Source organism: Candidatus Gastranaerophilales bacterium, assembly GCA_028693235.1.
In the GTDB taxonomy this organism is placed as follows: domain Bacteria; phylum Cyanobacteriota; class Vampirovibrionia; order Gastranaerophilales; family Gastranaerophilaceae; genus JAQUVW01.
Genome location: JAQUVW010000003.1, coordinates 171,964 through 229,634, shown reverse-complemented (window position 1 = coordinate 229,634; position 57,671 = coordinate 171,964). Strand labels below are relative to the sequence as shown.

The 57,671-nt window shown below is 33.4% G+C and carries 58 protein-coding genes and 1 tRNA gene (2 of these 59 only partly in view); 32 read left to right on the top strand and 27 right to left on the bottom strand.

The features are described from left to right. Positions 1–827, bottom strand: the 5' portion of a protein-coding gene (locus tag PHV37_06650; protein MDD3237761.1) for a hypothetical protein. 190 nt of this gene lie to the left of the window's left edge; 827 of the gene's 1,017 nt are visible here — the first part of the coding sequence; the start codon lies at positions 825–827; its stop codon lies beyond the left edge, outside the window. A 288-nt stretch (positions 828–1,115) separates the two neighbouring features. Further along, positions 1,116–1,475 carry a MerR family transcriptional regulator gene (locus PHV37_06645; GenBank protein ID MDD3237760.1) on the bottom strand — a complete coding sequence of 120 codons (360 nt, stop codon included), beginning with the start codon at positions 1,473–1,475 and terminating at the stop codon, positions 1,116–1,118. Between the two features lie 159 nt (positions 1,476–1,634). On the opposite strand from PHV37_06645, the gene PHV37_06640 reads away from it, so the two are divergent. The 5 genes from PHV37_06640 to PHV37_06620 all read left to right on the top strand — a co-directional run bounded on the left by PHV37_06640 (position 1,635) and on the right by PHV37_06620 (position 8,204). Then, positions 1,635–4,115, top strand: a complete 2,481-nt coding sequence (locus tag PHV37_06640) for a DEAD/DEAH box helicase family protein (GenBank protein ID MDD3237759.1) — start codon at positions 1,635–1,637, stop codon at positions 4,113–4,115. 33 nt (positions 4,116–4,148) lie between these two features. Continuing rightward, positions 4,149–6,608, top strand: coding sequence for an N-6 DNA methylase (locus tag PHV37_06635; protein MDD3237758.1), 2,460 nt, complete (start codon positions 4,149–4,151; stop codon positions 6,606–6,608). Continuing rightward, positions 6,592–7,353, top strand: coding sequence for a hypothetical protein (locus PHV37_06630; GenBank protein MDD3237757.1), 762 nt, complete (start codon positions 6,592–6,594; stop codon positions 7,351–7,353). Before PHV37_06635 ends, PHV37_06630 begins: the two co-directional genes overlap by 17 nt. 76 nt (positions 7,354–7,429) lie before the next feature. Beyond that, entirely contained in the window at positions 7,430–7,942 is a 513-nt protein-coding gene (locus PHV37_06625) for a hypothetical protein (protein MDD3237756.1), read from the top strand. 13 nt (positions 7,943–7,955) lie between these two features. Beyond that, the gene (locus tag PHV37_06620) at positions 7,956–8,204 is read left to right on the top strand and encodes a hypothetical protein (GenBank protein MDD3237755.1); all 249 of its coding nucleotides are present in this window, start codon (positions 7,956–7,958) and stop codon (positions 8,202–8,204) included. A gap of 8 nt (positions 8,205–8,212) precedes the next feature. On the opposite strand, the gene PHV37_06615 is transcribed toward PHV37_06620, so the two are convergent. The 8 genes from PHV37_06615 to PHV37_06580 all read right to left on the bottom strand — a co-directional run bounded on the left by PHV37_06615 (position 8,213) and on the right by PHV37_06580 (position 13,804). Further along, a complete protein-coding gene (locus PHV37_06615; protein MDD3237754.1) occupies positions 8,213–9,193 on the bottom strand; it encodes a virulence protein RhuM/Fic/DOC family protein in 981 nt (326 codons plus the stop codon). A 77-nt stretch (positions 9,194–9,270) separates the two neighbouring features. Beyond that, positions 9,271–9,690, bottom strand: coding sequence for a helix-turn-helix domain-containing protein (locus tag PHV37_06610; protein MDD3237753.1), 420 nt, complete (start codon positions 9,688–9,690; stop codon positions 9,271–9,273). Beyond that, entirely contained in the window at positions 9,687–10,244 is a 558-nt protein-coding gene (locus PHV37_06605; GenBank protein MDD3237752.1) for a hypothetical protein, read from the bottom strand. The genes PHV37_06610 and PHV37_06605 overlap by 4 nt, the downstream gene beginning before the upstream one ends. Positions 10,245–10,353: 109 nt before the next feature. Continuing rightward, complete coding sequence (locus PHV37_06600; GenBank protein MDD3237751.1) at positions 10,354–10,785, bottom strand: AAA family ATPase; 432 nt, start codon at positions 10,783–10,785, stop codon at positions 10,354–10,356. A gap of 36 nt (positions 10,786–10,821) precedes the next feature. Further along, entirely contained in the window at positions 10,822–11,034 is a 213-nt protein-coding gene (locus PHV37_06595; GenBank protein ID MDD3237750.1) for a hypothetical protein, read from the bottom strand. After that, complete coding sequence (locus tag PHV37_06590; protein MDD3237749.1) at positions 11,027–12,865, bottom strand: Mu transposase C-terminal domain-containing protein; 1,839 nt, start codon at positions 12,863–12,865, stop codon at positions 11,027–11,029. Before PHV37_06590 ends, PHV37_06595 begins: the two co-directional genes overlap by 8 nt. 217 nt (positions 12,866–13,082) lie before the next feature. Next, positions 13,083–13,280: a hypothetical protein gene (locus PHV37_06585; protein MDD3237748.1), complete on the bottom strand. Its 198-nt coding sequence runs from the start codon at positions 13,278–13,280 to the stop codon at positions 13,083–13,085. A gap of 451 nt (positions 13,281–13,731) precedes the next feature. Beyond that, positions 13,732–13,804 (bottom strand) — tRNA-Gln (locus PHV37_06580). A gap of 132 nt (positions 13,805–13,936) precedes the next feature. Between PHV37_06580 and nusB the strand changes: the two genes are divergently transcribed. Then, a complete protein-coding gene (gene nusB, locus PHV37_06575) occupies positions 13,937–14,596 on the top strand; it encodes a transcription antitermination factor NusB (GenBank protein MDD3237747.1) in 660 nt (219 codons plus the stop codon). 12 nt (positions 14,597–14,608) lie between these two features. After that, complete coding sequence (ftsY, locus tag PHV37_06570) at positions 14,609–15,586, top strand: signal recognition particle-docking protein FtsY (GenBank protein MDD3237746.1); 978 nt, start codon at positions 14,609–14,611, stop codon at positions 15,584–15,586. Positions 15,587–15,657: 71 nt separating this feature from the next. Here ftsY and rpsG read toward each other — a convergent pair whose 3' ends face one another. From rpsG to PHV37_06535, 7 genes are all read right to left on the bottom strand, one after another. Continuing rightward, a complete protein-coding gene (gene rpsG / locus PHV37_06565; protein ID MDD3237745.1) occupies positions 15,658–16,128 on the bottom strand; it encodes a 30S ribosomal protein S7 in 471 nt (156 codons plus the stop codon). A 19-nt stretch (positions 16,129–16,147) separates the two neighbouring features. Next, positions 16,148–16,522, bottom strand: a complete 375-nt coding sequence (rpsL, locus tag PHV37_06560; protein MDD3237744.1) for a 30S ribosomal protein S12 — start codon at positions 16,520–16,522, stop codon at positions 16,148–16,150. A gap of 169 nt (positions 16,523–16,691) precedes the next feature. Continuing rightward, positions 16,692–17,045, bottom strand: coding sequence for a hypothetical protein (locus tag PHV37_06555; GenBank protein MDD3237743.1), 354 nt, complete (start codon positions 17,043–17,045; stop codon positions 16,692–16,694). Then, the gene (locus PHV37_06550) at positions 17,042–17,965 is read right to left on the bottom strand and encodes an RluA family pseudouridine synthase (protein ID MDD3237742.1); all 924 of its coding nucleotides are present in this window, start codon (positions 17,963–17,965) and stop codon (positions 17,042–17,044) included. Before PHV37_06550 ends, PHV37_06555 begins: the two co-directional genes overlap by 4 nt. Before the next feature lies 1 nt (position 17,966). Then, on the bottom strand, positions 17,967–18,503 hold the full coding sequence (locus tag PHV37_06545) for a signal peptidase II (GenBank protein MDD3237741.1): 537 nt from the start codon (positions 18,501–18,503) through the stop codon (positions 17,967–17,969). Then, positions 18,478–19,428, bottom strand: coding sequence for a hypothetical protein (locus tag PHV37_06540; protein MDD3237740.1), 951 nt, complete (start codon positions 19,426–19,428; stop codon positions 18,478–18,480). Before PHV37_06540 ends, PHV37_06545 begins: the two co-directional genes overlap by 26 nt. A gap of 2 nt (positions 19,429–19,430) precedes the next feature. Further along, positions 19,431–19,727: a hypothetical protein gene (locus PHV37_06535; GenBank protein MDD3237739.1), complete on the bottom strand. Its 297-nt coding sequence runs from the start codon at positions 19,725–19,727 to the stop codon at positions 19,431–19,433. A gap of 98 nt (positions 19,728–19,825) precedes the next feature. Between PHV37_06535 and PHV37_06530 the strand changes: the two genes are divergently transcribed. Beyond that, entirely contained in the window at positions 19,826–20,638 is an 813-nt protein-coding gene (locus tag PHV37_06530) for a type III pantothenate kinase (GenBank protein ID MDD3237738.1), read from the top strand. A 2-nt stretch (positions 20,639–20,640) separates the two neighbouring features. Here the strand turns inward: PHV37_06530 and PHV37_06525 are convergent, their stop codons facing one another. After that, on the bottom strand, positions 20,641–23,013 hold the full coding sequence (locus PHV37_06525; protein MDD3237737.1) for a DNA internalization-related competence protein ComEC/Rec2: 2,373 nt from the start codon (positions 23,011–23,013) through the stop codon (positions 20,641–20,643). 22 nt (positions 23,014–23,035) lie between these two features. Here PHV37_06525 and PHV37_06520 point away from each other — a divergent pair, with 22 nt between their 5' ends. The 9 genes from PHV37_06520 to PHV37_06480 all read left to right on the top strand — a co-directional run bounded on the left by PHV37_06520 (position 23,036) and on the right by PHV37_06480 (position 32,098). Beyond that, on the top strand, positions 23,036–23,503 hold the full coding sequence (locus tag PHV37_06520) for a methylated-DNA--[protein]-cysteine S-methyltransferase (protein ID MDD3237736.1): 468 nt from the start codon (positions 23,036–23,038) through the stop codon (positions 23,501–23,503). Positions 23,504–23,582: 79 nt separating this feature from the next. Continuing rightward, complete coding sequence (gene atpB / locus PHV37_06515) at positions 23,583–24,266, top strand: F0F1 ATP synthase subunit A (protein ID MDD3237735.1); 684 nt, start codon at positions 23,583–23,585, stop codon at positions 24,264–24,266. 20 nt (positions 24,267–24,286) lie between these two features. Continuing rightward, positions 24,287–24,532 carry an ATP synthase F0 subunit C gene (locus tag PHV37_06510; protein ID MDD3237734.1) on the top strand — a complete coding sequence of 82 codons (246 nt, stop codon included), beginning with the start codon at positions 24,287–24,289 and terminating at the stop codon, positions 24,530–24,532. A gap of 6 nt (positions 24,533–24,538) precedes the next feature. Next, positions 24,539–25,012 (top strand): F0F1 ATP synthase subunit B, encoded by a 474-nt coding sequence (atpF, locus tag PHV37_06505; protein ID MDD3237733.1) that lies wholly within the window; start codon positions 24,539–24,541, stop codon positions 25,010–25,012. Further along, a complete protein-coding gene (locus PHV37_06500; GenBank protein ID MDD3237732.1) occupies positions 25,005–25,508 on the top strand; it encodes a hypothetical protein in 504 nt (167 codons plus the stop codon). Before atpF ends, PHV37_06500 begins: the two co-directional genes overlap by 8 nt. Continuing rightward, positions 25,508–26,056 (top strand): ATP synthase F1 subunit delta, encoded by a 549-nt coding sequence (atpH, locus tag PHV37_06495; GenBank protein MDD3237731.1) that lies wholly within the window; start codon positions 25,508–25,510, stop codon positions 26,054–26,056. The genes PHV37_06500 and atpH overlap by 1 nt, the downstream gene beginning before the upstream one ends. Before the next feature lie 10 nt (positions 26,057–26,066). Next, positions 26,067–27,584 carry a F0F1 ATP synthase subunit alpha gene (gene atpA / locus PHV37_06490; GenBank protein MDD3237730.1) on the top strand — a complete coding sequence of 506 codons (1,518 nt, stop codon included), beginning with the start codon at positions 26,067–26,069 and terminating at the stop codon, positions 27,582–27,584. 14 nt (positions 27,585–27,598) lie between these two features. Next, complete coding sequence (gene atpG, locus PHV37_06485; GenBank protein ID MDD3237729.1) at positions 27,599–28,510, top strand: ATP synthase F1 subunit gamma; 912 nt, start codon at positions 27,599–27,601, stop codon at positions 28,508–28,510. Positions 28,511–28,525: 15 nt separating this feature from the next. Beyond that, on the top strand, positions 28,526–32,098 hold the full coding sequence (locus tag PHV37_06480; protein MDD3237728.1) for an AsmA family protein: 3,573 nt from the start codon (positions 28,526–28,528) through the stop codon (positions 32,096–32,098). On the opposite strand, the gene PHV37_06475 is transcribed toward PHV37_06480, so the two are convergent. Next, a complete protein-coding gene (locus PHV37_06475) occupies positions 32,095–33,462 on the bottom strand; it encodes an aminotransferase class I/II-fold pyridoxal phosphate-dependent enzyme (protein MDD3237727.1) in 1,368 nt (455 codons plus the stop codon). The two genes, PHV37_06480 and PHV37_06475, sit on opposite strands and share 4 nt — an antisense overlap. Positions 33,463–33,508: 46 nt before the next feature. Here PHV37_06475 and ligA point away from each other — a divergent pair, with 46 nt between their 5' ends. Genes ligA through hisB form a run of 5 tightly spaced genes read left to right on the top strand, consistent with a single transcriptional unit; the run spans position 33,509 to position 39,013 of the window. Further along, positions 33,509–35,512 (top strand): NAD-dependent DNA ligase LigA, encoded by a 2,004-nt coding sequence (gene ligA / locus PHV37_06470; protein ID MDD3237726.1) that lies wholly within the window; start codon positions 33,509–33,511, stop codon positions 35,510–35,512. Positions 35,513–35,518: 6 nt separating this feature from the next. After that, the gene (locus PHV37_06465) at positions 35,519–35,929 is read left to right on the top strand and encodes a hypothetical protein (protein ID MDD3237725.1); all 411 of its coding nucleotides are present in this window, start codon (positions 35,519–35,521) and stop codon (positions 35,927–35,929) included. A gap of 6 nt (positions 35,930–35,935) precedes the next feature. Continuing rightward, positions 35,936–36,679 (top strand): SIMPL domain-containing protein, encoded by a 744-nt coding sequence (locus tag PHV37_06460; GenBank protein ID MDD3237724.1) that lies wholly within the window; start codon positions 35,936–35,938, stop codon positions 36,677–36,679. Between the two features lie 35 nt (positions 36,680–36,714). Beyond that, entirely contained in the window at positions 36,715–38,439 is a 1,725-nt protein-coding gene (locus PHV37_06455) for an aminotransferase class I/II-fold pyridoxal phosphate-dependent enzyme (protein ID MDD3237723.1), read from the top strand. Further along, positions 38,429–39,013: an imidazoleglycerol-phosphate dehydratase HisB gene (gene hisB / locus PHV37_06450; GenBank protein ID MDD3237722.1), complete on the top strand. Its 585-nt coding sequence runs from the start codon at positions 38,429–38,431 to the stop codon at positions 39,011–39,013. The genes PHV37_06455 and hisB overlap by 11 nt, the downstream gene beginning before the upstream one ends. A gap of 10 nt (positions 39,014–39,023) precedes the next feature. Here hisB and PHV37_06445 read toward each other — a convergent pair whose 3' ends face one another. Next, entirely contained in the window at positions 39,024–39,908 is an 885-nt protein-coding gene (locus tag PHV37_06445) for a hypothetical protein (protein MDD3237721.1), read from the bottom strand. A 248-nt stretch (positions 39,909–40,156) separates the two neighbouring features. On the opposite strand from PHV37_06445, the gene PHV37_06440 reads away from it, so the two are divergent. From PHV37_06440 to PHV37_06430, 3 genes are all read left to right on the top strand, one after another. Beyond that, positions 40,157–44,074: an alpha-amylase family glycosyl hydrolase gene (locus tag PHV37_06440; GenBank protein MDD3237720.1), complete on the top strand. Its 3,918-nt coding sequence runs from the start codon at positions 40,157–40,159 to the stop codon at positions 44,072–44,074. 78 nt (positions 44,075–44,152) lie between these two features. Beyond that, positions 44,153–45,595 carry a cysteine--tRNA ligase gene (gene cysS / locus PHV37_06435; GenBank protein MDD3237719.1) on the top strand — a complete coding sequence of 481 codons (1,443 nt, stop codon included), beginning with the start codon at positions 44,153–44,155 and terminating at the stop codon, positions 45,593–45,595. A 354-nt stretch (positions 45,596–45,949) separates the two neighbouring features. Further along, positions 45,950–46,288, top strand: a complete 339-nt coding sequence (locus PHV37_06430) for a hypothetical protein (GenBank protein MDD3237718.1) — start codon at positions 45,950–45,952, stop codon at positions 46,286–46,288. A 2-nt stretch (positions 46,289–46,290) separates the two neighbouring features. Here the strand turns inward: PHV37_06430 and PHV37_06425 are convergent, their stop codons facing one another. Continuing rightward, positions 46,291–46,830, bottom strand: coding sequence for a tyrosine-protein phosphatase (locus PHV37_06425; GenBank protein ID MDD3237717.1), 540 nt, complete (start codon positions 46,828–46,830; stop codon positions 46,291–46,293). A 131-nt stretch (positions 46,831–46,961) separates the two neighbouring features. Here PHV37_06425 and PHV37_06420 point away from each other — a divergent pair, with 131 nt between their 5' ends. Next, positions 46,962–47,267, top strand: coding sequence for a hypothetical protein (locus PHV37_06420; protein MDD3237716.1), 306 nt, complete (start codon positions 46,962–46,964; stop codon positions 47,265–47,267). 32 nt (positions 47,268–47,299) lie between these two features. Here PHV37_06420 and PHV37_06415 read toward each other — a convergent pair whose 3' ends face one another. The 3 genes from PHV37_06415 to thiL all read right to left on the bottom strand — a co-directional run bounded on the left by PHV37_06415 (position 47,300) and on the right by thiL (position 50,499). Beyond that, positions 47,300–48,793: a 5'-nucleotidase C-terminal domain-containing protein gene (locus PHV37_06415; GenBank protein MDD3237715.1), complete on the bottom strand. Its 1,494-nt coding sequence runs from the start codon at positions 48,791–48,793 to the stop codon at positions 47,300–47,302. An 80-nt stretch (positions 48,794–48,873) separates the two neighbouring features. Continuing rightward, positions 48,874–49,539: a 2-C-methyl-D-erythritol 4-phosphate cytidylyltransferase gene (ispD, locus tag PHV37_06410; GenBank protein ID MDD3237714.1), complete on the bottom strand. Its 666-nt coding sequence runs from the start codon at positions 49,537–49,539 to the stop codon at positions 48,874–48,876. After that, complete coding sequence (thiL, locus tag PHV37_06405; protein MDD3237713.1) at positions 49,540–50,499, bottom strand: thiamine-phosphate kinase; 960 nt, start codon at positions 50,497–50,499, stop codon at positions 49,540–49,542. Between the two features lie 212 nt (positions 50,500–50,711). On the opposite strand from thiL, the gene PHV37_06400 reads away from it, so the two are divergent. Further along, positions 50,712–52,100, top strand: a complete 1,389-nt coding sequence (locus PHV37_06400) for a glucose-6-phosphate isomerase (GenBank protein ID MDD3237712.1) — start codon at positions 50,712–50,714, stop codon at positions 52,098–52,100. A 256-nt stretch (positions 52,101–52,356) separates the two neighbouring features. Here the strand turns inward: PHV37_06400 and PHV37_06395 are convergent, their stop codons facing one another. The 3 genes from PHV37_06395 to PHV37_06385 all read right to left on the bottom strand — a co-directional run bounded on the left by PHV37_06395 (position 52,357) and on the right by PHV37_06385 (position 54,747). Next, positions 52,357–52,617, bottom strand: coding sequence for a hypothetical protein (locus tag PHV37_06395; protein ID MDD3237711.1), 261 nt, complete (start codon positions 52,615–52,617; stop codon positions 52,357–52,359). 126 nt (positions 52,618–52,743) lie between these two features. After that, the gene (locus PHV37_06390) at positions 52,744–53,991 is read right to left on the bottom strand and encodes a hypothetical protein (protein ID MDD3237710.1); all 1,248 of its coding nucleotides are present in this window, start codon (positions 53,989–53,991) and stop codon (positions 52,744–52,746) included. A gap of 90 nt (positions 53,992–54,081) precedes the next feature. Beyond that, a complete protein-coding gene (locus tag PHV37_06385; GenBank protein MDD3237709.1) occupies positions 54,082–54,747 on the bottom strand; it encodes a hypothetical protein in 666 nt (221 codons plus the stop codon). Positions 54,748–54,851: 104 nt separating this feature from the next. Between PHV37_06385 and PHV37_06380 the strand changes: the two genes are divergently transcribed. The 5 genes in view from PHV37_06380 to nuoH are tightly spaced (at most 3 nt apart) and all read left to right on the top strand, a layout consistent with a single transcriptional unit that may run on beyond the window. Beyond that, a complete protein-coding gene (locus PHV37_06380) occupies positions 54,852–55,205 on the top strand; it encodes an NADH-quinone oxidoreductase subunit A (protein MDD3237708.1) in 354 nt (117 codons plus the stop codon). Beyond that, positions 55,205–55,765 carry an NADH-quinone oxidoreductase subunit B gene (locus PHV37_06375; protein MDD3237707.1) on the top strand — a complete coding sequence of 187 codons (561 nt, stop codon included), beginning with the start codon at positions 55,205–55,207 and terminating at the stop codon, positions 55,763–55,765. The genes PHV37_06380 and PHV37_06375 overlap by 1 nt, the downstream gene beginning before the upstream one ends. 3 nt (positions 55,766–55,768) lie before the next feature. Further along, positions 55,769–56,218: an NADH-quinone oxidoreductase subunit C gene (locus PHV37_06370; GenBank protein ID MDD3237706.1), complete on the top strand. Its 450-nt coding sequence runs from the start codon at positions 55,769–55,771 to the stop codon at positions 56,216–56,218. After that, positions 56,215–57,330, top strand: coding sequence for an NADH-quinone oxidoreductase subunit D (locus PHV37_06365; protein MDD3237705.1), 1,116 nt, complete (start codon positions 56,215–56,217; stop codon positions 57,328–57,330). The genes PHV37_06370 and PHV37_06365 overlap by 4 nt, the downstream gene beginning before the upstream one ends. Then, on the top strand, positions 57,330–57,671 hold the start of the coding sequence (gene nuoH / locus PHV37_06360) for an NADH-quinone oxidoreductase subunit NuoH (protein ID MDD3237704.1). 759 nt of this gene lie beyond the right edge of the window; 342 of the gene's 1,101 nt are visible here — the first part of the coding sequence; it begins with the start codon at positions 57,330–57,332; its stop codon lies beyond the right edge, outside the window. The genes PHV37_06365 and nuoH overlap by 1 nt, the downstream gene beginning before the upstream one ends.

Genomic DNA, 57,671 nt, shown 5'->3' with positions numbered 1-57,671 from the left:
GAATACTTTCCAAGAACTTTGGAAACCAATGAGAAGTCATCAGACATTATGTTGATAATGCTATTGTAATTGTTTTTTATTTCTTGTATTTGAGCAGAATCGCAATCTTCAAGAATTTCATCCCCTATATCCATTTCGCACATTTGAACAATCAATGTCCACATCATCTTTTTCTTTGTTATTGTAATTGTGTCATCAGGAACAGTAGAATTAAAAAAATATTCTTTTTGCCATGTATCTAATATTTTCTTACTATCTATATTAGTTATCATATTAAGTTGACCTATAAATTCAAAAACGGCCCTTTTTATTTCTTTGTACCGATTATTTTCTTCACTCCCGATAAAAGGTAAAACTGCAATATATATTTTATTTGTATCTATATCATATTTACCATCTTTAATAATTTTATCAATTTTGTTTCTGCATTTTTTCGGTAAATCTATATAAGGAATTTGGGATGTTGTACTAAAATAGCCAACTGTAGATTGATCACTTAACGGATTAGAATGGTTAGTTATATATATTAATTTTTCAACGTTATCATTTTTGCTCGCATCATTTAAAGTTTTTATTGCATCTTTTAACTTTTTTGATAAATTTGCAGTATCATCTGCATTTAGTATTGATTTTGCTTGGGAATATATAATGTTTCCGTCTGTTAATTTTATTTCTATATCTTCAGTTTGGCTCTCTACTTTTACACTATCTGCACGTTTTATATTTTCAAGCATTAGTAAAATTGCAGCATTTGTTTGAAAATCCCAACCAAAAATCGAAGCTGAGGCATTTCTTGTTTTCTTTTTTGTCTTTTTTACATTAACCATAGTAAAATTCTACAACAAATATTTTATAAATTATTAGTATAATAATTTTTCTTTAAATGTACAATAGTAATAGAAATAATATTGATATTATTATAATGTTATTCTTAATAAAAAATATCATTTTATTTTTCATCTATTTCATAATTAAAATATTTTTTGAATATTTTAGTGTTATTGTCGATTATTTTGACTTCAGCAGAGGTTAAATCGTATAATTTATAAACCCTAATGCCCCTTTGATTTTCCTGTTTTTTTATTTTAGCTTCATAAATGTTTTTAAGTAAAAATTTAACTATAAAACTCTTTCAATTTCAAATAATTAGGATTTTGGCGCATGTCGGCAATAATGTGCCAAATAGAATCTTTTTTCTGTCTTTTTACAAATTTTTCAAAATCAGAATCGGATATTGAATATGTTAGACGTAAAATTTCTTTAAAACCTAATATTGAAAGATTATTTTTCCCTATTAATTTTCTCAAACTTGTTAGCCAATACACATCATTATAACTATATAATCGTGTATTATTATTTTCACGATATGGAATAACCAATTTTTCTTCATCATAAGTTCTTAATCTATCAGCAGATAGGTTTATTTCTTTTGCAACTTGGCTTACTTTTAATATTGGTTTATTTAAATCTAACATTTCACCTCACTTTCTAGCATGTTATTTGCTACAGAAATTGTTTTCAATTTAGTTGCGAAACAATTTGAAAACAAAAATATTTACATATTTTAAATTAGGTATTAAAATATTAGTTTTTGTGATATTCATATAACTATACTTAATCCTAAATAGGTGTTTATGAAAACAGAATCTGAGGCTAAAGCAAGAATAAAAATTAATAAATTACTTGAAGATGCTGAGTGGCGTTTGATTGATGATGAAAAAGGCAGAGCTAATGTCGATTTAGAATATTCAACCAAAATAAAAAGAGATGATAAGTTTAAAACCGGACTTTTAGATTATTTATTGTTTGATTCTAAAGGTTTCCCACTTTGTGTTTTAGAAGCAAAACGTGAAGATATAAATCCGCTTTTTGCAAAAGACCAAGCACGAGCTTATGCAATGAGTCAAAATATTAGGTTTGTAATTCTTTCAAACGGAAATATTCATTATCTTTGGGATATCGAAATCGGTAATCCTGAAATTATAACATCAATGCCTACGCAAGAATCCTTAGAGCAAAGAACAGGTTTCAAGCCCAATACTAAGACTTTGTATTTTGAAAATATTACAAAAGAATATGTTGCACTTATGCAAAATCCGAATTTGCTAAAAGAACCTGATTATATTGATGAATCAAAACGCAAGAAATTCTGTTTTGATAATGGTTATAGACTTTTAAGAGATTACCAAATCAATGCAATAAAAGCATTACAGCAATCAGCAAAAGAGGATAATAACAGATTTCTATTTGAAATGGCAACAGGTACCGGTAAAACATTAACTTCTGCAGGTATTATTAAATTATTTTTAAAAACAGGGAACGCCAAAAGAGTCTTATTTTTGGTTGATAGAATCGAACTTGAAAAACAGGTTAAAAAGAATTTTGATGATTATTTAAAAGATTATACTTGTGTAATTTATAAAGAAGTCAGAAACGATTGGCGAAAAGCAGAAGTCGTAATTACTACTATTCAAAGCCTTTTAGTTGATGATAGGTACAAAAGAATATTTTCTCCAACCGATTTTGACCTTGTAATTTCTGATGAAAGCCATCGTTGCATTGGAGGAAATTCAAGGGCAGTATTTGAATATTTCATCGGCTATAAATTAGGATTAACTGCAACACCAAAAGATTATATAAGAAATGTTGATACTAAAAAACTAAAATTTGAAGACCCTAAGGCGTTGGAAAGAAGAATTTTACTTGATACATATAAAACTTTTGGCTGCGAAAGTGGTGAACCAACTTTTAGATATAGCTTGCTTGATGGTGTTAGAGATAAATTTTTAATCAATCCAAAAGTTGTTGACGCCAGAACTGAAATTACAACAGAAATTCTTTCAGAAAAAGGTTATTCGGTTGTACAGATTACTGATGACGGGGACGAGGAAGAACAACAAGTATTTGCAAGAGATTTTGAAAAGAAATTTTTCTCAGAAAATACAAATATTCAATTCTGTAAAACATTATTAGAAAATGGATTAAAAGACCCTATTTCCGGTGAATTTGGTAAAACGATTGTATTTTGCGTAAGCCAAGACCATTGTGCAAAAATTACACAAATATTAAATCAAATGGCGCACAAAATCTGGGAAGGTAAGTATAACTCTGATTTTGCAGTTCAAGTTACATCTTGTGTGCCTACAGCTCAAGATATGACAACATATTTTTCTAATGATAATTTAAACGGAAACTCAAGATTTTTAGATGATTATAAATCCTCAAAAACAAGAATTTGTGTAACTGTCGGAATGATGACAACAGGCTATGATTGCCAAAATATTTTAAACTTAGCATTAATGCGTCCAATTTTCTCACCTACCGATTTTGTTCAGATAAAAGGTCGTGGTACAAGAAAAAACACTTTTAAATACCCTACAACAAAACCGACTGAATACAAAGAAAAAGAATATTTTAAACTCTTTGATTTCTTCGCAAATTGTGAATATTTTGAACACGAATTCAATTATGATGAAGAATTAAAACTTCCAAGAGAAAGAAGTGGCGAAGGTGGAACAGGTGGTGGAAAACCTCCATTAGAAACTCTTGAAATATTTGACCCAGATAAATTAAAAGAATTAAAGGAAATATCTATCGGACTTGATGGAATGAAAATTGATAGAGAATTATTCCAACAAGCAAAAGAAACATTTACACAAGATGAGGATATTAAAACGGCTGTAAATAATGAAGATTGGCAACAAGCAGAACATATTGTAAAAGAAAAATACGAAAACAAACCAAATTTATTTGTTACTTTGGATAAGTTGAGAAAATCAGAGAATCTTGACAGACGACTTTCTTGGATAGAAGTTTTGCAACGTGCTTTTGGACTTATTAATAAATTTAAGAACCAAGATGAATTGCTTGAAGATGAATGTGACAAGTACATTTCTATTTACAAACCTGAGTCTGAATATGTTCCCTATATCAAAAATTTTATAAAAGCGTACGCAACTGACGGACAATTTAGAAATATTATTGAATGCAAAAAGTTTCAAGAGTTGAATTTTTACGCAGGCTTCACGATGGAAGATTATAAACATTTGAACGGTTTTAGAGCGACTTTGCCTGAATACATTAAAGATAATATCGTTCTAAATAAATATATGTAACCTCATCACTAGAGGCGAAAGGAATAACTGAATATGTTAACAAAAGATATAAAAAGAACGATAGATAACGCAAGAGATGTTTTGGTTGGAAAAATCCCTAATCCACAAGCTCAGATTGAGCAAATTACGATTGCAATGATTTATAAGTTCATGGACGATATGGACTTAGAAACGGTTGAATTTGGTGGCGAACGTGAATTTTTTACTGACGACTTGAATGAATATGCTTGGTCAAAACTTATGTCAAAACAGCTAGGCAATGAAGCACGAATGAATTTATACACAGAAGCACTTGAAAAATTGCCACTTGCAAAACAAATCCCCGAACTTTTCAGAAACATTTTCAAAGGTGCATACTTGCCTTTTCGTGACGGTCAAACTCTTACTTTGTTTTTAAAAGAAATCAATGATTTGGATTATAATAATAGCGAAAATTTGGGTAACGGATTTGAATATTTACTTTCGATAATGGGCTCTCAAGGTGATGCGGGGCAGTTTAGAACTCCAAGACATATCATTGATTTTATAGTAGATGTGGTTAATCCAACAAAAGATGATACAATTTTAGATCCGGCTTGTGGTACATCAGGATTCTTGATTTCAGCGTATAAGCATATTTTAAAAACTTCAGAAAATACAAATATACCTTTGAATCCAACAGAACTAAAAACTTTGACAGAAAATATTCAAGGTTATGATATTTCTCCTGATATGGTAAAACTTGCACTTGTAAATATGTATTTGCATAAATTCAAACAACCTAAAATTTATGAATACGATACTTTGACAAACCAAACAAAATGGGATAATTATTTTGATGTGATTTTCGCAAACCCTCCATTTATGACTCCAAAAGGAGGGATTAAGCCACACAATAAATTTGGAATAAAAGCAAACCGTTCGGAAGTTTTGTTTGTCGATTATATTATGGAACATCTTAATTCTACAGGTCGAGCAGGAATAATTGTGCCAGAAGGAATAGTTTTTCAATCAGCAAATGCCTACAAAAATTTAAGAAAAAAACTTGTTGATGAAAATTATTTGTATGCCGTTGTAAGTTTGCCAAGTGGTATTTTTCAACCGTATTCAGGTGTTAAAACATCAATTTTGCTACTAGATAGACAACTTGCTAAAAAGACGGATAAAATTTTATTTGTAGAAATTAAAAATGACGGATATGATTTAGGTGCTCAACGCAGAGAAATCGACAAAAACGACTTACCTAAAGCAACAGAATTAATCCAACAATGGCAAAATAGTGCCATTGCGAGCGATAGCGAAGCAATCCAATCAATAAACAAGAACCCTTTAGCAACAATCGTAGAAAAATCAAAGCTGTCAGAAAATGGTGAATATAATCTAACTGCCTCCCGCTATAAAGAAACAAAAGACTACTCAAATTGTAAATGGGATATGGTAAGAATAGATAAAATATGCTTATTGGGAAGAGGAAGAGTAATTAGCAAAAAAGATATTGAAAACAATAAAGGAACTTATCCTGTATATTCCTCTCAAACAGCAGATAATGGAGTGCTCGGATATATTAACACTTTTGATTTTGAAGGTGATTATGCGACATGGACAACGGATGGAGCTAATGCAGGAACTGTATTTAGTCGTAGTGGGAAATTCAATTGTACAAATGTATGTGGAACATTAAAAGCGATAAATCCTAAAAATTTAAATATGACTTATGTAGCAAGAGTGTTAAATGTTGTTGCAAAAAATTATGTTGTAAAATTAGGAAATCCGAAATTAATGAACAAGGAAGTCGCACTCATTCAAATTCCACTTCCACCATTAGAGGTTCAAGAAGAAATAGTTAAGGAATTGGACGGATATCAAGCCGTAATCGACGGAGCTCAAAAAGTAGTCGATAATTGGAAACCAACTCTTCCAATTAATCCAAATTGGAGAAAAGTTAAACTTGGCGATATATGTGATATCCAATCAGGTGGTACACCTTCGAGAAGCAATAATGAATACTGGTATAATGGAAGTATTCCTTGGTATTCATCTGGAGAGTTAAACAATTCTTACACTACGGATTCTGTTGATAAGATAACTAATTTGGGATTAAAAGACTCAAATGCAAAGCTTTTCCCTAAAGGTTCTTTATTAATTGGAATGTATGATACAGCGGCATTCAAAATGTCAATATTAGACAGGGATGGGGCTTTTAATCAGGCAATTTCAGGAGTAAAACCTAATACGAAAATCAATATGTATTTTTTGTATCTTTATTTTTCATCAAAACGTGAAGATTATATGCTACATAGAGCTGGGGCAAGACAGCAAAATTTAAATAAAGGCTATATTTCCGATTTGGAAATTCCGTTAATTGCTCTCGAAGAACAACAAGAAATCGTAGCCAAAATCGAAGAAGAAGAAACAGCTGTTGAAGAATGTAAAAAATTAATCAAACTTCATCAAGCCAAAATCAACACCAAAATCCAATCCATCTGGGGTGATACCTGTGAAAACAATAATTGATTTGGAAGAAGAACTGTATGAGTTAAAAGATTATTTACCAATAATAATGTCAAACGACTTTTTTCTCAGAATGTTTACTAATCTATTAGTTGTAAAAGAAGCCGATTTTTATAATGATGCAGTAATTAATTTAGCACATTTTTACAATTATGTTTTACATTATTTTCTTGTTAGATTGTATAATTGTGATTCAAAACATTTAGAACTATTAAATTATTTACAATTAACGGAATCCTGTTTGAATTCTAGTGATGGTCAAAAAATCGAAATCAAAAGAGATGAGAAAATTGATATTTATACATTTAAAAACAAAGAAAAATCAGCTATAAATTGCTTTTTTCATATACTTGGCTTTGATAAAACTTCTACACTATGTAAAAATAATCAAGCAATATTTGATAAAAGAAATTTATCTGCACACTTAAATTATCAAGTAATTAATGCAGACTCGTTTGAGGATTTTATATGTTTAATTTCAAAAAATTTGATTCAAATTTCTGAAAAGATGTATAAATGTACAAAGAAATTAATCGTGAACGATTTACTTAGTGCTATAAAGAAAAAACTGATTACAGAAGAAGATTATGAGCCTTTTTTTGAACAGTTGAATATTGATTATAAATTGTCGATAAATGATTATAAAATGATAATTGTAAAAGATTATCTTCGTAGTATTAAACCTAATACCCCAAAATATTATATCAATAAATATATAACTGAAATTTTAGGTTTAGAAATTAACTAACCACCTATCTAATACCTAACTAGAAAAATCTTTCATATAATAATTACTTGTAAATAAAAGAAAAAGGAAAATAAAAATGATAAAAACGAATGAACTAAAAGAAAAAATGATTAATACATTTAAAGATTTAAAATCATTAAATGGGCATAATAAAATTTCTGATATATTTTTTAATTATAAAAAGACTCATAGTGAATTTGAAAACTTATCCAAAAAGAGTACTAATATTGAATTATTTAAAACATCAATTAAAAATGCCTTTCTAAAATTGAAAAAATGGAAAGAAGAAATTGAACTACCTGAAAATATTAAATTAAACATAGAACAACAAGAAAATGATATTGGAAATAACACAATTACAATTTTACTTACTCTTAATAATATTGATGAAAAATGTGAAATTCATGAAATTTTATTTCAATATTCTATAAATACATTGAATGATACTATGGGGGTATCCGTATTATTTTTAAATACATCAGGCTATAACGAAGAATTTGTATTATCCGAAGAAATATCTTCAGAGCTAATTTTAAAAGAAATTGTTGACACATTTTATAATTATGTAAAAAATATTTGCATTGAATAAAGGAATAAACATTATGAAAAAGATTTTGCTATTAACATTAATTTGTACAATATTTGTATCAACAGCTTTTGCAAGTACGACAACAAAAAAATATATCAAGAATTCAAAAGGTCAAACAACCGGTTATACAAAAACTTATTCAAATGGAAAAACTGTTCAGTACAATAAAAAAGGACAAACTGAATTCGTCTATAAAAAATCTTCGAATGGAACTGTTACAAAGTATTCAAAAACAGGTAAAAAATTAGAAACTTATAAATAAGTTTATCTTTATCCATTCAACACACTAACAACAATTTGTTTCATTGTTTCCATTTCTGTAGGATTACTTTCGGCAATTAAAATCGTCAATGCAAATAGGGTTGCATTATCAATCGTTGGCAAATTATTTTTATACAGAATGTCATTTTTATCCAAAAAATACAAGAAACAACTTGCAGCGATACGTTTGTTGCCGTCAGAAAATGAATGATTTTTTGTTATCAAATACAACAACATAGAAGCTTTTTCTTCCAAAGTCGGATAAAGTTCTGTGCCGTCAAAAGTTTGGTAAATCTGATTAACAGAACTATCAAAACTATCGTCTTTAGGGTTTGCAAAAACATCAGACGCAAATTCTGATTTCATTTTATTTACAACAGACAAAAATTCTTTTGTTGAAATTCTAATTGCTTCACGTTTTGTTTCGCCTTTAGTATCAAGTGTTTTGTGGTCAAAATTATCAAGCAAATCAAGCCCTTTTGCAAATTTATCCAAAATAATTGCAACCTGTTGAGCCGCATCAACTGTTTCAATTTGATTAGTCAAACTTCTTGAAAGCAAATTTATCGAAGTTTGCAAAGCCGTAATTTTTTCTCTTTGAGTTTGTAAAACTTTTTCATTAACAGCGTAGCCTTTAACTAAATAATCTTTCAAAATACTGTTCGCCCAAATACGGAATTGCGTACCTCTCAAAGACTTTACTCTATAGCCGACAGAAATAATCACATCAAGATTATAGAAGTTTGTATCGTACTGTTTGCCGTCAATTGCAGTTATCCGGAAATTCCGGATAACTGCAATTTTATTCAATTCACCTTCTTTAAAAATATTATTAATGTGTTCGTTTACGGTTCTTACATTTTTATCAAACAATTCAGCCATTTGTTTTTGCGTAAGCCAAACTGTCTCATCTTGAAGTTTTACATCAATTTGAGTTTTGCCGTTTTTAGCTTGATAAATTATGATTTCGTTTTGGCCGTTACTATTCACTAAAAACCTCATTTGAACACTAATTCCATAATCAATAATAGCATAAATATTAAATAGAATTTGTAGATTCAATATAATTAATAAGTTCCGTCCCAACCAAGAATATCTTTGTTTATTTGCATAATCAATTCAGGCGTCAGTTCTTTCGGTTTTTCTTCTTTTTTAGCTTTGACGATTTCGTCTTCGTAATTTTTGATTTCTAGCATGCGTTTTATTAAGTTTAAAACCGTATAAATTTCTGACTGGCTAACTTGTCTATTGTTATCAATATCCGTCATAATTTTATCCATCAACTTTCTTGTAAAATCATTGATTTCAAAGCTCATTCTGGTATTGTTGAACAAATAATCCGCTCGCTTCTTATCCCAATTATATTCCTTCTTCCAATAAAAAATTGTTCTGCGTGAAATCTCAAATTTTCTTGCTATTTCATCTGCTGACAATCCATCACATATAAAAAGTCGTTCTGCTTCGTTGTAATGTCGTTTTTTACTCATAAATTCTCCTTAAAAATTAACCTATTTTTATTAAATTCGTTTTTGGCTGTCAGTCGTTTTACTTGAAAAATACATCTACTTTTTATAAATCCTTGCTCCTGAAAATATTTTAATAATTGATTTAAAAGAGCTAAAGTGTTTTTTATCCGTCTTGATTTGAAATTTAATTCCTGACATTTTTTATAAAAAATTTTTACATCATTAATTTGAATATCCCCAATATGTTTATTTTTGAAAAATGGTAAAATTCCATAATTAAAAATGGTTCTGTAGTTTTTACAAGTACCAGATTTACAATATTTTTTTGCATAATTTTCTAAAAAATCGTGTACGGCGTCCGTAAATTCATAATTTATATTTTTAGATTTTTTATTTATAAATATTGAATATTCCTCATTTTGTTTTTCAATGTATTCGTATTTTTTATTTTTAAACGCTATTTTATGTTCACTTAACAACTTTTCAAGTTCGGTTTTACAATCACATTCAGCTATCATTTCAATTTCATCAAGCGTAAATTCTTTTAGGTGTTTTGCTAATTTAAGTATATCCATAGTTTCCTTTCCATCTTGAATTATTCGAGTTGTCGCGGGAGTAACGTCCCGCTCCATCATACGGGCTGGGTTCGCTCTCGCTCACACGGTGCCCTACCGAAAATCCGTTTCATATTATCTGCCTCACTGTTTCTTCGGTAATTTCAGTAAAATTATTCTCTTTAGCAATAGTTTCCAACTGATTTATCAACTGAATAATTTGCCTGAAACGATTATATTTTTTATAGATATATTCAATTGCATCAGCAGTTACTGTAACTTCTGATAATTCATCAAAAATCTGTTTTAAATCCGCTACTTCAAAAGTTTCGAATTGCAGAATTTCTAAAAATCTATCATATAAATGTTTGTATCGTTCAAGTTTTCTATGTGCTAAACCCATCCCAACAAAGATTATCGGGCAATCTGTTTCATCATGAATATCACGCAAAGTTTCTATTGTTTTTGAATTATTCATCAAATAATCAATTTCATCAATGATAATCAGCTTTGGCTTCTGTTTTAGTTTTTTACAAAGTAAATTGAAGTTGTCCGCAGTCAAAAATCTCGGTATTTCATCAATTTCTTTAACCAGTTCTTAAAGTAACCATCGACCAGTCATAAGATTTGTTGCTCTCAAATATATAGCATCATATTTGCAACTTAGCCATAATGCAGTTTGAGATTTACCAAGTCCGGGTTCGCCATAAACCAATGCCATTTTTGGTACGTTCTTTGGTTTATTGATTAAATTTTCAACAAGCCCTATAAAGTTTTTAACATTTTGCGTTCTGACAAATTTTCTAATCATACAATAATTTGTACTCCTTTGTTTGTTTAAATTCTTCAATCCACTTATCTTGAGGATTATTTTTCACAAGATATTCATATTTTTCAGAATTATTTTTATAAACGCCATTTAAAGAGCTTTTAAACGACGTTTTAACGGGTGTTAAAAATTCTTCATTTTTTATAATTTTTGTTTCAATAAATTTGCATTCATCATTAGATAACAATTCCTTGACTGAATTTATCGTTTTCTTTCTTAACTTCCGTTGTTTTTCAATTTTTTGTTTGTAATCTTCTAAATCTTTTACGTCACCCAAAATCTTCGCCATCGGATGAGTTTCGGTTACTCTCTCTGCCTTACAAAGATATTCGCCTTTTATCGTAAAAACTTTGATACTTGTTAAATCAAAAAGGTTGTATTTTATCCGCACTTTATTTTTGAAACCATAAAGTCGTTCATCAAAATAATCGTAGTTCAAAAATCTTATGCCATTTCTCTGAATTGTCTTAACTTCGGTTGCTAACATCAAATCGTCCAATGTATCAGTGTTTATATTTTGACGCTTTCTATCTTCTAAAACTTCTGCAATCATTTTGTCAGGAGAATTTGGACAAGGTTGAGAATTTTTAAAACTCAACCACATATCAATAATTTTTATTGTGTCTTGGATTGTTGGCAGCTTGGTGAACTCGGATTTCATTCCGCAGTTTTGCTTCGCAAAATGCTTCATTCCACCGTTCACCGCCGCAGGACGTGCTCGTTCACTTCGTTCGACTCCGCACTTGCCAAAATCCGCTTCTTCAATTGTCGGTACATATTCGGAATGTAAATTTGCATGAAATCTTTCATTTCTTTTTAAGTACGCAGGTTTTTCAGAAATTGCTGAGCCGACATAACTTGGTAATAATTTTTCAAAACCTTCTTGAAATTCTTTAAAAAATCGTTCTATAACTTTCGCCCTTGCATTATATGGTCTTGCAAATACTGTTTCTATTCCGAGTTTTGAGTACAATCCGTTAAAACCAAGTTCCGAGAACCCTTTATCGTCTGTAAAATACTTTGCTCTAAAAGCTCTGCCGTTATCTTGATAAACAACTTTGGGAATCATATCTAAATTTATTATTGAATTACGGAGAGCGGAAGCTATACATTGAGTATTTTCCTCTAACATAATTTCATAGCCAACCAAAGCTGTTGATTTCCAATCCAAAAATCCAACTAATGTCGCCATTTTGGGTTTTCCTGTGAATGGATTTATCACTTGAAAAGCTAATTTATGACCGTCGGCGACTAAAATATCTCCGACTTCAAGCAAACTCGCATCACGTTTGATATATGGTTCAACTTTATCTGACAGAGCTTTTTCACCATCTCTGGCAAGTATCCATTTGTCATAATTGTTGTCTTTGAACCACTTTGCATATCTTCTGAATGTTATATCGGCTGGGATAAAATTTTGACCTTGTTGTTTTAGTTTGTATTTTGTCAATGCCGTAGCTTTACCGATTGAAAGTCGGTTCGGATGTAGCAACAAACCCATAAAGATTCTGATTTCTTCGTCGGTTAAAACTGTTCGATATTCTACAATACAAGAATATTTATACTGAGGTAGAAGTAAAGTATAATCTTCACTTCCATTTAACAAATTATTCCAACGATGCAAACTTCCTCTCGATATTTTTCCTAAGATCTCAAATAAATATGAATTTGAAGAATTATGTAATTTTACAAAATCATAGTCGGCAGATAATTTATTTGTAGATTTTCTTCTAAATTCTTGCCATTGGTGAATTAAATCTAATCTTGCGAGTGCAATTTGTTTTGACTTTTCTGGTGTAAAATTTATATCCATTTACAGCCTCTCTATATACCAAGCTGAATTTCCAAAGCTGTTGAAATTGTATTGGACTTGAAAGTAAAAGTTGAATTCCATTGAATTGTCATCTTTGAAACAGTAAAATGATTTATTTAACTGTGTTTGCTTGTAGCTCTCAAAAGATATTTGAATCTCTTTAGCAAATTTTTTTCTAAACTCAGCATACTCAATTTCTAATGTTTCTCGGGTTCTTCTATTTTTTAGAATCATCTTCAACCTCCTTAATTGGAGTTATTAAATCTAATTCAATATTGTAGCGTTTTCCGTTTTTATCCACGCATGTAGCGAAGTCAATTTTGCCATCAGCAAATTTATTTTTCCAAACTTTAATTAATAAACCAATTTCATTAGTTTTTAAGTTTTGAATTTTGGTTCCATAAGCAATATCCATGTGTGTTTCTCCTTTCGGTTACATACACATTAATTGCTCTGTTTCGCAGAAACATCAAGTCTTTCATCCAAATCTCACAGATATTTTGACACATCTCAACACAAGTGATAGTGCAGAATTGCACTATTTACATGATTTCGTCCAAGAAACGACTCGCTCGGGGTGGGGGAGCGGATTGCGAGCAGAGTGCGGAACGGTCAAGGCGTTGAGCCTTGCCGTGCAGACACGTTTAACGCGAGCAACCAAGAATTATCACAAATCTTAAATTTCTAGTGCAATTCTGTGCAAGAAAACGGAAGTTTCGGACATTTTTTGACGCTAAATCTCAACACTAAAAACTAGGCTCAATTAGCCTAAACGTGGCACTCTTGCCTCTCAAATTCTCATCAAAATGTCCTAGAAAGGTTATATATACAAAAAAAGGCTTTCAATCGAAAGTCTTTTTTAAATTCTGGGGCGGAAGGATTCGAACCTCCGAGATGCCTGGACCAAAACCAGGTGCCTTACCACTTGGCGACGCCCCAATGGCTTATGTATCTATATTATTAAGTCCAAACACAAAAGTCAAGGTTTTTTATTAAAAAACTATACTTTATTCTGTTTTTATGGCTTAATATATTTAAAGTTATTATTAAAAATATATAAGGACAATTGTTATGCAAGCCAGACGTGCAGCGAGAGAACTATCTTTGATTTTGTTTTCTCAATTGAATAAAAAATTTGACACATTTAGTGAAAAAGAATTTGAAGATATTATTTTAAAATCTGTCAGGACTCTTACAAATAGTGCTACTGAAGATTTGAAAATTGCAAGTCAATCACTCCTCGATATAAGGGAGTTTATTGATGAATATGAGGCTAATGACCCCACTAATCTCGAAAGACCTATAGGGCTTTCAGATAAACCTGTTGCTCTTCCCATGACTTCTGATATGGTAGGAAAAATTGATGAGTTGATGAATGTCTCAGAAAAAGCTATGATGGCTCTTGAAATCGCTGAAATGACCGCTCTTCAAGAAAATTCAGACGTTAAAGATTACATATTGAAGGTTGTTGATTCTTATCGTGATAATCACGAATCTATTGATGAACAAATCAAAAAGTTTGCTCACGGCTGGGATATTAACAGACTTGTTAAAATTGATAAAGATATTCTCCGCATCGCAATAGCTGAAATGCTTTTTGTTAAAGAAGCTCCTTTGAAGGTTATCATTGATGAAGCGGTAGAACTTGCTAAAAAATATTCTACAGATGACAGTGCTTCTTTTGTTAATGGCATTTTAGGCAAGGTCGTAATTGATAACGATTTGAAATAATTAAGGTTTAATATGTTTGATTTTTTTAAAAAGAAAAACGAATCTGAATTACAAGAAAACGATGAACAAAAAAATAGTTCATCGTTTTTCGGGATTTCTTTTGATGGATTGAAGAAAGCTATTTCGAATACCACTCAAAATTTGATTGGAAATGTTGTAGACGCTGTCCAAAATGAAGAAGAGTTTGATGAATTTATCTTAGACGATATGGAAGAATTGTTGATAAAAGCAGATTTGGGCGTCGGTGTAGCTTCTGAAATTGTCGATAAGCTACGAAAACAAAATACCATTAAACCTTCTGCTGTAAAATCATTTTTGAGGACTGAATTTGAGAGCATTTTGCTCCATAATAAATCTTCAGAACTTAATTTTTCTGATAACGGATTAAATATCTATTTTATTACTGGTGTAAATGGGGCAGGAAAAACCACCTTGATTGGTAAACTTGCAAATAGATTTAAAAATTTAAATAAAAAAGTTTTAGTAGCTGCAGGTGATACTTTTAGAGCTGCTGCTGAAGAACAGTTGAATATTTGGTCAGATAGAGCAGGTGCAGATATTTACCGTAAAGATGGGATTGATTCTGCTGCCGTAGTCTATGACGCCATAAAAAAAGCTCAAAATGAGAATTATGATGTTTTGTTGATTGATACAGCAGGGAGGCTTCAAAATAAGCATAACCTTATGCAGGAATTATCAAAAGTCTATGCTGTGATTAATAAATTAGCCCCAGAGTCTTTAAAAGAGAGTATATTGGTTCTTGACGCAAATACAGGGCAAAACGGACTTGCTCAAGCGAAGATATTTGCAGAAGTAGCAAACTTAACAAGCGTAGCCTTGACCAAGCTTGATGGAAGTGCAAAAGGCGGTATTATTATTTCAATTGCAAAAGAACTTAATCTTCCTGTAAAATTGGTTGGTGTTGGTGAAAAAATGACAGACCTTAAAGATTTTGTTCCCACAGATTTTATCGAAGCTTTGTTTAAATAAATATAAATTGTCAGACATTAAAAAACAGCCCCAACGAATTGGAGCTGTTTTTATATTTGTAACTAATTGTATTAGTATCTATAGTGAGCAAAAGCTTTGTTAGCTTCAGCCATTTTGTGAGTATCTTCACGTTTTTTGCAAGCAGCACCTGAGCCATTTGCAGCATCTAGCAATTCACTGGTTAATTTTTCAACCATAGATTTACCGTTACGTTTTTTAGCTGATTCAATCAACCATGATGAACCAAGAGCCATTCCTCTATCAGCTTTAACTTCTAAAGGAACTTGGTATGTTGAACCACCGATTCTTCTAGCTTTTACTTCTAATAAAGGAGTAGCGTTAGTTAAAGCTTTTTTGAAAATTTCAGTAGGTTCTTCTTTAGTTTTTTCTTTAATATTTTCTAATGTTGAATAGAAGATTTTTTCAGCGATAGATTTTTTGCCACGTCTCATCAATCTATTGATAAATTTAGCAATATCGACATTATGAAAAACTGCGTCTGGGGCAGGAACTCTTCTTTCGGGTTTACTACGTCTTGACATCTTTATATCACCTTTCTAATTATTTTTTAGTTCTTTTAGCACCATATTTAGATCTGCTTTTGTTTCTGTTGGCAACGCCCGCAGTATCTAATGTACCTCTAATTATGTGGTATCTAACACCCGGCAAGTCTTTAACTCTGCCACCTCTAATAAGAACAACACTGTGTTCTTGTAGGTTGTGACCGATACCAGGGATATAAGATGTAACTTCAAATCCGTTAGTAAGTCTAACTCTGGCAACCTTTCTCAAAGCTGAGTTCGGTTTTTTCGGAGTAGTTGTATAAACTCTTGTGCAAACGCCACGTCTTTGAGGGCAATTTACCAAGGCTGGTGATTTAGTTTTATCAGTTAACTTTTTGCGTTCTTTACGAACTAACTGAGCTATAGTTGGCATAATTTCTCCTTATGTAATTGTTGTTTTTTCACTTATTTATCATATTTCTTGTTCAGCACAACTTAAACATGACATTAAACCAATTATCTATATAAAACTATAAGCAAAGCCTAATGTCAACAATTTATATTGATTAGGGGTACTTTTAGCCTTAATGTTTGGTAATATTTCAATTATTTTTTTTCAATGCATTTTGGAGAGCTATTTCAAGTGTTTGAATTTTTGTTTCCAAGGCTTTAAGTTTAGTGTCATCGGTATCAGATTGAACGGACAATTTTTCACATTTTCTTTTGTAGGCGGATAAATTGTCGATATTTTTAGCTGTAAATATTATTGAAAATAATATGCCCAAAACAATGCCTTCTATTATGTGTGATGTTGCTATAAGGTAATAAGGTAGAGTGAAATCCCCTTTTTTAAAGGGGCAGTATAGAGTAATTGTTGGGGCTAAATTTTGTGTTAAAAAATAGCTTATTCCGACTATTAGTAATAAAGCTAAAATAATTGATATATTTTTTTTCATTTTTGACTCCTTAAAAATCGCAATACTTTTTTAATATCTTCGTCAGGTTCTATGTTGACATTAATTACAGTGTTATTTAAAGGTGTGGTAAAAGTCAAGTCATAGGCTTGAAGGACTTGTTCTGTTGTTTTCACTTTTATTTTTGCATTGTTGTATAGTGAATCATTAACGATAGGGTGATGAATATGGCTCATGTGCACTCTTATTTGGTGTGTGCGTCCTGTTTCAAGTTGTAACTCTATGTAAGAGTAACCGTTAAAGCGTTCAAGTTCTTTATAGTGTGTTATTGAGGGTTTCCCAGTGTCGACAACAGCCATTTTTTCAGGATGAGCTTTAGAACGTCCAATGTCAGTTTTTATAGTGCCTGAAGGGGATTTTAAATTACCTTTTATAACTGCTAAATATTTTCTTATAGCAGTTTTTTCTTTTATTTGTTTTGTTAAAAAATTGTGTGCAGAATCGGTTTTCGCTATCATTAAAAGTCCTGAAGTGTTTCTGTCGAGGCGGTGGATAACCCCGGGGCGAAGTTTGCCGTTTAAGGTGGAAAGCCCATCATAGTTATACTTGAACAATAGAGCATTTACTAATGTCCCACTTGTTTCTTTAGTGGTCGGGTGAGTGAGCATATTTTTAGGCTTGTTCACCACCAACATTGTTTCGTCTTCGTAGCGGATATCAAGAGGGATATTTTCCGGTTCGATAATTATCGATTTTTCATCACTTAATGTGAGCAAAATTATATCGTTTTCTTTGAGCAAATACGCAGACTTTTTGTCTAAACCATTAATCTTTACTTGTGAATTTTTGATTAATGCTTGAATTTGAGAGCGAGATTTGTTTTCAATTACATCAGACAAAAATGCGTCGAGCCTTTTGCCTTCCTCATCTTCTGTTGCGGTAAAAGTTAGTATTTCAGGCATTTTATTTCTCTTTATAAATTGCCCAAATCAACATTATGGCTCCGATTGTAATCATTATGTCAAATGCATTGAAAATTGGGAAATTCAAATATTTTAATCTTATATAATCGGTTACATAACCGTCAGATATTCGTTCAAACAAGTTCCCTGAAATCCCTGCAGTTAAAAGTACCAAGGCGTTATATTTTAATCTTGACAATTTTGAAGGAGTTTTTGTTTGGTAGGCGTTAATAATATAGTAAAAAATTCCTAAAAGCACGAATATTGAAAACGTAATGATAAGCCATGGAGCGTTTGAAAATAGACTGAAAGCTGCTCCTGTGTTTTGCATAACAGTAAGTTCCATTCTTTCGTTCTCGACGAACATGTTGTGTGCAGTGCAATACAAAGCGTAATATTTGGCGGTAAAGCCAAGTAGTATGAACAAGAATGTTTTTTCAATGTAAAAGCCAATCATTTTTAGGGCTTTTACGTCAATTTTGTCATATTTTGCGAAAAAATTGAGAATATAATCAGTTAATTGCGAAATGCGTTTCATTTTTTGCTTTCCTTATTGGTGCTTTTACATTGAGAACGTTAATTCTTGACATTACAAAAGCCATGCCAGAGATATCTATTTTGATATCTTTCCCCGGTTTAATTGTTGGTTTAGTAATTCCTACGGAGGCTATTGCGTATTCGTTGTAGCCGTCAGTATTTGCATTGAAAACTCTTTCTAAAATTCCATCTTTTTTTACGTTTCTAAAGACATCTTGAGGTTGTTTTTGAGGGAAAACAATGGGCTCTGTGCTTATAGAGGCCAGAACCATGGTATCTTTAGGGGCAACAAGGTTTAAAGATGCTGTATAGCATTCTCCTGCTTTAACTTGCGGAGGGGCACTAATTGTTACGTTAGCATTTTTAGCGTCGCCATATTTTAGAGCTGTTGTTTCGCTGATTATGGTGCTGGACAATATTTTCCAGTCTTTGCTTATTTTTTGTAAGTAATAAAAAGTGTAAGATTCGGACTCGACAATGCCTTTTTCGTTTATATTTTCGAAGCTGTCTTTCGCTTCACCTTGTGCATTTTCCTTGAGTTGAACTATTGCATAATCCCCGTCAAGGATAATGTCTTTGATTGAATAACTGTAGTTCATAACAGGATATAGTTCCCAAGTTTTTTCCACCATATCGAAATAAGTTTTTTTGTCAAAGCCGTCAGCGTTTACGAAGCTGTCAGCATACATTTCTTGAAGTCTTTGAAGCTTTTTGTTAGTAGAATATTTTGTGTGTTTTTGAAAAAAGTCATCAATTTCAGCTTTTGGGTCTTGATTAAACATTTTGACGAAACCTATGCGACTGATTCTTTCCATTGTTACGTCATCAATCGGGGCTAAAGTTGATGTTTCTTCGGCATTAACAGGGAGTGAAAGTCCTGCCATTGCTATTATAAATAGTAAATTGAATATTAATGATTTTTTCATATTTAATCCTGTTGCTCTTTTCTGTATTTCAAAACCAGTGCAAAGTCTGTGGCGACTAATAATAAGTTTATCACATACAGCCAAAATACAATATCCATACTGTAAAGTATTTTGTGAATCATTCCGCAAATATAGCCTATTATAATTAAGCTAAGAAAAAGTTTGCTTTTACCTTTAACCTGTTTGGTTAAAAAGGTTTTACGAACAGCAAAAGGCCAACTTGCACCGAAGCAGATAAGCATTGCCGCTTCAAAAATACTCATAGAATGTATTTGAAATGATTGTAAAAGAATATTCATATTTGCCTTATTGTTAAGTTGCGAAAAATATTTCGCAAATATTGTAGCATAAATCGTTTTTTTGATAAAATATTTGCAGTAGAACAGAGGAATAAAAAATGCTTTTTGCTTTAGATATAGGAAATACACAGATAACAGCAGGTGTCTTTGATGGTGACAAATTTGTTACATCTTGGAGAATTGCTTCTGATAAAAAACGCTCTGAAGACGAATATGGCATTATAATTAAGAAACTTGTGGAAGATTCGGGATTGTTGGACAAAATTGATACTTCTATTATTTCGAGTGTTGTGCTTCCGTTGACAGACCGTTTGCAATTTGCTGTCAAAAAGTATTTGAATATTGATTCTCTTGTTGTTAGCCATAAAATTGAAACGGGTGTAAGTATAAAAATTGATAATCCTAAAGAAATAGGTGCAGATAGAATTGTGAATGGTTTTGCTGCTTCTGTTTTATATGGTTCGCCTGTTATAGTTGTTGATTTTGGGACGGCTACTTCTTTTGATATTGTTAATAAAAATAACGAGTTTATCGGTGGAATAATTGCTGCAGGTATGAAAATTCAAGCAGATGCTTTGAGTGAATTTACATCAAAATTGCCGAAAGTTAATATCGAGGCTCCTGAAAATACAATCGGGCATAATACTATAGACGCAATGCTTTCAGGTATCGTCAGAGGACATGCGGCTATGGTGGATGGCTTGATTTCTCAATGTGAAAAAGAACTCGGCGAAAAAGCTACAGTTATTGCAACCGGTGGGTATTCTTCTATTATCAGTAAGTATCTTGTACGTCAATTTGATTATGTAAATCCTGATTTGACCTTGATAGGGCTCAATTTGCTTTATAAACTTAATGTTGACGGGTATGTTCCTAATAAATTTTATTTGAATAAATCCAATAATATCTGATTTTAGTCGTGTTTTTCGAATTTTTTTCGTGTTTGATTAAATACATAGATTTCTGTGCCGTTTTTGTTTATTTCAGCTTTGATACAATTTGAATGGTCGGTTCTTAAGATGTCTGATTGGTTTGTTTTTAGTGTTTCTATGGTGTTTTTGTTTGGGTGACCGTATATGTTGTAACCAGTTGAAATTACAATTTGTTTAGCACTTGTCTTTTGAAGCATATCACTTGTTACGGTGTTTTTTGCTCCGTGGTGACCAAGTTTGATTATTTTGATATTTTTAATTTTGTCTTGTGGTAATTTCTTAAATGTAAAAGCATTTGCATCAGCCATAAATAATATTTTTTGTCCGTATGAAGTAAGCAAGGTTATTCTGGAGCCTTCATTGTCTGAGGTTCCGTGTTGTATGGGAGTAATATCTTCTATAAGAAAATTTTTATCTTGCAAAATCGTGCAGTTAGTATTTGTTTTTAGCGAAATATTTTTGTCTTTTGCAGCTTGCTTAATTTTTACCGAGAGGTTTGTTTCTTTTGCTTTTTGTGCTACATAAATATTTTTTATATTTGTATTTTTTAATAAAGGAATGGCACCACCGGCATGGTCGGAGTCGTAGTGAGTGATGATAAGGGTATCGAGGTTTTTTATTCCTTTTGAGTTCAGGTATTTTAAAATTATTTGTTGAGCTTGAGATGACGAGCCCATTTTGTACGGCTGTTTGCCTGTATCTATTAATATATATTTGTTGTGCGGGCTTTTTATTAAAATAGCATCAGCGTTACCTACGTTGAAGAAGATTACTTCTGTGTGGTTATTCGGTTTTGAAAATATTGAGAAAGAAAAAAGAACGAGTATTATTGTTAAAATAAATATAAAAATTTTTTTGTTAAACTTTTTTATAAAATATGAAGTTATTAAGATTAAAGCGGAATAATAAACGAATAATTGAAGAAATGATGGTTGGATAACTGTAGTTAATGCGTTTGGCAAATGAGAAAAATAGTCAGAAATTTTCACAATTGAGGTCAAGAACGGATTAATTACAAAATCAGAAAGCCTACAAAATAATATACCGACTCTTGGAATCATTGCAATTATTGAGCTTATGAACCCGGCAAAACTTACTAATGTCAAAAATGGAATAATGGCAATATTTGCCAAAACGGAATATAAAGCAAAAGTGTTAAAGTAGTACATCTGAATAGGAGCAGCGTATAATTGAGCTATAACAGGAACAAGGACTGCACTTGCCACTATGTTCCACAACTTGTTTTCTATTTTTGAAAATATTACAGGGCAAGTGAATAAAAGCCCGAAAGTTACCACAAATGATAGCTGAAAACCAATATTGTTAATCATTGCAGGGTCTAGGATAAGCATTAATCCAGCTACAAAAAACAAAAGGGAGAGTGTGTCGGCGTCTCTGTTGATTAATTTGCCGAGTAATATGAAAATAAGCATTAGAGTTGCTCTCATAATGGAAGGCCCAAAACCTGTCATACAGGTGTAAAAGATTATAAGCAAAATGCCGGTCAGAATTGATAATTTATAGTGTATTTTAAATTTTTGAGCGATGAAAAACCAAATACCGAAAATCAAAGTCACATTCATTCCTGATGCAGCCAAAATGTGTAGTAAGCCTGAGTTAAGGAAAGATTCTTTTAAGTTGTCGGGTGGATTTACAGCATCATCGCCAAAAACGATTCCGCCTAAGAGCTCAATGTTTGGGCTTTTTATGTAATTTTTATGGATAGTTATTATTTTGCTTCGTTTTTCATTCAGATTTTGTAAAAATTTCCAGTAAGGTGTATCAGCAGTTTTTATAGTCTTGAAGCTGTTTTCTTGAGCGATAAATAAGGTATAAGTATTTACATTTTTCAAATATTTTGCGTAATCAAATTGATAAGGATTTCCTGCCGGTTGCGGTTTTATTAATTTACCTTTAACCTCAATTGTATCGCCTATTTTGAGGGTGTTTAATTTTTGCGGTGAATCGTATATTGTAACAATAGTTTTAGCCTTTGTGGCTTGTGCTTTTTCAAACAGCGGGGTTATTTCTTGTATTTTTGCGTAAAATTTTGAGCGAAATTTACTGTTAGAGGTTGGTATGCTGACTATTCTCGCTTTTATTGTTGCGGTACTTGGAGCGTAATTGTAAATGGCATCAGTGTCGTTGATATGCAAATCAGTGTTTATAACGCCAAAAGCAAATAATATTGCGAAAATAACTCCAGATTTTGCATTTATTATGTTTTTAAAGATTAAAAATAATGTCAAAATTAATAAAACAGTTGTAAATAAAGGTATTTGTCCTTGGAAAAATGCTATAATTCCAAGAATATAATACAGGACAAATATTATTGTAATATGTGTTTTAGCCATGGAATAATGATACAATAATTTTATGAAAACGACATTATTTAATTCAGAAATAGGCAAATTTGTTATCGTTTCAAAAGCGGAAAAGCTTGTTAAAATTGACGCTAATATTAATTTATATAGCGAGTTTGTAAATTGTGAGTTTAACAATTTTGTAATAAAACAAATTGAAGAATATTTAAATGTTAAACGTGAAAATTTTGAAATTCCAATAGAAATATCTTTTGGAACTGTTTTTCAGCAGAAAGTTTGGCAGGAAATATCTCTAATTCCTTATGGAACTACAATCTCTTATGCTGATTTGGCAAAGAAAATCGGCGTAGAAAAAGCTTCTAGAGCAGTTGGCAATGCGACAGGGAAAAATCCTGTACCTATCATCATTCCTTGCCATAGGGTTATTTCTTCAACAGGCAAAATCGGTGGATTCTCTTTGGCGATAGAAGTTAAAAAATATTTGTTAAAAATTGAACAAAAAAAGATTGCCAAAAAGTGATTAATAGTGGTAAACTAATCGAAGTTATAAAAGGTTAGTATCTTTTATAGGTAGATACACTCTCTTATGAGGTAAATATATGAGCGAGCATTGGGTAACGCACATAGGTTCATGGGCAGTAAATATGGATACTGTTACTACTATGTGGATAGCTATGGCTGTATTGATTTTGTTTGCTTTGCTCGCAACAAGGAAATTGGCATTAATCCCAAACAAACTCCAAGCTCTTGCAGAAGGCATTTTAGGTGCTTTTTATGGGCTGACGGATATGATGATTGGCGGAAAAGAGGGTGCTAAACATGTTCCTTTGGTTGCTTCGTTGTTTTTGTTTATATTGGTCTCAAATTTGATGGGGCAATTGCCTTGGAAACTCTATCATTTAAAGGCTGGAGAGTTTGCTTCCCCGACTAACGATATAAATTTGACAGGTGCCTTAGCTATAATTGTTTTGATATATTATGTTTTTGCGGGAATTCGCAAAAAAGGTTTCAAACTTATATTCCACGGCTTTGGATTTGATAAAATAATATTGACCTTGGTTGACTTGTTAGAAATGATTACTCGTCCGTTGACATTGGCTTTACGGTTATTTGGAAATGTTTTGGCAGGCGAGATACTTATTACGGCATTAATCGGTATATTTGCATATTTGTTACCATTGCCGATAATGATATTTGAGTTGCTTGTGGCTACAGTTCAAGCACTTGTATTTACTATGTTGACGCTTGTTTATGTTTCGTCAGCAGTTTCAGATGAACATTAATTTGTAAAAGGAGAAAAAATATGGCAGATGTACAAACAATTTCAGATTTAGCTCAATTAGGAGCAGGTGTCGCAATCGGCTTTGGTGCTATTGGTGCAGGGCTTGGAATAGGTATTGCAACAAAAGGTCTTATGGACGCTATCGCAAGACAACCTGAAGTCGCAGGCAAAGCAGTCGGCTTCTTCTTGGTAGGTGCTGCTTTGGCAGAAGCTTGTGCCATTTATGCATTGATTATCGCATTGAAATTGTCAGGTATGATTGGATAATAAAAAATGGAATTTAATGCTACTTTTATAATTTCAGCTGTAAGTTTTATAATATTCACTTTGATAATGAATTGGATATTCTATAAGCCTGTCAAAAAAATCATGGACGAAAGAAAAGCTTATATTGATGATAATTATAATGAGGCAAATTCTGTTAAAGAAAAAACTCAAGCCCTTTTAGATGACAAAAATGAAAAGATTGTTGGTGCTCAAAAAAATTCTCGCAAGCTTGTTTCTGATGGCGTTGAGCAGTCTAAGAAAAATAAAGAAAATCTTATTCAAAATGCAACCAAAACTTCTAAAGATAAGATTCAAGAGGCTAAAGCTAACTTGTCAACAGAAAAAGAACAAGCCTCAAATGAATTAAAAAACAGCGTTTATGACTTATCTAAAAATGTTGCTGAAAAAATCTTGGGAAAAAACGTCGATAATTTTGAATACGATGAAAATCTAGTCAATGAGGCAATGAAAAATGCTTGATTTATCTTTTTCAAATATAGTGCATTCAAATACTCTTAATTTTGCAATCTTGGTTGCTTTAATTGTTTATGTTCTCAAAAAGCTTAATGTTGCTGATGCAGTAGAAAATTTGAGGACAAAAATAGAAACAGGTATTAAGTTATCTGAAAATAAGAAAAAGTCTGCACATAAAAATTTGAAATCAGCTGAAATTGAAAGAGAAGCCCTTCCTAAAGAGCTTGAAAACATTGAAAATATTGCTAAAAACAGCTTGAAATCTTTAGAATCAAAAATTCTAGATGAGGCAACTCAACAAATTAAACACATTGAAGATGGAGTTGAAAAGGCTGTAGACTCAGAACGTAACAAGATTACTTCGGCTTTGACCAAAGGAGTTTCAGGTGCTTCAATTGAGCTTGCTACAAAAAATATGAAAAATATGTTGGCTCAAGATATGGATTTGCATACAAAATTCATCATGGAAGCTATAGATGAACTCGATGGAGCAGGTTTATAATGGCGAATATTAATTTAAAACAAAATAGAATAGCAAAAAGGTATGCAAAAGCTCTATTTGATGAAGCAAAGGCTTCTTCAATGCAGGATGAAGTCTTATCAAATTTGAAATTTGTCGTTGATACTTGTAAACAATCACCTGATTTGAAGGATTTTTTGGAAAATCCAATAATTTCTACAGAGGACAAAATCGATGCAATAAATACCATTTTTAAAGAAAATGTTTCAAATATAGTCTACAATTTCTTTGTATTGCTTCTTGAAAATAAACGATTTGACGTCCTTGAGTCTGTTGTTTCAAATTATATTGAGATGCTGGATGAAATGAATAATATTTTAAAAATCAAAGTTACATCTGCAGTTGAAATGAATGGTGATTTGAAAAATAAGTTAATTTCCAAAATTGAAAACAAAACGCAAAAAAAAGTTATAGCTGATTACCTTATAAATCCCGAAATCATTGCAGGTTTGGTGATAGATATTAACGGAAAAATTATCGATTCAAGTTTGAAAACAAAACTAAAAGGTTTGCAAAAACAATTAATATAAGGAATACATTATGTCAACAATTCGACCGGATGAAATTACATCTATTATCCGAAACAAAATTCAAAACTATCAAAGTGCAGTTGATGTTAATAACATTGGCACAGTGCTTGAGGTAGGTGACGGAATCGCTCGTATTTACGGTTTGCGAAATGCAATGGCGAGTGAACTTATTGAATTTGATGACGGAAAAGGCACTCTCGGGATTATTTTAAACCTTGAAGAAGATAATGCAGGTGTTGTAATCTTAGGAGAATATTCTCAAATTAAAGAAGGAATGATAGCAAAAACAACGGGCAGAATTGCTTCTGTACCGGTTGGCGATGCTTTAATCGGTAGAATAATTGACCCTACAGGAAAAGCAATAGATGGAAAAGGTGATATCACATCAGACAAAACAAGACCAATCGAAAAAGTAGCCCCAGGTATAGTTGCAAGAAAATCGGTTCACGAACCTTTGCAAACAGGGCTTACAGCGATTGATGCCTTAACTCCAATCGGTCGTGGTCAACGTGAACTTATAATTGGCGATAGGCAAACAGGCAAAACTGCTATTGCTATTGATACTATTATCAATCAAAAAGGGCAAGATGTTATTTGTATATATGTTGCAATAGGTCAAAAGGCATCAACGGTTGCTCAATTAGCGAAAACATTAGATAAATACGGAGCAATGGATTATTCAATTATTGTTTCAGCTACCGCTAACGAATCTGCACCTTTACAATATATTGCTCCATTTGCAGGTGTTGCCATTGCAGAAGAATTTATGGAACAGGGTAAAGCTGTTTTAATTATATATGATGATTTGACCAAACACGCACAGGCATACCGTGCAATGAGTTTGCTTCTTCGTAGACCACCAGGTCGTGAAGCTTACCCAGGTGATGTTTTCTACTTGCATTCAAGATTGCTTGAAAGAGCTGTAAAATTGAATGATGAGTTAGGTGGTGGAAGTATCACAGCTTTGCCAATCATCGAAACTCAAGCAGGTGACGTTTCAGCGTATATTCCGACCAATGTAATTTCTATTACAGACGGGCAAATATTCTTGGAAACAGGTTTGTTTAACTCAGGTATGAGACCGGCTATTAACGCAGGTATCTCGGTATCACGTGTAGGCGGAGCCGCTCAAACAAAAGCTATTAAGCAAGTTGCAGGTAAGTTGAGGCTTGACTTGGCTCAGTTTAGAGAACTTGAGGCTTTTGCTCAGTTTGCAAGTGACCTTGATAAAACGACTCAAGACCAATTGTTAAGAGGTCAAAAACTAACTGAAGTGTTGAAACAGCCGCAGTATTCACCATTGAGTGTTGCTCAACAGGTCAGCATATTGTTTGCGGTCAACGAAGGCTTCTTGGATAATATCGATAATAAAAATATGGTGAAATTCAAAAAAGATTGGTTTGAATACTTTGATGCAAATCTTCAAGACTTAGCGGTAAGATTAAATGATGGAGCTGCTTTGAGTGATGAAGACAAGGCTAATTTAAAAGAACATATCGACAAATTTAAAGCTAACTTATTCAGTTAACAGGTAATAATTAAATGGCAAATTTAAAGAACATAAGAGATAGAATAAGCAGTATCAATAATACTCAAAAGATTACTCGTGCAATGAAGATGGTTGCTGCTGCAAAAGTTAAAAAGTCTGAAAACAGAGTTAAGGCATCCCGTCCTTTTACAAAAGAATTGGGCGAGATGCTATATAAGCTCTTAGGCTCTTTAAATTACCTTATGGATAAGGATTATGCAGGCGAAAACGCATTGGATAATTATCCCGCTCTTTTAGAAAAAAGAGAGCAAAAAAATGTTGGGCTTTTAGTTGTTACTTCCAACAAAGGGTTAGCAGGTGCTTTTAATGCAAATGTTGTCCGTCATACTTTGAAAAAAATCAAGGAATATAACGAGCAAGGTAAAAAGTGCAAACTTTTTGTTGTGGGATTAAAGGGGCTTGGACCATTGAAACATGCTCCGAAGGATTTGGATTTTGAAATTTTAACTTCTTATACAAAATTCACCGATCCTACGTCTGCTGCTGCTACTGTTATTGCGGAAGACATTGCGAAGTCTTTTATTGATAAAGAAATCGATTCTATCGATATTGTCACAACCAGATTTAGAAATATGATGTCTTATTCTGTCGAAGATTGGCATATCTTGCCTTTAGTTGAAAAGACTAAGGAAGCAGGGTATATTGATTTGGAAATGGACTTTGAGCCAGGTTTGTCACAAATTATGCAAAAAACCTTACCATTATTTGTTGCAAATACTATATTTCAAGCTTTGTTAGAGTCTACTGCAAGTGAGCTTGCGTCAAGAATGACAGCGATGTCTGCGGCTTGCAATAATGCGGAAGAAATGATTAGAACATTGACCGTAGATTATAATAAAGCTCGTCAAACAGCAATTACTCAAGAGATTACAGAAGTCGTAAGTGGTGCTGATTCATTGAAGTAGTTGTGGGTTTTGCCAATGAACATTAATAAAAAGTTTTTATTTACAGCGTTTGCTTCAGCGATTTGTTTTTTTGTCGGTGTATATTCAGCTGTTTTAATTGTTTTACCTCAAATTCTTGATGTAAATAAGTATAAGGCTGTGATTTTTGATGAACTTCATAAGACTACTGGTTTTACTTACAGTGCAGAAAACATAGATTTAAAAATGGCGTTCAGTCCGTATTTGAATTTATATTTGCATCATGTAAAAGTTGATTATCCTAACGGTTCAAATTTTTTAAAAGTCAAAGATGCAAATGCGAAAATCGAAGTAATTCCGTTGGTTGTAAGAAAAATTAAAATTAATAAAATTATTTTAACTCGCCCTATAGCTTCAATTTCAATGTATTCCGACGCTTCGACTTCTATTGAGAGATATTTTAAACCTATAGAAAAAAAATCGGGTACAAAATTCGCTTTTAGTTTGCATGAATCAATTCCTGACATAAAGATGAGCAGATATAAGGTAAAAATCAATGATGTAAATTTTTTCCATCCTTTTTTGCTTCAAGGCGAGTCTTTATTTTTGAGCGATTTAAGATTAAATGAAAGTCTTAAGTTAAAGACAAAAGGCACTTTGAAACAGTCTGACACAAATATATTGAATTATGATTTGGATATAGACACTTTTTTGACGAAAAATCCATCGGGGCATTTTTTTACAGTCAGTCCTTTTTTTAATTTAAAAAAATATGCGGTTCAATCGGATGTTTATGCTCATTTGAAAATAAGGGAGGACAAAGAAATTCCTTTTATTGACGGCGATATGGCACTTACCAATCTTGCGGTTAAAATAGATGAGAGAAAACTTTCCGGTAATAAAATTAAGTTAAAATTTTCAGGTAAAGAAGTTTTATTAGATGCATTATTGAGGACAAGTCAGGTTGATGAAGCTTTAGCAAAGGGTAGTATCAGCTTTGGTTCACACAAGGATATTGATTTGACCGTCAAGGCAATGCGGGCGGATTTGGCAAATTTAGAAGATTTGTCAATTGCAATTTTGGATAGTTTTAATATTAAAAACGAATTAAGAAATTATAAAATTTCCGGTTTGGCTAATCTTGATTTTCGGATAAAAAGTAATTTCAAAAGAATGGAATCAAGTGGTAACGCCGAAATTTTGAACTGCTCGGTTTTAAGTAAGCATACGCCTTTTAAAATTACGCAGGCAAATGCGGGAATCAGTTTTGAAAATAATGAAATTAATGTCAAACAAGCAAAGGCGTTGTTGAATAACACGCCAATAAATATTTCCGGAAATATAGACTCTCATGCCGTTGTTAATATGTTAGTTAAGGCAAATAATTTACCTATAAAAAATTTGTTAAACGAATTTGCTTTTTTATACAAACTCAAAGGACTTTCAGTAGAAAATGGCAGTTTGTCTTTTAATGCTTTAATATCAGGCAAGTTGACGCAGTTTGATATTAATGTAACTTCTGTATTAAAAAAATTGCAAATAGAAGATTTGAAGAACGGTTTTACTATAAAAATTGCTCAAGGTGATGCTGTTGTAAAATATGAAAAGAAGAAAATAACAGGCTCACTCAAGACAACAAATTCTGTTGTTTTTTCTCGTAAATTTAAAACAAATATTTTATCGAGAAAAACAGAGATTGAATTTGATAAGGACAAAGCCGTAATAAACCCATCAGAGCTTACTTGGGGAAATTCCGGGGCGAATTTTAAAGGTGAAATACAAAATTTCAAAGAGCCAAAGTTTGAATTAAATCTTAATGGCAAAGTCAAGTCAACTGATTTGTATAAATCGCTTTCATCTGTTAAAAAATTTCCGGCAGGTATTAAGGGGACACTTCCTGTTATAGCTGAATTGAAGGGTAATTTTAATTCTCAAAGGGTAAAATTGCAGTTTGCAACGGATTCTTCTAATTACGTTTCAGCTCTTGTAATTAAGGAAATGCTCAATAAGCCCGGGATTTTGAATCTTGACGCAGAGATTAATCATAATAAAATAGCGATAAATGACTGCTCTTTATATAATGTCAAAAGTTTTCAGTTGAGCAGTGATTTTGCCAAAAACTTGACCGGAGCAAAGCGAATTGTAATGGTTTCAGGCAAGGTGTCTGATTTCTTAAATCCTGTTTTAGATGGTGTAAAGGTTGTAGTTCCCGAATCTTTAACCGCTTCTGTGGCTGGTATTCCCGGGTCTGAAATTTCTTTCAAAACAGATGTAGCAATGAATGGCTCTCTATTTAATCCGAAAATCAAAGGTAGTGCTTTTGTTTATCGTTTTAATGTGCCTGCGTCAAAAATAAATGTCCAAAATTGCACAGCTGAATTTGATAATAACAATTTTTTAGTTAAAGTTCCTTATTTAAAGATAGGTAATACGCTTGTTTCCTTGAATGCAAACGGAATGCCGCATTTAGGCAAGAAAATTGTTGTAAATAATGTAAAAATCAATGCTCCCAATTTAGATATTGATGATATTTTGGAAACTTTTGGACCTCTGTTTAATAACGTTGCATACCCTAGGGTGAATGTTCCGTTGCAAATAAAATCAGGAAGTGCAGTTATTTCGAAATTCCATGCAGATGGAGTGAAGGCTCAAAACATAAATACGAATTTAAGTTTGAATAATAATAATTTAAAGCTTCAAAAAGTTACAGGCAGTGCTTATGGCGGAAGCTTTTGGGGAAATATTGATTATAATTTCAGAAGTACAAATTTGAAATTAAATCTGGGCGGAAAATCTTTAGATGCAGCAACTGCGGGGAATGCTTTTTTATCATTGCCAGATATTTCAGGCAAAATGGATTTTTATTCAAATGTTAATATGTACGGACTTGATAAAAGACAAAAGATTAAATCGTTATCAGGAACGTCTAGTATTGCAGTTTATAACGCTCATTTAGGCCCATTAGGTCGGTTTGAACATTTCTTGTATGCACAAAATTTGATATCCCAAAGTATTATGAAATCTACGATTAATCTGCTAGCACAGGCGGTTGCTCCAAAAGATACAGGACGAGTTAAATATTTAAAGGCGAATGTATCGTTTTATGACGGGTATGCAAAAATAAACAGATGTGTTTCATCGGGTCCCAATATGAGCATGTATCTGTCAGGACGATATAATATGCTTAATAATTGGGCTGATATTGAAATATTGGGTAAGGTTTCTCATGAAGTTGCAAATGTCTTGGGACCATTGGGGCAGTTGTCTTTGGCTAACATTGCAAGCAATATTCCTCAATTAAACAATGTTTCTTTGCCAAATATTTTTTATAACAATTATAATTTGGCTGTTCCTCAATCGACAATTGCAAAAATTCCTGATTTGACGCCGAAAACGCAGTTGAAGACGAAAGATTTTACTGTTAAAATAATTGGTAATGCTGAAAGTGTAAAATCAGTTAAATCATTTAAATGGTTAGTGTTGAGCAAAAATGGTGAATTGCCGGAGGTTCAATCTTCAACACGTCCTAAACCTCAAACTTTCAAACCAGAGGCGAGTCCTGAACAATATCATTCTATCAGACGTGAGAATAGTGAAGTTCCGAGCTTTTTAGATAAACTTCCTGATTAGTTCAAAACTTTAAGTGTATCTTTATCTTTTAAAAAAGGAAGATGAGCTTCTTGTACCAATTCTCCCGGGATTAAAATCGGCATTCCTGGGGGATAATTTACGATAAGTTCGTTTGCAATTTTTCCCACAGCATCTTCTTTTTGAAATTCTATTGAGTCTTGGTTGTAAACATTTGCGGGGGCAAAAACTACCTTTGGCTCGATATTTACATAATTTGAATTGTCATCAATTATTTTATTTTCTTTAAGAGCTTTTTTGCTAATTTTAGCCAGTGCTTTTTTTAATTTTGTTAATTTTTTCTTGTCTGTTCCTATTCCGGTCAAAAATAAAACGGATTTGTCATTTGCAAGTTCATCTTCGATTTTGTATTTATTAAATAAGATGTCAGAAAGTTCAAAGCCTGAAAGCCCGTCTATTTTGACTAATATTTTAGTTATATCGTTGTTGTCGTAGTAGATGTGCAGATTTTCCTGTTTTGACAAGTCATTTTTGAACTTTACAATTTCGTCGATTAACTTTGCAATTTGTTTTTTACCTGCTTTCGAACCAAGAAAGTCTATAGTAGATTCTATGTCTAGTAGGAGCGGATATGAGGGTGATGTTGTGTTAATCAAATTCAATGCTTTTTGGATTTTTTCAGATGGAACCTTGCTGTCAAAGCTCAAATGCATAATCGCCGCAGGATTGATTGCACCTGCAGTTTTATGTAAAGATTGAATTGTGATATCAGCTTTAGAATAAATAGCAGGAGTTCCTATCGTTTTGTCAAAATTCCATAAAGCCCCGTGGGCCTCGTCGACAATCAAGATTACATTTTTTTCATTACAAATTTCAGCGATTTTGTTTACGTTAGATATAACGCCCTCGTAGCTTGGATTTGTCATTATAAAAACTTTAATCTGCGGGTTTTCGTTTAGAGCTTTTTCAACGTCCGTGTATTTAATCGGTTTGAAAATTCCCCATTCTTTGTCAAATTGTGGCGTGAGCCATATTGGGTATGCACCTGTTAAAACGAGCCCGCTGTATATAGATTTGTGACAATTTCTTGCAATTAAAACGGAATCATTTTGTGCTAAAGTGGCAATCATCGAAGCCAATATACCTGATGTTGAGCCGTTTGTTAAGAAAAAAGAGTTACCTGCTTCATATATTTGGGCAGCTTTTTTTTGTGCTTCTTTTATTGCTCCTGTTGGGGCGGAGAGGTTGTCAAAGCCTTCAATTTCGGAGTAGTCGGATTTGAAATATTTTTCGCCCAAAAGATTTTTACATTTAGGGGGGATAAAAATTCCTTGGTTATGTGATGGTGTTGTAAATAATAACCTTTTTTTCTTGCCGTAATTTTTAATTAATTTTATAATGCTCATAGACCTAATATTTTTTTATAGTAATACATAGAATAATTATACAATCATGACAACTGAAAACGACAAGCTTGACGCTAAAAATCGTATAGATGAATTAAAAAAAGAGATAAAATATCACAACGAGGCATATTATAAAAAGGATACGCCGGAAATTACTGACGCACAATATGATGCTTTGTTTCGCGAGTTGAAAAAGCTAGAGGGTCTTTTCCCTGATTTGTTGACAAAAGACAGTCCGACACAAAAAGTCGGTGGAGGTATTTCTGAAAAACTTCCGCCTGTTAAACATAAGTATAGATTGTATAGCTTAGACAATTCAAACAGTTATGACGAGCTTTCTAAATGGTATGAAAAAGTCAAGAAAGAATATCCTCAAGAGAACAATACCGAATTGGTTGCGGAGTTAAAGATTGATGGATTGGCAGTTGCGTTGAGTTATGAAAAAGGCGAGTTAGTTCTTGGGGCGACTCGAGGTGACGGTGCTGTAGGGGAGAATATTACTGAAAATATAAAAAGGGTAAAAGGTATTCCCCACAAGCTTACACGCCCTGTTGATATAGAGGTGAGGGGCGAAGTCTATATGCCCGTATCATCTTTTAATAGAATAAATGAAATTCAGAGGAATTTAGGAAAAAAAGAATTTGCAAATCCTCGGAATGCTGCAGCCGGGTCTTTGAGGCAACTTGACGCAAATATTACAGAACAGAGAGATTTACATTTTTGGGGCTATGCGGCAGTTTTGATAGATATGCCAGAAATAAAATCTCATTACGAAACTTTGCAATTGCTGAAAGATTTAGGATTTAGTGTGAATGATTTGAATTTGGTTTCTCAAAAAGGGATTGAGCCTGTTATAGAGTATTGTGAAGATATCGGCGAATCTCGAAAGAAGCTTGATTACGCAACGGATGGAGTTGTTGTAAAAGTCAATGATTTGCATAAACAAAATGAACTTGGGTTCACTGCAAGGGCTCCAAAGTGGGCTACTGCGTTCAAGTTTCCGCCTGAGGAAATTTGGTCTACTGTTGAAAGTATCGAGTTCTCAGTTGGGAAAACAGGCGTTGTGACTCCTGTTGCTAATTTGACGCCTGTTCAACTTGCCGGAACCACTGTGAAACGTGCGAGTATCCATAATTTTGATGAAGTTTGCAGATTAAAGGTGAATGTCGGAGATAAGGTTTTAGTAAAAAAAGCAGCTGAAATTATACCGAAAATAGTCGCTTGTGACTCCAATCGTGAGGCAACTGAGTGCACAATTCCACAAACTTGTCCTATTTGTGGAACGAGTTTGGTAAAACCTGAAGGCGAAGTTAATATATATTGCTCAAATTATTGGGGTTGCCCTGCTCAGGTAAAAGGCAGAATCGAATATTGGGCGTCAAAAGACGGTATGGATATTGACGGAATGGGCGAATCTATTGTTGAACAGCTTTATGATAAAGGATTGGTCAAAGATGTTTCTGATATTTATACTTTGACAAAAGAACAATTGATTTCTCTGGATTTGATAAAAGAAAAATCAGCAAACAACCTTTTAGCCTCCATTGAAAATAGTAAACATAGACCTTTAAGCAGGTTTTTAACTGCTTTGAGTATAAAACTGGTGGGCAAAGAAACAGGAGATCTTATCGCTGAAGAATTTCCTACGTTGGAATTGCTTAAAAAAGCTTCTCTAACTGATTTGACAGCAATAGATGGTGTTGGCGAAAAAGTTGCAAAAAGTGTAATCGATTATTTTTCTGATGATAGAAATCAAGAAATATTACAAAAACTTGAAGCCTATGGCGTGAAACCTGAGGGAACATCAGTTCAAAAATTGTCTGACAAATTTAATGGTAAAACTTTTGTCATAACAGGTACTCTTTCAAAGCCTCGTTCTGATTTCGAAGAAGTTATAAAATCTCAAGGCGGAAAACTCTCAAGCAGTGTAAGTAAAAAGACTTCGTATGTTGTAGCCGGCGAAAATCCCGGGTCGAAATTTGACAAAGCTACCGCTTTAGGTATTATAATATTAAATGAGCAAGAATTTAATGAGCTCGTAAGTGGTTGAGGTAAGATGAATAAGAATTTTAAAGTTATAAAGATAAATGGCTTTAGAGGCGTTTTGACTGCGATATTTGTTATAGGTTGTTTGGTTGCAGGCTTTTTGATTTTTCCCGGGTGGGTGTTTATGCACTTGTGGAATTATTGTGCTTCTTTCTTTTATACAATGCCCTCTATGCACTTAGTCCACGGCGTTATTTTGTGGGCAATAGTTGCACTGACTGTTTATGCTATAAATAACAACCATCCTTTAATCGGTGTTTCTTCACACCCTGCATTAAATGAAGAGCAAATAAAAGATATTATGGAGCGAGTAAAAGCTAATGCTCCTAATCCCGTAAATATGCCTAAAAATATTAAAAATGAAGAAAAAAAAGTAGAAAATAACGACAAATCAGACTCCTTAGACGAGATTAGAAAGTAGGTAACTATGAAAAAATTATTGACTACAGCAATGTTGTGCTTGTTTGCCTTTTGTGCAAATCAATATGCTGACGCAGCTAATTGCCCTCCGGTAAAGAATGTTGGCGTTATATCAGTAAGCAGCTCTGCTACGAAGGATGTTGACCCAAATTCAGCTGAAATGTCTTTTGCTGTTGAAACGACTGCAAAAACAGTAGCAGATGCTACAGCAAAAAATAAAGTGGCAGTATCTCAAGTCGTAGATGCTTTGAAAGCAAAATTGAATCTTCAAGGCGGAGATACTATTACAACCAGCCAATTTTCAGTGCAACCTAATTATAACTACGGAAAAGATGATAAACGTACAGTAAATTCATATACAGTTATGAATTCTGTAAAAATAAAAACAAAAGAGGTTAAAAAAGTAGGTGAGTTAATCGATTTGGCAGTTGCAAAAGGTGCAAACCGTATGGATAGCTTGGCTTTTAGATTAGAAAATGAACAAAATTTATGTAACGATTTGTATCCGGAGGTTATGAAAAAAGCTCAAGAACAAGCAAATACTGTTGCAAAATCAATGAATATGAAAATAACAGGCTTGAAAAGTGCTCAAACAAGTTCAAGTGTTCAATATTCCAGCAATGTTTCTTTTTCTTCAATGTTGAGAGCTAATGGTGCCGAAATGGCTTCTGTTACAAATACTCCGATTGAAGCAGGCAAGATTAAAGTTAAAGCTGCCGTAAACGCTGAGTTTACTGCTGAAAAATACTAATTACAGAAAAATGTGATTTGTAGTATAATTCAACTATGATTAAACCGAAAAAATCAATTGAAAATATGCAAGCTTATGAGGTTCCGCTCTTTACTAAGGAGTGGAACCTTAAAATTGATTCAAATGAAAATTTATATGGACCCTCGCCCAAGGTTTTAGAAGCGATAAAGAATGTTGCTCCGGAGGATATTTGTTTCTATCCTTTTTATGGCGAAATATCCCAAAAAATAGCTGATTACACAGGTTTTAATATTGATAATATTAAAGTTACAAACGGTGCTGATGAGGCTATATATTCTGTTTTTCAAACTTATCTCGATAAAAATGATATAGTTTTGACAGTTACTCCAACATTTGCAATGCCTATTATTTATTCAAATATCTTGGGCGGAAAGCTTATAGAAGTTCCTTATAAAAAGAAATGGAAATTTCCGATAGATGATTTTTTGAAAGAATTGACAACTAATGATGTAAGGATTGTCTATTTGACAACGCCTAATAATCCGACAGGAGAGGCGATTTGTCAATCTGATATGGAAAAAATCCTTGAGGCATCTAAAGATAAAGTCGTTTTGATTGATGAAACTTATGGTAATTATTGCGAAACAAGTTACAAGAATTTTGTTCATAATTATGACAATATTTTGCTTGTTAAGTCTTTTTCAAAAGATTTTGCCTTAGCTGGATTAAGACTTGGCTATATTATTTCAAACGAGAAAAACATAGCGGATTTAAAAAAAGTTGTTAGCCCTTATAGTGTCAATAATATTGCTACAATAGCGGGCTGTGCTGCTTTAAGTGATTTGGACAGATTTGAAAAAGTAAAAAAAGAAATTATAAAATCAAGAGAAATATTAGCGGAAGGTTTTTCTTCTATCGGAATGAAAGTCTATCCTTCAAGTGCCAATTTTATATATGTAGAGTGTGGCGAAAAAGCTGATTATATTGCGAAAAATTTGGAAAAAGACGGCATAAAAGTTAAACATTGGACCAATGGCTTTTTGAAAAATGCACTCAGGGTGACTGCTCCACAACCGGAACTCGCTCAAAAAGTTGTTCACAAATTAAAAAAACAACGAGTTGTGATTTTTGATATGGACGGCGTTTTGATTGATGCTGGTCAGTCTTATCGATTGGCTGTTAAAAAAACATTTGAATTTTTTGCAGAAAAAGAAATATCATTTGAAGAAATTCAACAAGCTAAAAATCTTGGCGGTCTTAATAATGATTGGGATTTGACTGAGTATTTGCTTCAAAAAAACGCTATAAATATTGAAAAAACAAAACTCATAGAAAAATTTCAAGATTTTTATTGGGCTGAAGGTAAAGGGTTTATAAACAACGAAGAACTGTTGATTGATAAAGCAGTTTTGGCGAAACTTAATGAAATGTGTAATTTTGCCGTATTTACAGGTCGCCCGAGGCAAGAAGCTTTTTTTGCTCTAAAGAAAAACGGAATGGAAAATTTGTTTTTCCCGATTGTGACAATGGACGACTTGCCTATCGATTGTCAAAAGCCAAAACCTAATGGTGTTGAGATTATAAAAAATAAAATACTTGCCAATGAAATATTTTATATAGGCGATACAGTTGATGATATGATTTGTGCAGAGTCTGCAAATGTCTATGGGGTAGGGGTTTTGCCTCCTCAAGATAAATCTGATTTGTTGAAATCTGACCTTATGAAAAAAGGTGCAAAAACTGTTTTGCACGATGTTAATGAACTAATTAACGCAATGGAGAAAATATATGAGATATAGTGCTAAAGAGCGTAATACCTTAGAAACAAGGGTTAAAGTCGAGATTAATCTTGACGGAAAAGGTGAAAAAAATATTTCGACGGGGATTAGGTTTTTTGACCATATGTTGGAGCAGCTTGCGGCACATTCGGGATTTGATATTAAAATTGACGTACAGTCACTTGATTCTGACCCCCATCACATAGTGGAAGATGTTGCTATTACAATAGGTTCAGCTTTTCTTGAAGCTCTGGGTGATAAAAGGGGAATCAATCGCTATGGTGAAAAAACTATTCCGATGGATGAGGCTTTAGCTCAATGTGTGATTGATTTATCGGGTAGGATTTTTTCTAAAGTAGATGCAGACTTTAAAGAGGAAAAAACATCAGATTTTGAGATTATTTTGGTTCCTCATTTCTTTCAAAGCTTTGCACAATCAAGCCTTTCAACTATACATATCAATGTGTTAGACGGTGTTGACCCTCATCACAAGGTTGAAGCTATATTCAAATCATTTGCAAGAGCAATAAAAGTAGCGACAACAATTGATGTAGCAAAAAAAGACGTGATACCTTCAACAAAAGGCGTTTTGTAAAAAAGATTTGCTAATCATTTAAGAAATCTTTGATAAACTTTCCGAATTTCCCGAGCCCTTCACCCATTGGTGCAGCGGTATCTGTAAATTTGCTTGTCAACGTTTCAATTAGAATGTCGGTTGATTTTTTATCAGAAGCTACATAGTCTAAATCTATGTATTCAATTTTTTTCAAAATGTCATTAGGGAGTCCGTGGATTTTGTTTTTTGAGATAGCTTCTTTGATTACTTTTTGAGCATCGCCTGCACCTTCTTTTAATTTAATGATAATTTTAGGCGTTTTGCCTTCGACATTTCTTGCTTCGGTTGCGATTTTTCTCGTAGTTGCAAGTATGTCTTTGACATCTTTAGCTGCTTCATCAGTAACTCTAATTGATGATTTTTTGAGATTGAAAGCTTTTAAAGAGCTTGATTTTGTTTGATTTATAATTTCATCTAAATGGTTTTTAAGTCCTTTAGCACCTGTAATTCCTTCTGACGCTACTTTTGAAAGTTTGAATTTTTTAGCGGCAAACACGATTCCAGTTGCAGCACCGGCAAGTAGAAGAAGGTTTTTAAAGAAACCGCCTCCGGATTTTTGGTTTCCGCCAGCCAAACTGCTTGAAGCTAAGGGGTTTTGTTGTCTGATTTCTTTTGCTTTATTATATTTGTTGGTTAAATCTTGATTAACAGAATATTGGTACATATCATCAGGTGGAGCTACACTGCCGATATTAGGTTTTGCAAGAGCCATTCCTTCGGTTGCTTTAGCGGTATTTTCTTGGATTTTTTTTGCAGCAACAGGGTCTGCCGGAGTTGGTGCAGCAATTTGAGGTGCAATATTTTTCGGCGGTTCAGGTTGGGTGTTTGATTGTTGAACCGGTTGATTATTCAAATTAGAAACAGGTAAACTCATTGTTTCCACCTCTAAAAATTAGTAACATATATATAAAATAGCAATAAACATTTCAAATTGACTATTTTTACTTTTTTTTTGTTTAAAACTTAACAATAATTAATAATAATGCTAAAATATAAAAGTGAAGTATATTATTGATTAAATTAGTGTAAAATTTTCTTAACAAATCCCCTAAAAAAACGCAAGAAATTGCGTTTACAGGAATTAATATACATATCTGACTTTTGCATGACAAGGAGTTTTTTGTGAATATAGTTAATGGTTCATCATTCAATCATAACAAGAAAAATGAAGTATCTTTCGGAGGACAAAAGAAGTTCGTCGATAATTATGGAGCAGTGCAACAAAAGTTCTTTCTGCCCTATGATACTGATAAATATAGTGCAAAGCTAGAATTATATAGAGTTGCCAAAGATAAAAATGGCGACTATTCCTTGGCGTCAAAAGAGCCAATTGCTTTTAGCTTGAATGAAAAAGGTGAAGCCCCAAACGTTGCACCTGATAAGTTGTTTGGCGATAAAACCGAAGCTTTTGCATACAGATACGTTTTGACTGATAAAAATGATGAAAACAATAAAAAATTTGCCTTTGACCCCGGATATGTAATAGAGGACAAAAGGATTGAACATTCTGACGATGCGGCAAAATTAAATGTTGTGTTGAACAACGGTGCTGTTATAAATCGCCCGGGGAAAATGCAACTTGTTATGTTAGACCAATATAATCCCGGTTATACACGTGAAAAAGACGGTAAAATTTCATATTCAGAGGCTTTGCGAGCAAATGCTTTGGCTTCTACCAGAACTCATACCAATAAACTTGGCGGAAATTTTGCTGGTTTAATCCAAAAATTAGATAAGCTTGAAAAAGAAGGCTATACAAGAATTGTAGGCATGCCTGTTACTAAAGATACGGTTTCCTCTCACTTGTATTGGACACAAAATGCATATCAACTCGCACCTCAACTTGGTGATATGAATGACTATAAAGACCTTCAAAAAGAAATGTTTAAACGTGGAATAAACTGGGTTTCAGATGCTGCTTTGGTCAACGAAGGATTAGAAGGTATCCATTTTACAGATGTTTTAAAATGGGGAAAAGATTCACCATTTTATAATTGGTTCAAAATAAATGGACTAAATGATGGCGTAATGGCAATGGGTGTTTTGCCAAAACAAGCTGATTACTTAGGCTACAAGGTTGTGAATTCACCTTTTGAGTTGGGTAATACCTCAAAAGCAAACAAAGAATACGACGTGAAGAAACCGACATACGTTCAGTTTTTTGATACCAGATTGGCTGATAAAAAACAAATGACTGACAATAATCTGATTAATACGTACGCAAAAAATAATACAGATAATAACTATGATATAACAGCTCATGACGATACAGTGTATCCATATTCGTTTGAAGTTAAGCCTGAACAATTAAAGCAAAATATAGATAAATATATAGCTTTAAACGGTAAAGATGCCAGTTTGCAAAGCATGGACGCTGTAAAAAACATAATGCAATTTGATAATTTCAAAATCGACCAAAAAAATGAGGGTGGCTTTGTTGCTTGGGACGGAAATGTCGATATTGCAAAATTGAATTTCTCTTATGGTACAGAAGATGTCAAAAAATACGTTGATTCTTTACCAAAAGAAGAACGTAAAGAGGCAATGGAAGCAATGGAAGAAGGCGTTTGGGCTGTTCAAGATTATGCATTGTCATCAGGAAAATATTGGACTCAATTGACAGCAGATACGACGACTTCTTATGCTGCTTCATTGTTGAGAGGCGTAAAGGAGCCGTCAGCAAAAGCATATATGCAAAAAATTCAAGACGAAGTTAAAGCAGGTAATTTGCCGAAATCTTCAATAGAGGCAATGACTTCACCTGTTATAAGAAATATTATAAATGGGAGATACGAATCCAAAACACTTGAGTCAAACGATACTGTAATAAATACTCTAGCCAAAAAAATAATGGATTATCCATTGGAAGCACTTCCTGCAAATAATGATTTGTTGGCAGTTTTGACATCTCCGTATATTGCAAAAAGAGCTTCAAATAAAGATGAGCTCGGCGTTTCAAGATTTGATTTGTATCAAAAAGGAAATCCTAATTTAAAACCGAAATATCAACAAATTTATGATAAAGCAGATAGCTTCTTGGCTAATGATATAGCTTCCTTTTCAATTAAAATATTGAAAGGGTTGGGAATGGATTTGTCAGATGGCAGTTCTCCAAATGCATTAGGTAAGTTTGTTATTAAAGATGTAATGGATGATGTGACACAATATGCTTTGATTAAATCTATAGCACCTAATGCTCCTATTGAATTTGATAAAAACGGCGAGTTGGATTTGTCTAAAATTAACCCTGCGGATATTACATTAGGCTCTTTGGGTATAGATATGAATTCGCCTGAAGAAAATGCTGACGCTTTAATCGATAAAATGAGTGAAAATTTTGCTAAAATTAGTGATGAAGACAAAAAAGAATTAACTGCAGCCTTAAAAAAACGATTAAAAGGTGCAGATGTAAATTCTTATTTGTTAGCAGAAGCATTGGTTGATAGAACAGAAACAGGCTTGAACTGGAGAATTGATGCTGCAAAAGATGTAGCTCCCATTGATTCTGTAAGAAACGGCACTGATGGAGCAGGTGAAACTTTTGACAAAGCTATAGATTTCTGGAAAGCATATAATAAAGCTGTTACAGAGGTTAATCCTCATTCTTATACAGCAGCTGAAATAACTGATTTAGAGCAGTTATTTAACAAAAATCCTGATGGCAGATTCTCAGGACCTTGGGATGCAGAGGCTAAATTTATTCGTGATACAGGCATTACAACAACAGCCAATTATACTTATTTCTTCTCTTCTGTACCTGAGCTGTTTAACAAATCTGCTGAAACTGGTGAAACCAATAGTAAGTATGGAAATCCTGTAGAAACAAGAAAAAATTTGATTGAAGGTTGGAGTGAAAATCCTGGCTTTTTCTATCAAACTCCGCTTGAAGGTGTTCTTCATTCATATACATTTGTAGGAAACCATGATAAACCGAGAATTTTGCACTCATTGGCTTTAGATATGGGATTGTTCTATTCTCCTATGACTGATGCAAATGATCAAAAAATTGCGGCAGAAGTATTGGGCAAAGATGATATTTCTATCAATTATGATAAAGTTTCATCACCAGCAATTGCAATGGGCAAGGCTCTAAAAGACGGATTGGCTCAAGCTGCAGCAGATAAATCTTTGAAAAATACTCTTAACGATGATATTAAAGCTTCTTTAGATAAAGCAATTGCTGAGATTGCTTCAGGAAAATTCAAAGGTGAAAAATTTAAACCTGATGCTTTTGGTGCAAGACCTGTTGATAAAGCTCTTGATAATGTTTTTGAGCAAGCAAAATCCAATGGATTAAAAATAAACGAAAAAGATGAAAAAATTATAAAAGATGCGGTATTTAATAATGTTATGAAACCTGCATTTGAAAAGAACTACAGTATTTACAAGATGATGGTTACACTCCCCGGTGATGTTACGGACTTTGGCGGTGATAAAATCGGAACAACAGGCTACGAAACCAAAGCTAAAAACTATTATCAACAAAATAGAAATACGCTTGTTTGGGAAAGAACCGACCCTAAAAATCAAAAATACTATAATGAAGAAGTTGCAAAATACGAAAAGAAAATGAATGCGATTTTGGATTATAGAAACAAACCCGAATTAGCACCATTGAATGATGGAATTCCTGTTTCATTGCCAATGGACAATGATACGTATTCTGTCTTGAGATACAATGACAAAGGACAGGCTGTAATTACTGCATATTCATTGGCGGGTTTAAGTGTTAATGCACATGATTCGATAAAACGTGAAGAAGTCAATCTTGATTCTATCAGACTTGATGGCGGTTCTGAAAATTACAACCATGCTGATGGAGACCAAATCAAAACTGCAAAGAATAGGGCTCCTAAAGAGGGACTTGCAGGCGGCTTGACAGAAGGCACTATCTTTAAGAGTACAAATTTGGCTGATAAAGACAGAACATTTGTAGTCGCAAAAGAAGGCGGTCACTATGTTCTAAAAGCAGAAGACGGCGGAAAAATCACAATCAGACCTGATGATTACAACTCATTAGTTTTGTATAAAGCTGAATAGATTCACTAAACGATAGAACAATTTATAAAAAAATCCCTTTGTAGTACAATATTTTTTGTAGAGCGAAGGGATTTTATTATGCTAAAAGTACATAACTCATTTAGTAACCAAACAGAAGAATTTAGTCCTATTACAGAGGGCAAAGTTAATATGTATGTCTGTGGACCTACTGTTTATGACCATCCGCATTTAGGACATGCCAGATGCTATATTACTTGGGATATGGTTTATCGATATTTGAAATTTTTAGGCTATGACGTCAGGTATTGTAGGAATGTGACGGATGTAGATGATAAAATTTTGGCTAAAGCAAAGGCTGAAAATTCTACGCAACAAGAAATTTCTCAAAAATATTATAAAATTTTTTCAGACAGTATGGACAAATTAAACATATTGAAGCCTGATATTGAACCTTTTGCGACAAAAACTATCGGTGAAATGATAGCAATCGTGAAAGATCTTATAAATAAAGGTTTTGCTTATGAGGTTGATGGAGACGTTTATTTCAGAGTTAAGAAGTTTAAAGATTACGGCAAATTGAGCAAACAACCGATTGATGACTTGGTTGCAGGTGCAAGAGTTGAAGCGTCATCTAAAAAAGAAGATGTTTTGGACTTTGCGTTGTGGAAAAAAGATGAAATTGACGGATTTAAGAGTCCATGGGGACTTGGCAGACCGGGGTGGCATATTGAGTGTAGTGCAATGGCTCGCAAGCATTTGGCTAAGGAAATTGATATTCATGCCGGTGGTGCGGATTTGATTTTCCCTCATCATGAAAATGAAATAGCACAGTCAGAGTGTGCAAATGGGTGCAGATTTGTCAAATATTGGCTTCATAACGGATTTGTAACTATTAATAAAGAAAAAATGTCGAAGTCGCTAAAGAATTTTGTCAGCATTGACGCATTGCTTGAAAACTATGATTCAAATACAATCAGATTTTTCATTTTAACAAATCATTATAGAATGCCGGTTGAGTTTAATGATATGGCGTTAGCCGGTGCTCAAGCAGGATTTAAACGATTAAAAACAGCTTACAACGATGGGGTGAAATATGTCGGCGAAGCTAATTTGCTAGAAGATATTGATGTCCCTGAAATTGAACAATTCAAGGAAGCAATGGATAATGACTTTAACACTTCAAAGGCGTTAGCGGTTCTTTTTGACCTCGCAACTGCTGCCAATAAGTGTAAAGACGCAAATGATAAACAAGGTGCCTTACAAGCTGTCTCAGCACTCGTAAAATTGACAAATGTTATGGGCTTCAAAGTCGAAAAAGATGAATTATCTGAATCTGAGCTTTCAGAAAGATTGGATAATATTGTCGCAGACTTTGATTTTTTGCCTGAAACAGATAAAAAATTAACAGGAAACGCTCTTATGGAAAGAGTTATAGCTGTCAGAAATGAAGCTCGTTCAAATAAAAATTGGGACGTTGCTGATAAAATCAGAAACCTTTTAGATAGCATAAATATTATCCTAAAGGATAATAAAGACGGTACTATCTGGCAAGAAAAATAAAATAATCCGTTACATTTTGATGATTGATGCAACAATTATACTTTTTTAATGTCTAAAGCCTTGTGTAATACGAGGTAGGAACAAAAAACATGCCTACAAAGCTGCAGGCATGTTTTTAGTTTTTGATATTCGGCTTAATGTTGAGGAGCGTGCTTTTCCAAAATTGAAGGAATAGCAATCAAACCTAGGTACATAACCAATCCGAACAAAACAACATAAAATGCATCCATAACAAAACTTCCTATCTAATATCTACACATAGATATAGTTCCCAGCTTTGTGATTTCTAAACATGAAATGAGCAAAAGGGCAAAAAAATAGTATTTATGAAGTATAATGAGGATGGTAAATTTTATGGATAAGTTAAAGATAAAACGATTGTTTTCAGGATTATGTTGCTCAAATTGTAAGAGCGACTTTGACGAAGATTCAATAAAAATCATGCGTGAAGAAGATAATTTGTATGTTGTGCAAATTGTTTGTAGGCATTGCAAAAAAGCTTTCGGGCTTGCGTTTTTGGGACTAGAGTCTATTGATTTGAAACCTGAAAAAATAAAAGATTCAGATTTGAAATTGGAGATTTTAGAAGGACCGGCTCCGATTAGTTATGATGATGTGATAGACGCACATAAGTTCATCAAAAATATGGATACAGATTGGGAAAAACACATTCCGTCAGATTTTAAAGGTTAAAGCTATTGCATAGCAGTGCGGCTGCAGCCTTTCATCGCTGAGTCGAATTTTTTTAAAAAGTTTTCGACATTGAAAAATAGTGTTTTTCTAAAGCCATGGGCTTCCATATCTTTGATGGCGTCAGGCATTGGGAGTCCTTGTTTTGTGTATTTTACGAGAGCGGATACAAATCCGGTTCGGTCCCGCCCGAATGTGCAGTGTATAAAAAGAGGATTCTCCTTTGTTGCTGATTCAATTGCTTCAATTATGTATGGAAATGTATTTTTTATATGGAAAGGATTGAGTGGAATATTAATGTATTCCAGCCCGTTTTTTTTCGCTTGTTCAGTTAGAGCAGCCAGTTCTTTTTTTGTTACAGATTTTAAGTTCAGGATTTTTTTAACCCCTTTTTCAGCAAGCATTTTCATTTCTTTTTCAGAAGGTTCAGAGCCTCTATAGAATGAATCTGAAATTTGTTGGCAATAAAATGGTGTCTTATTGACCCAAACTTTGTCCATAAGTTCAATTATAGGATTGTTTTTTATTGGCTTAATCGAAACCATAGCGTACCTTTTCTATATTTATAAAAAATTTTTAGGTGCTAAGATTGCTTGAATTTATAAAAAATTTGCGAATTTTAATAATTCTAAAATCGGATTTGCTGTCCTTAAAAAAAATGTGATAAAATAGTTCTATGCAGAAAATTTTATTTAAAATTTCATATTTTTATTTTGCGTTGATAGCCTTATTTTCTCTGTGGTATCTTGTAGTTGCTTGCTTTATAGCGTTTGCAGAGCCGGGAGTCAGGCTAAAAATGGTGGGTTGTGTTATCTATTTTGCTACGTTAATTTGTGCCAATTCTTTTTGCATGCAAAAAATCAAATTGTTGAATAAAAATGATGTTGGATTTAACGGCTTGATTAAAGCAGAAAAAATCGCAATGATTATAGCATTGCTTTTGTCTATTTTCTTTTGGCTTACATTGAAAGCTTTTAACTAAAAAAAATAGAGCTTTAAAAGCTCTATTTTGTTTTATAAAAATTTAATTCTTCCGTCTTTTACGATTTCAAAAGGCTGACCGTTGAGTTTTTTGATATAGTCAACAGCTACTTTGTCTTTGTCATAATCGTACTTTTCAAGAAGTGCTGGAGTGTCAATTTTCTTTAGCATATCAAATTTGTCGCCGCCGTTACAAACATAGTCGTCGTAGATTGCGATGTATTTTTTGTTCGGGTTTGGATTGTTAACATCAATTTTTTGAGGTTGGTTGTTTTTGTCTAAAATAGAAGCTTCAACAACTTTTCCTTCTTTGTCTAAGGTATAGGTCATGCCTGAAACTTGCATTATGTTTGGCTTGTTGTCAGGAGTTTTTAGAGATGTGCCACCGTGGTTTAAAGCATCGATTAGGTCTTTTTCAGATAACTCAACTTTGCATAATTTGTTTTTGAAAGGGAAAGCACTAGAGATGTCACGTTCGGTAATTTCGCCTGAGGAAACGTTTCCTCTGAAATTAGCGGAGTTTACGAGGACGATATCAGCCCCCATTTCTTTTCTTACGGCATCAGCAACGAAACTGGCAAAAGGATTTTCTTCAATCAAAGGTTTTTTCGGGTAAGGGTCGCATTTGCTTAAAGTTCCGATAACAGGTGATGGACCGAGTATTTTGTCTGCAGTAGCTGACATAAGTAAATTTTTGCCGTAAGCAGATGTTTTTTCAACGTTATTTTGAGCTTTAACGATTTTACCTTGAGCGTCATATTCGACATTCAAAATGCCGAAATTATGCCCGTCACGTCCTGCTTGAGTAATGATGACAGGTTCCCCTGATGGTGAATAGAATAGATTTTCGCCTTGTTTGATACCTTCAATCATATCGTGAGAGTGACCGCCTAAGATAACGTCTATACCGTCAATAGATTGTGCGATTTTCTTTTCTTCTTTGTTTCCCGTATGTGACAATAGGATAATTTTGTTAATACCTTGTTGTTTAAGCCCGTTTACTTCTTCTTGAAGTTCTTTAAAAGTTTGAGGCTCGTCGTCAACGGTTATGCCGTCTAAAAGTTCTTTTTTCTTGATTCTTGTATATAAGTCAAGTGGTTGAAGCCCGATAACGCCGTACTTGTTGCCATTTTGTTCAATTACGGTTGAGCGGAGAGTTTTTTGTTTTAATGCGTTTTTATCAGGTATATTCATGTTCATTCCGAGGAATGTTGTTTTTACGTTTTTTATAATATTTGCGAGTTTTGGAGCGGAAACATCAAATTCATGGTTTCCGTAAGTGGAAGCTTGAATGCCTGCTGTATCAAGGAAAGTTGCAGCTGCGGTGTTTATTTTTTCATCTCCGCCGATAAAAGTATCACCAGAGCAAAGCTTTAAAGCATCGACTTTCTTTTCTTTCGCAAAGCTGTCAAATTGGGCAGAAGCGTTAGTTAATTGTTCCATTTTAGGAAGTTGCCCATGAATGTCATTTACATAAAAAATAGATGACTTTACAGTTGGAGTTGACCCAGTTACAGAATTGACCATATATACCACACTATTTAACTACTCTGTTTAGAATAAAAAGCGTGAAAAATATTTTTGCTAGCTTGCGTATAAACTATAAATTATTTGTTACATTCAATCAATTTTTCTGCTTTTAAAAGGTCTTCTTTTGTTGTGATTTTGAAATTTGAATATTCGCCTTCAAAAATATAAACATCGGCTCCAAGATGTTCAAGTAGTCCGCCATCGTCACTAAATTTATGACCTTCAAGCTTTTTGTGTGCTTCAAAAATTAATTTAAAATCGAAAATTTGTGGAGTTTGCACATTCCACAAAAAAGCTCTGTTTGGAGTTTCTATTATTTTCAGATTTGAATCAACTTTTTTTATTGTATCGATTGTTTTTACAGCGACAATTATTGCTTTTTTTTCAAAAGTTTCATTTAACGCTTTTTGAATAGTTTCTTTTTTTATTAACGGTCTGGCTCCATCGTGAATAAGTACGTAGTCACAATCTTTTGAGGCTTTTAATCCGTTGAAAACAGATTCTTGCCGGCAAGAGCCGCCTTTTACGATTTCAACTTTTTTATAATTTTCAGTCAGCTTTTTGAGTGTTGGAATGAGCCCTTCTGAAGATGGGATAATTATTTTTGATATGCAATCAATTTCGTTCATTTTATCAATAGAGTGCATTAAGACAGGCTTTCCATCTAAATTTTCAAGGAGCTTGTTACCTCCTTTGTACCTTGAAGATGTTCCGCCTGCAGGAATTATGGCTTGTATGTTCATTTATTTTTCCTCAAAATGATTGAAGCTTTTTGTGTTAAAAGTTTCTTCGTCTATTTCAATAATTTTATTGTCTGTTTTAAGTTTTACTAATCCGTTAGTATTTTTGGCTGTAACTTTTCCGATTGGTTTAAATATTTTTTTATCAAGTTTTTTAAAATCATTTTCGGAAACGGAACAGAAAAGCTCAAAATCCTCACCGCCCCATAAAATCCAGTCTACATAGTCAATTTTAGCGTTTTGTGCGATTATTTTTATATCTTTATCGTAGGGAATTTTGTTGAAGTCGAGTTCAATTTCAACTCCGCTCATTTTTGCAATTTTGAAAGCAGCATCCATAAGACCGTCTGAAGTATCCATGATAGCTGAGTTTCGAGAAAGTTTGTCAGAGAGGATTTTTGATTCTTGTAGTTTTGCTTTTGGCGAAATGTGTGCAGTTATTGGGCTTAGGGGACAATTTTTCCCTTTCTCTAAACAATATAAACCGCATACACTAGAGCCGTAAGTCCCAGTTGTTACAATGATGTCGCCTGTTTGTGCATATTTGCGAGATACTTTTATGGAGGTGGATTTTTTCCCGATGGCACATATAGATATGACAATATTGCTTCCGCCGGTTAAATCACCGCCGATTATTTTAAAACTTGCCTTTTCAGCTTCCTCGTTCAATCCTGTGTAAAAATCTTTAACAAAATCTTCAGAAATCTTATTCGGAAGTGATAAAGAAACCGTTATGTATTTTGGGATAGCTAAATTGGATGCTAAATCGCTCAGGTTAACATTTACAGCTTTTTTGGCGAGTGTAAAAGCATCAGTTGTTGAAAGTGAAAAATGAACATTTTCAACAAGCGTGTCATGGGTTATAAAAATCCCTAAATCTTCAAGATAGGCACAATCATCTCCTAAATATGAATTGTCACTTAGGGTTTTGTTTATGATTTCTAAAAATTTATTTTCTTTCATTACTAAATTGTAACATTTAAAAAAATTATGTCATTGTATAAAAGTTTTGATTTTTAATGCTAAAAAGACCTAAACATCACGATTTGTATCAGTTTTTTTATATTTTTAATCCAATTTGTTAATTTTTGTGTAAAAAATCCTTAAAAAGTAAGTGGATTTTATTTGCTTAGCAGGTACAATAAATTAAGAGAGAATTTAAAAGAGGAAGTCTAATGATTGAGTTCAATTACAATAATGTACGTTCATGCGTAATCGGTGACGAAAACGGGCTTGATATTGAAAGTGAATTTAATGAATATGGTTCAAAAATCACTTCAATTATTGCGGATTTGAACTCGAGAAAAGATAAACCAGGTCAATGGCTTCAATGGATGAACTTGGGCTATAACGAAGAAACTGTCTGGTATGTTAAAGAATATGCTGCGATGGTTGAAGACCGTTTTGACAATGTCTTGATTTTGGGTATCGGGGGCTCTGCTCTTGGTGGTATGGCTGTCTGTGAGGCTCTTTTGAAACCTTATTGGAACTTCCTTACCCCTGAACAAAGAAAAAATTTCCCGAGAATTTTCTTTTTAGATAACATTGATCCTGACCAAATAAATGGACTTTTAGATGTTTTGGATTTGAAGAAAACTCTTGTTAACGTAATTACAAAATCAGGTTCTACTGCCGAAACAATGTCACAATATATGGTTGTGATGAATAAACTGAAAGAAGAACTCGGTGACGATTACAGAAAAAATATTGTGGCTACAACGGATGAAAACACAGGTATTCTTCGTCAATTATCTGACCAAGAAGGGTACAAAACATTTGTTGTTCCAGATGACGTAGGGGGAAGATATTCAGTATTTTCTGCAGTTGGATTATTGCCATTTGCCCTAGTCGGACTTGATGTTGATGAGATGGTTCATGGCGTTAAGGATATGGATTTGATTCTTAAAAATATTGATATACACCATAATATTGCCGCTCAAAATGCTCTTATTCATTATTTGATGGATACCAAAAAAGGTAAGAATTTATCTGTTATGATGCCTTATTCAAGCCGCTTGAAATATATTTCAGATTGGTATGTTCAATTGTGGGCAGAATCTTTAGGTAAAGAATATGACAGAGCAGGAAATAAAGTAAATGTCGGACCTACTCCTATTAAAGCGGTTGGGGTTACTGACCAACACTCTCAAATTCAACTATATAACGAAGGGCCGAATGATAAAATTATTAATTTTGTCAGAGTTAAAGAATTTGATACTACATTGGAAATCCCTAATGTATTTGAATATACAGGAATTAACTATTTAGGTGGCAAGACCATTAACGATTTGCTAAATGCAGAAGCTGATTCAACAAAAGTAACCTTGACAGATTTCAATCGTCCGAATGTTACAATCACTGTTCCAAAAATTGATGCGTATCACGTTGGGCAACTTCTTTATATGTTAGAAGTTCAAACAGCTATTGCGGGTGAACTCTATAATATTAATGCTTTTGACCAACCCGGTGTTGAACAGGCTAAAAATTACACCTATGCTTTGATGGGAAGAGCAGGGTATGAAGATTCCGCAAATACATTAAAAGAGAAAATGGCACAACAATAGACATTTGTCATTGTTTCATATTTTATGTTGAAAATTAATTGTGCAAAGCTGCTTACTCTTTTTGAATATTGTAAGTGCAACTTGAATCCTCTAACTACAATATGATTAGACATACAGGCTTTTGATGAAGTTTCTCTAACAAACAAGCAAAGTTCGTCAGAGCTTTTTCAATAAATTTTTTAAACAATTTTACATTATGTATAAATACATAAAAGAGGGCTCAAATGAGTCCTCTTCTTAATTTAATTTTTGATTATTAGGCAGGTATTTGTTCTTCTTGTAAAGCTACGCCTGCAATTTGGTTAGAGCTGATACAAAATCTTCTTATCGGTCCAATGGCATCTTTTTCGTATAATTTACTCATTGCAGCAGATGTTTTCATTAATTGCATTAGCTCGTTATATATGGCAATCGGGTCTTCAAAATAAAGAACCATTGGGGCTGCTGACCCTTTTATGAAAAGCAAAACTGCAATTCTTGTCTTAAATTGTGGTGGTTGAGCGTATGGCTGTGGCATATCAGACTCCCTTCTGTTAAATCCCTATGTTAAAGGTAATAAATTCGGGCTTTTTTGTCAAGCTATATCGGTTATATAAATTAAAAGGGGCTCTTGCGAGTCCCTTTTTTTGTTTTTGTATTTGAGTTAGTACCATTGACCGGTTGCGTCGTTGAATCCCATTTCGGGTAATTCTTGGTATGAATAATTTGAATAATCAACAGTGCTTGTTTCAGGAAGATTCTTGTATGCTGCAGTTTCGTTTCTGTCAGATGCCATTGCTAGATTTTGAGTTATTGCCAATTTTAGAGGAGTATTTGTCAAATTGTCTTCAATGTTGAGCCCGAGTTGTTTTGCTTGATTTAATGCTTCTTTTGGGTCAATTTGTTTTAATTTTTCGTATTGTTCTAAAACTTTTGCTTTTGCATTTTGATAAGAAATTTTAGATTTAGCATTTTTTAATTTTGTAAATTGTTCGCCCAATTTTGTTTTTGCATCTGCAAGTGCTGCTTTAGCATCGGTGTTTTTGATTTTTTCAGCACCCTCTGCAATTTTAGTTTTTGCATTTTCTAAAGTGGTTTTAGGGTCGATTTTTTCTTTAAATTCTCCATATTTTGTTTTGACGCTTTCTTTTGCATTGTTATAAGCAGTTTTACCTTCGGCTTTCAGACCTGCTTTAAATGAGCCATCGCCAGCTTCTTTAATCGCTCCATATTTAGCTTTGGCGATATTTGTTAGTCCTTCGTAGCCGTTACCGCCTTTAATACTTGATTTGAAGTCAGTTCCGAAAGCTTTTACTTTTTCAGCTGTTGTTGTTGCCGTGGACATTGCTGAGCCTTCAACGCCTTTCATCGCTTTTAATCCGCCCTTGACGCCGGCTACTGACAAGCCTACTTCAAGACCTCCCGCACCGATATTTTGGAAAGCAGCTTCCGCATCTGCGTCAGTGGTTGCTGTTGCTGCTCCGTATATTCCTTTTCCTACGTCAACAGCACCTTTTATGGCTCCTGCGGCTGCTATTGCTACACCTGCCGGAGGACATGCTATACTTAGTGCCACAGCACCTACTGCGATTGCAGCATTTTTTAGTGAAAAACTAGGTGCGTCTTTCCAGCCTAAGGCTTTTGCTACGTGACTGGCTCCGGGAATGATTGAGCAAACTGCTCCACCAATTGCTTTTCCTACGCCTTTGACGACATTTTTACATTTGTCCCAAAAACTTATTTTACCGTCATCTTTTCCGTCTTTAGCTGTTGTTTCTTGTGGTGTTACTGTCGTAGATACATTACCTGTTAACGGAATTGTTGTCGTGGCGTCTGTATTCCCTATTAAAGTGTTGTAATTGTTGTACAAATAAGGATTGTAATATAATCCTTGTGTTGCGTTAACGCTCATAAATTAAATTCCTCCTAATTTCCCCGTATATTTGTATAAAAAATTTTTTTTGTTTGAAATTTACAAATATAGGGTAAATGTTAAGAAAGATTAATTTTTGAAGTTTTTGCAATTATCAATAAGGGTGTTTATATCAATATCTTCACTTGTGTCTTGTGCTTCAAAAACAGCTTTTTGCTTGTCTATTGGGTGGTATTCATATATTGAATCAAGGCTTTTTAGCCTTTTTTCTGCATCTATGTCGTTTGGGTGGAGCATTTGGGTTATCTCGTAGTAAGTTCGGGCGTTTTTAAGGTCGCCAAGCTTTTCGTAACATTGTGCTGTTGAAAAATTTGTTCTGTAATCCCTTAAATTTCCAGAGGATAGTGACAATTTGTAAAATTCAAGTGCCGTATTATATTCTTGGAAAATATAGTTAAAATCCCCGACTGCAGCTTGAATACGGGCATCTGTAGGGTAGGTGCTGTAGGCTTGCATTAAAACTTGTTTGGCTTTTTGCTGATTTCCCATATATGCTAAAGTTTTCCCAAGCCCAATAGACGCCTCAATATTTAACATATCTTTATCATAGGCTTTTTGAAATTCACTTGAGGCTTTTTTTATATAAAAATTTCGTTCGTTTTGATTTATTGCTATTGCCGCATTATACATGTATGTTTTTCCTTGCTCTAAAGGCGTTTTAGCCGCTTCTGCAGGTTGAAAAATTGACATTATAAAAACTAAAATTAGCGTAAAATATTTCATTTTTTTATTCATATTTAAAATCCATCTTAATAATTCACAACATTTAATATTATAACAGATTAAAAAATGTTATAAATATATATAATAGTAAATATTTACTTGGTGGAGAGACTCTTTTGCACGAATTGTTGGCATTAGTCATATTGTTAGTATTTTCAGGATTGTTTGCCCTTGCGGCTTTGATTTGCGGTTTTATATTTTCGCCTAAGGGGGATTCTGCTATTAAAAATTCTACTTATGAGTGCGGAATGACGCCTTTTTCTGATGCTAAAATTCAGTTTAATATGCCGTTTTTTATGTATGCGATTTTGTTTTTGATATTTGATATTGAAACAATCATGCTTTTTCCGTTTGCTTTGATTTTCGGAAAATTAGGATTACTTGCTCTGGTTGAGGTTAGTATATTCATTTTGTTGTTAGTTTTGGGGCTGATTTATGCTGCTAGAAAAAATTTGTTAAGGTTCAGGTAATGCAATTAATTTTATCTTCTATCGATTGGGTTTATAATTGGGCAAGGTCTAATTCCTTGTGGCCGTTGACATTTGCTACTTCATGTTGCGGTATAGAGATGATGAGCACTTCTGCTTCAAATTATGATATTGCAAGATTTGGCTCTGAGGTTTTTAGAAATACCCCAAGACAAGCCGATTTGCTTATTGTCGCAGGTACTATAACCCACAAAATGGCTCCTGCTGTTTTAAAATTGTATGAACAAATGGCTGAACCAAAGTATGTCATTGCGATGGGGGCGTGTGCTTGCTCCGGTGGTATGTATAAAGGTAATTCTTATTCTGTTGTAAACGGTGTCGATAAAATTATCCCTGTTGACGTTTATTTGCCGATGTGTCCACCCAAGCCTGAAGCTTTGCTTGATGCTATTATAAAACTCCAAAAAATGATTAGGACAGAATCTCTCTCTAAAAGAAAAGAGTATATTCTCTCCCATAAATCAAAACTGGCTTTAGGGGCTGATGACAGTGAGGTTCTTTTGGCTTCGCCTGATATAGAAATTATAGGGTTTGGGGTGTAGTTTATGTTAAATGAATTTTTAGAAATGTTTGCCGTCGATGGCGTTGTTGAAGTTGATAAAGGTATAAACAAATATTATTTACCTAAAAATCAACTTAAAGATGCTCTAAAATATTTGAAAAATACGTCAGAATGTTCTTTTGATATGCTTTTATCGCTCACTGCTGTCGAACTTTCAGACTGTATTGAACTCGTTTATTTTTTATATTCTTCTGAAAGAAATGAGAATTTGGCAATTGCAACAAAACTTTCAGTTCAAGGACTTGTGATTGAAACAGTTTCGGATTTATACCCTTCTGCAAATTGGGACGAGCGTGAAATTTTTGATTTGTTTGGCGTGGATTTCTTATTGCATTCTAATTTGAAAAGGTTGCTCATGCCTGTAGATTGGAAGGGGCACCCCTTGAGAAAAGACTACGTTATGAATGATGAGAGATTGGCGTGGAATAAATGAGTGAAAAACTAAAAAAAACTATGAAAATAAATATAGGTCCTCAACATCCTTCGACGCATGGGGTTCTCAGACTTGTTTTGGAACTTGATGGAGAGGTTATAAAATCTACAGAGCCGATAGTTGGATATTTGCACCGCGGTATGGAAAAAATGGCGGAAAATATGACTTATTTTCAGTATTTGCCGACTGTTGACAGGATAGATTATTTGTCTTCATTTTTTTGTGCTGAGGCTTTTGTTTCCTCTGTTGAAAAGGCTTTGAAAATTGAAGTGCCTCAAAAGGCTCAATATATGAGAGTTATGTTGATGGAGCTTAACAGAATTGCTTCTCACTTATTGTGGCTCGGGACTTTTATGCTTGATTTGGGTGCTAGTTCTCCTTTCTTTTATTGCTTTAGAGAAAGAGAAGTTATTTTAAATCTTTTTGAAGATTTAACCGGTGCAAGAATGATGTATAATTTTCATACTTTCGGCGGTGTTAAGAAAGATTTTCAGGCACATTTCTTTGAAAAACTCGATAAATTTATGCTTGATTTTCCTAAAAAAGTTGATGAGTATGAAGCTATCATTACTAAAAATCCGGTTTTCTTAAAACGTGCTTACGGTATTGGGGTTTTGAATAAAAAAACGGCTTTAGCTTATGCTATTACAGGACCTAATTTGAGAGCTTCCGGCGTTACTCTCGATTTTAGAAAACAAAGCCCTTATTTGATTTATGACAAAGTTGAGTTTGATGTCCCGAATAGGAAATTTGGTGACAGTTGGAGCAGATATTTTGTCAGAGTTCAAGAAATGAAAGAGTCTTTAAAAATTGTAAAACAATGTGCAGATTGGCTTCAGCAAAACAAAAATGAAGATTATAATCTCGGTATAAGACCTGTTGCCTTGAAAGTACCTGTGGGTATGTATGTATCTAATGTTGAATCTCCGAGAGGACTTTTGTCTTGTGTTTTGGTCGCAGACGGAAGTGAAAAACCTGTAAGAGTCAAGTGGCGTACGGGCTCATTTTATGCCGTTCAAGTTCTTCCTAATTTAATTCAAAACCATAAAATGTCTGATTTGATGACTATTTTTGGTAGTTTAGATGTCATTTTGCCGGAGGTGGATAGATAATGGATGTTTTATATTCGTATTATTTAGAATATTTTCAATCTTTCGGTATAAACGAGGCGTGGGCTATACTCTTGTGGTACGCAATGACATTTGCCATTGTCGCAGTTTTACTTATCGGTGTTGTTTTGGTTCTCGTATTGGTTGAACGGAAATTATTAGCCCTTTTTACAGTTCGTAAAGGTCCTAACCGTGTTGGCTTTTGGGGCTGTTTGCAAACTGTCGCAGATGCGATTAAGCTACTTTTTAAAGAAGATATTATTCCCGATAAGGCTGACAAATTCCTTTTTTGGATTGCACCTATTCTTGTATTTGCCCCTGTTATGGCGGTATGGGGGTTAATC

Excerpts from the sequence above, each read along its gene's own strand:
- PHV37_06620 (MDD3237755.1), top strand. The coding sequence starts at position 7,956 with ATGAAAAAGATTTTGCTATTAACATTAATTTGTACAATATTTGTATCA.
- PHV37_06645 (MDD3237760.1), bottom strand. The coding sequence starts at position 1,475 with ATGTTAGATTTAAATAAACCAATATTAAAAGTAAGCCAAGTTGCAAAA.
- nusB (MDD3237747.1), top strand. The coding sequence starts at position 13,937 with ATGCAAGCCAGACGTGCAGCGAGAGAACTATCTTTGATTTTGTTTTCT.
- PHV37_06390 (MDD3237710.1), bottom strand. The coding sequence starts at position 53,991 with ATGAGCGTTAACGCAACACAAGGATTATATTACAATCCTTATTTGTAC.
- PHV37_06555 (MDD3237743.1), bottom strand. The coding sequence starts at position 17,045 with ATGAAAAAAAATATATCAATTATTTTAGCTTTATTACTAATAGTCGGA.
- PHV37_06455 (MDD3237723.1), top strand. The coding sequence starts at position 36,715 with ATGATTAAACCGAAAAAATCAATTGAAAATATGCAAGCTTATGAGGTT.
- PHV37_06535 (MDD3237739.1), bottom strand. The coding sequence starts at position 19,727 with ATGAATATTCTTTTACAATCATTTCAAATACATTCTATGAGTATTTTT.
- ligA (MDD3237726.1), top strand. The coding sequence starts at position 33,509 with ATGACAACTGAAAACGACAAGCTTGACGCTAAAAATCGTATAGATGAA.
- PHV37_06475 (MDD3237727.1), bottom strand. The coding sequence starts at position 33,462 with ATGAGCATTATAAAATTAATTAAAAATTACGGCAAGAAAAAAAGGTTA.
- PHV37_06610 (MDD3237753.1), bottom strand. The coding sequence starts at position 9,690 with ATGAGTAAAAAACGACATTACAACGAAGCAGAACGACTTTTTATATGT.
- atpA (MDD3237730.1), top strand. The coding sequence starts at position 26,067 with ATGTCAACAATTCGACCGGATGAAATTACATCTATTATCCGAAACAAA.
- PHV37_06545 (MDD3237741.1), bottom strand. The coding sequence starts at position 18,503 with ATGAAACGCATTTCGCAATTAACTGATTATATTCTCAATTTTTTCGCA.
- PHV37_06530 (MDD3237738.1), top strand. The coding sequence starts at position 19,826 with ATGCTTTTTGCTTTAGATATAGGAAATACACAGATAACAGCAGGTGTC.
- PHV37_06375 (MDD3237707.1), top strand. The coding sequence starts at position 55,205 with ATGCAATTAATTTTATCTTCTATCGATTGGGTTTATAATTGGGCAAGG.
- PHV37_06415 (MDD3237715.1), bottom strand. The coding sequence starts at position 48,793 with ATGGTCAATTCTGTAACTGGGTCAACTCCAACTGTAAAGTCATCTATT.
- atpH (MDD3237731.1), top strand. The coding sequence starts at position 25,508 with ATGGCGAATATTAATTTAAAACAAAATAGAATAGCAAAAAGGTATGCA.
- PHV37_06525 (MDD3237737.1), bottom strand. The coding sequence starts at position 23,013 with ATGGCTAAAACACATATTACAATAATATTTGTCCTGTATTATATTCTT.
- PHV37_06520 (MDD3237736.1), top strand. The coding sequence starts at position 23,036 with ATGAAAACGACATTATTTAATTCAGAAATAGGCAAATTTGTTATCGTT.
- PHV37_06400 (MDD3237712.1), top strand. The coding sequence starts at position 50,712 with ATGATTGAGTTCAATTACAATAATGTACGTTCATGCGTAATCGGTGAC.
- ftsY (MDD3237746.1), top strand. The coding sequence starts at position 14,609 with ATGTTTGATTTTTTTAAAAAGAAAAACGAATCTGAATTACAAGAAAAC.
- PHV37_06590 (MDD3237749.1), bottom strand. The coding sequence starts at position 12,865 with ATGGATATAAATTTTACACCAGAAAAGTCAAAACAAATTGCACTCGCA.
- thiL (MDD3237713.1), bottom strand. The coding sequence starts at position 50,499 with ATGAAAGAAAATAAATTTTTAGAAATCATAAACAAAACCCTAAGTGAC.
- PHV37_06640 (MDD3237759.1), top strand. The coding sequence starts at position 1,635 with ATGAAAACAGAATCTGAGGCTAAAGCAAGAATAAAAATTAATAAATTA.
- PHV37_06395 (MDD3237711.1), bottom strand. The coding sequence starts at position 52,617 with ATGCCACAGCCATACGCTCAACCACCACAATTTAAGACAAGAATTGCA.
- PHV37_06430 (MDD3237718.1), top strand. The coding sequence starts at position 45,950 with ATGGATAAGTTAAAGATAAAACGATTGTTTTCAGGATTATGTTGCTCA.
- rpsG (MDD3237745.1), bottom strand. The coding sequence starts at position 16,128 with ATGTCAAGACGTAGTAAACCCGAAAGAAGAGTTCCTGCCCCAGACGCA.
- cysS (MDD3237719.1), top strand. The coding sequence starts at position 44,153 with ATGCTAAAAGTACATAACTCATTTAGTAACCAAACAGAAGAATTTAGT.
- PHV37_06480 (MDD3237728.1), top strand. The coding sequence starts at position 28,526 with ATGAACATTAATAAAAAGTTTTTATTTACAGCGTTTGCTTCAGCGATT.
- PHV37_06365 (MDD3237705.1), top strand. The coding sequence starts at position 56,215 with ATGAGTGAAAAACTAAAAAAAACTATGAAAATAAATATAGGTCCTCAA.
- hisB (MDD3237722.1), top strand. The coding sequence starts at position 38,429 with ATGAGATATAGTGCTAAAGAGCGTAATACCTTAGAAACAAGGGTTAAA.
- PHV37_06510 (MDD3237734.1), top strand. The coding sequence starts at position 24,287 with ATGGCAGATGTACAAACAATTTCAGATTTAGCTCAATTAGGAGCAGGT.
- PHV37_06635 (MDD3237758.1), top strand. The coding sequence starts at position 4,149 with ATGTTAACAAAAGATATAAAAAGAACGATAGATAACGCAAGAGATGTT.
- rpsL (MDD3237744.1), bottom strand. The coding sequence starts at position 16,522 with ATGCCAACTATAGCTCAGTTAGTTCGTAAAGAACGCAAAAAGTTAACT.
- PHV37_06605 (MDD3237752.1), bottom strand. The coding sequence starts at position 10,244 with ATGGATATACTTAAATTAGCAAAACACCTAAAAGAATTTACGCTTGAT.
- PHV37_06370 (MDD3237706.1), top strand. The coding sequence starts at position 55,769 with ATGTTAAATGAATTTTTAGAAATGTTTGCCGTCGATGGCGTTGTTGAA.
- PHV37_06585 (MDD3237748.1), bottom strand. The coding sequence starts at position 13,280 with ATGGATATTGCTTATGGAACCAAAATTCAAAACTTAAAAACTAATGAA.
- PHV37_06420 (MDD3237716.1), top strand. The coding sequence starts at position 46,962 with ATGCAGAAAATTTTATTTAAAATTTCATATTTTTATTTTGCGTTGATA.
- atpG (MDD3237729.1), top strand. The coding sequence starts at position 27,599 with ATGGCAAATTTAAAGAACATAAGAGATAGAATAAGCAGTATCAATAAT.
- PHV37_06445 (MDD3237721.1), bottom strand. The coding sequence starts at position 39,908 with ATGAGTTTACCTGTTTCTAATTTGAATAATCAACCGGTTCAACAATCA.
- PHV37_06385 (MDD3237709.1), bottom strand. The coding sequence starts at position 54,747 with ATGAATAAAAAAATGAAATATTTTACGCTAATTTTAGTTTTTATAATG.
- PHV37_06625 (MDD3237756.1), top strand. The coding sequence starts at position 7,430 with ATGATAAAAACGAATGAACTAAAAGAAAAAATGATTAATACATTTAAA.
- PHV37_06425 (MDD3237717.1), bottom strand. The coding sequence starts at position 46,830 with ATGGTTTCGATTAAGCCAATAAAAAACAATCCTATAATTGAACTTATG.
- ispD (MDD3237714.1), bottom strand. The coding sequence starts at position 49,539 with ATGAACATACAAGCCATAATTCCTGCAGGCGGAACATCTTCAAGGTAC.
- PHV37_06595 (MDD3237750.1), bottom strand. The coding sequence starts at position 11,034 with ATGATTAGAAAATTTGTCAGAACGCAAAATGTTAAAAACTTTATAGGG.
- PHV37_06500 (MDD3237732.1), top strand. The coding sequence starts at position 25,005 with ATGCTTGATTTATCTTTTTCAAATATAGTGCATTCAAATACTCTTAAT.
- atpF (MDD3237733.1), top strand. The coding sequence starts at position 24,539 with ATGGAATTTAATGCTACTTTTATAATTTCAGCTGTAAGTTTTATAATA.
- atpB (MDD3237735.1), top strand. The coding sequence starts at position 23,583 with ATGAGCGAGCATTGGGTAACGCACATAGGTTCATGGGCAGTAAATATG.
- PHV37_06465 (MDD3237725.1), top strand. The coding sequence starts at position 35,519 with ATGAATAAGAATTTTAAAGTTATAAAGATAAATGGCTTTAGAGGCGTT.
- PHV37_06460 (MDD3237724.1), top strand. The coding sequence starts at position 35,936 with ATGAAAAAATTATTGACTACAGCAATGTTGTGCTTGTTTGCCTTTTGT.
- PHV37_06540 (MDD3237740.1), bottom strand. The coding sequence starts at position 19,428 with ATGAAAAAATCATTAATATTCAATTTACTATTTATAATAGCAATGGCA.
- PHV37_06550 (MDD3237742.1), bottom strand. The coding sequence starts at position 17,965 with ATGCCTGAAATACTAACTTTTACCGCAACAGAAGATGAGGAAGGCAAA.